This window comes from Microbacterium oxydans (assembly GCF_000956405.1).
GTDB lineage: Bacteria > Actinomycetota > Actinomycetes > Actinomycetales > Microbacteriaceae > Microbacterium > Microbacterium oxydans_C.
This window is the reverse complement of record NZ_JYIV01000024.1, coordinates 113,780-163,103: the sequence shown is the minus strand read 5'-3', so window position 1 is coordinate 163,103 and position 49,324 is coordinate 113,780. Positions and strand designations below refer to the sequence as shown.

The 49,324-nt window shown below is 65.4% G+C and carries 45 protein-coding genes and 1 pseudogene (1 of these 46 only partly in view); 22 read left to right on the top strand and 24 right to left on the bottom strand.

The genetic code is table 11. The features are described 5' to 3' along the window. Positions 1-847: ribokinase (locus RN51_RS08645; protein WP_045263636.1), on the top strand; the 847-nt coding region annotated here is incomplete at its 5' end. 22 nt (positions 848-869) lie between these two features. Here the strand turns inward: RN51_RS08645 and RN51_RS08640 are convergent. The 5 genes from RN51_RS08640 to RN51_RS08620 form a co-directional block, all read right to left on the bottom strand. Further along, positions 870-3,164: a glycosyl hydrolase family 95 catalytic domain-containing protein gene (locus RN51_RS08640; protein ID WP_197073212.1), complete on the bottom strand. Its 2,295-nt coding sequence runs from the start codon at positions 3,162-3,164 to the stop codon at positions 870-872. Between the two features lie 17 nt (positions 3,165-3,181). After that, positions 3,182-5,353 carry an alpha-galactosidase gene (locus RN51_RS08635; RefSeq protein WP_045263634.1) on the bottom strand — a complete coding sequence of 724 codons (2,172 nt, stop codon included), beginning with the start codon at positions 5,351-5,353 and terminating at the stop codon, positions 3,182-3,184. A gap of 79 nt (positions 5,354-5,432) precedes the next feature. Next, positions 5,433-6,773, bottom strand: a complete 1,341-nt coding sequence (locus RN51_RS08630; protein ID WP_045263633.1) for an ABC transporter substrate-binding protein — start codon at positions 6,771-6,773, stop codon at positions 5,433-5,435. A gap of 100 nt (positions 6,774-6,873) precedes the next feature. Further along, entirely contained in the window at positions 6,874-7,833 is a 960-nt protein-coding gene (locus RN51_RS08625) for a carbohydrate ABC transporter permease (protein ID WP_082066527.1), read from the bottom strand. A 6-nt stretch (positions 7,834-7,839) separates the two neighbouring features. Beyond that, the gene (locus tag RN51_RS08620) at positions 7,840-8,781 is read right to left on the bottom strand and encodes a carbohydrate ABC transporter permease (RefSeq protein ID WP_045263632.1); all 942 of its coding nucleotides are present in this window, start codon (positions 8,779-8,781) and stop codon (positions 7,840-7,842) included. A 231-nt stretch (positions 8,782-9,012) separates the two neighbouring features. On the opposite strand from RN51_RS08620, the gene RN51_RS08615 reads away from it, so the two are divergent. From RN51_RS08615 to RN51_RS08595, 5 genes are all read left to right on the top strand, one after another. Then, on the top strand, positions 9,013-10,212 hold the full coding sequence (locus RN51_RS08615; protein WP_082066526.1) for an ROK family transcriptional regulator: 1,200 nt from the start codon (positions 9,013-9,015) through the stop codon (positions 10,210-10,212). Positions 10,213-10,227: 15 nt separating this feature from the next. Next, on the top strand, positions 10,228-11,181 hold the full coding sequence (locus RN51_RS08610) for a LysR family transcriptional regulator (protein ID WP_045263631.1): 954 nt from the start codon (positions 10,228-10,230) through the stop codon (positions 11,179-11,181). Between the two features lie 134 nt (positions 11,182-11,315). After that, positions 11,316-12,635, top strand: a complete 1,320-nt coding sequence (locus RN51_RS08605) for an enolase C-terminal domain-like protein (protein WP_156149149.1) — start codon at positions 11,316-11,318, stop codon at positions 12,633-12,635. A gap of 11 nt (positions 12,636-12,646) precedes the next feature. Next, entirely contained in the window at positions 12,647-13,498 is an 852-nt protein-coding gene (locus RN51_RS08600) for a fumarylacetoacetate hydrolase family protein (RefSeq protein ID WP_045263652.1), read from the top strand. Beyond that, positions 13,495-14,244 carry an SDR family NAD(P)-dependent oxidoreductase gene (locus tag RN51_RS08595; protein WP_045263630.1) on the top strand — a complete coding sequence of 250 codons (750 nt, stop codon included), beginning with the start codon at positions 13,495-13,497 and terminating at the stop codon, positions 14,242-14,244. The genes RN51_RS08600 and RN51_RS08595 overlap by 4 nt, the downstream gene beginning before the upstream one ends. A gap of 71 nt (positions 14,245-14,315) precedes the next feature. Here the strand turns inward: RN51_RS08595 and RN51_RS08590 are convergent, their stop codons facing one another. Then, positions 14,316-15,512 (bottom strand): mandelate racemase/muconate lactonizing enzyme family protein, encoded by a 1,197-nt coding sequence (locus RN51_RS08590; protein WP_052674645.1) that lies wholly within the window; start codon positions 15,510-15,512, stop codon positions 14,316-14,318. A gap of 222 nt (positions 15,513-15,734) precedes the next feature. On the opposite strand from RN51_RS08590, the gene RN51_RS08585 reads away from it, so the two are divergent. Continuing rightward, positions 15,735-16,742 carry an aldo/keto reductase gene (locus tag RN51_RS08585; RefSeq protein ID WP_045263629.1) on the top strand — a complete coding sequence of 336 codons (1,008 nt, stop codon included), beginning with the start codon at positions 15,735-15,737 and terminating at the stop codon, positions 16,740-16,742. 64 nt (positions 16,743-16,806) lie between these two features. Beyond that, positions 16,807-17,511, top strand: a pseudogene (locus RN51_RS18870) (amidohydrolase family protein); the annotation flags it as partial. A gap of 4 nt (positions 17,512-17,515) precedes the next feature. On the opposite strand, the gene RN51_RS08575 reads toward RN51_RS18870, so the two are convergent. Together RN51_RS08575 and dgoD are read right to left on the bottom strand one after the other, a co-directional pair. Then, on the bottom strand, positions 17,516-18,220 hold the full coding sequence (locus tag RN51_RS08575; protein ID WP_045263627.1) for a bifunctional 4-hydroxy-2-oxoglutarate aldolase/2-dehydro-3-deoxy-phosphogluconate aldolase: 705 nt from the start codon (positions 18,218-18,220) through the stop codon (positions 17,516-17,518). Next, positions 18,214-19,356 carry a galactonate dehydratase gene (gene dgoD / locus RN51_RS08570; RefSeq protein WP_045263626.1) on the bottom strand — a complete coding sequence of 381 codons (1,143 nt, stop codon included), beginning with the start codon at positions 19,354-19,356 and terminating at the stop codon, positions 18,214-18,216. Before dgoD ends, RN51_RS08575 begins: the two co-directional genes overlap by 7 nt. Before the next feature lie 102 nt (positions 19,357-19,458). Here dgoD and RN51_RS08565 point away from each other — a divergent pair, with 102 nt between their 5' ends. From RN51_RS08565 to RN51_RS08550, 4 genes are read left to right on the top strand one after another with little or no spacing between them, the layout of a single operon-like run. Further along, positions 19,459-20,256 (top strand): SDR family NAD(P)-dependent oxidoreductase, encoded by a 798-nt coding sequence (locus tag RN51_RS08565; RefSeq protein WP_045263625.1) that lies wholly within the window; start codon positions 19,459-19,461, stop codon positions 20,254-20,256. Beyond that, entirely contained in the window at positions 20,256-20,933 is a 678-nt protein-coding gene (locus tag RN51_RS08560) for a FadR/GntR family transcriptional regulator (RefSeq protein ID WP_045263624.1), read from the top strand. The genes RN51_RS08565 and RN51_RS08560 overlap by 1 nt, the downstream gene beginning before the upstream one ends. Next, positions 20,933-21,343 carry a hypothetical protein gene (locus tag RN51_RS08555; protein WP_045263623.1) on the top strand — a complete coding sequence of 137 codons (411 nt, stop codon included), beginning with the start codon at positions 20,933-20,935 and terminating at the stop codon, positions 21,341-21,343. Before RN51_RS08560 ends, RN51_RS08555 begins: the two co-directional genes overlap by 1 nt. Next, positions 21,340-21,789 carry a hypothetical protein gene (locus RN51_RS08550; protein ID WP_045263622.1) on the top strand — a complete coding sequence of 150 codons (450 nt, stop codon included), beginning with the start codon at positions 21,340-21,342 and terminating at the stop codon, positions 21,787-21,789. Before RN51_RS08555 ends, RN51_RS08550 begins: the two co-directional genes overlap by 4 nt. On the opposite strand, the gene RN51_RS08545 is transcribed toward RN51_RS08550, so the two are convergent. The 5 genes from RN51_RS08545 to RN51_RS08525 all read right to left on the bottom strand — a co-directional run bounded on the left by RN51_RS08545 (position 21,779) and on the right by RN51_RS08525 (position 27,557). After that, positions 21,779-23,011, bottom strand: a complete 1,233-nt coding sequence (locus RN51_RS08545; RefSeq protein WP_045263650.1) for an ROK family transcriptional regulator — start codon at positions 23,009-23,011, stop codon at positions 21,779-21,781. The two genes, RN51_RS08550 and RN51_RS08545, sit on opposite strands and share 11 nt — an antisense overlap. A gap of 53 nt (positions 23,012-23,064) precedes the next feature. Then, the gene (locus RN51_RS08540; protein WP_231579257.1) at positions 23,065-24,486 is read right to left on the bottom strand and encodes a glycoside hydrolase family 5 protein; all 1,422 of its coding nucleotides are present in this window, start codon (positions 24,484-24,486) and stop codon (positions 23,065-23,067) included. Between the two features lie 11 nt (positions 24,487-24,497). Beyond that, positions 24,498-25,379: a carbohydrate ABC transporter permease gene (locus RN51_RS08535; protein ID WP_045263620.1), complete on the bottom strand. Its 882-nt coding sequence runs from the start codon at positions 25,377-25,379 to the stop codon at positions 24,498-24,500. Then, complete coding sequence (locus RN51_RS08530; protein WP_045263619.1) at positions 25,366-26,244, bottom strand: carbohydrate ABC transporter permease; 879 nt, start codon at positions 26,242-26,244, stop codon at positions 25,366-25,368. The genes RN51_RS08535 and RN51_RS08530 overlap by 14 nt, the downstream gene beginning before the upstream one ends. Before the next feature lie 62 nt (positions 26,245-26,306). Then, positions 26,307-27,557, bottom strand: a complete 1,251-nt coding sequence (locus RN51_RS08525; protein WP_045263618.1) for an extracellular solute-binding protein — start codon at positions 27,555-27,557, stop codon at positions 26,307-26,309. Between the two features lie 195 nt (positions 27,558-27,752). Between RN51_RS08525 and RN51_RS08520 the strand changes: the two genes are divergently transcribed. Then, complete coding sequence (locus RN51_RS08520) at positions 27,753-30,203, top strand: discoidin domain-containing protein (protein WP_082066522.1); 2,451 nt, start codon at positions 27,753-27,755, stop codon at positions 30,201-30,203. A gap of 553 nt (positions 30,204-30,756) precedes the next feature. Then, complete coding sequence (locus tag RN51_RS08515) at positions 30,757-31,398, top strand: hypothetical protein (RefSeq protein ID WP_045263617.1); 642 nt, start codon at positions 30,757-30,759, stop codon at positions 31,396-31,398. 571 nt (positions 31,399-31,969) lie between these two features. Here the strand turns inward: RN51_RS08515 and RN51_RS08505 are convergent. Together RN51_RS08505 and RN51_RS08500 are read right to left on the bottom strand one after the other, a co-directional pair. Further along, positions 31,970-32,362 carry a hypothetical protein gene (locus RN51_RS08505; protein ID WP_156149148.1) on the bottom strand — a complete coding sequence of 131 codons (393 nt, stop codon included), beginning with the start codon at positions 32,360-32,362 and terminating at the stop codon, positions 31,970-31,972. An 84-nt stretch (positions 32,363-32,446) separates the two neighbouring features. Then, a complete protein-coding gene (locus tag RN51_RS08500; RefSeq protein WP_045263614.1) occupies positions 32,447-32,923 on the bottom strand; it encodes a hypothetical protein in 477 nt (158 codons plus the stop codon). A gap of 457 nt (positions 32,924-33,380) precedes the next feature. Here RN51_RS08500 and RN51_RS08495 point away from each other — a divergent pair, with 457 nt between their 5' ends. Continuing rightward, a complete protein-coding gene (locus RN51_RS08495) occupies positions 33,381-34,004 on the top strand; it encodes a hypothetical protein (protein WP_156149147.1) in 624 nt (207 codons plus the stop codon). 460 nt (positions 34,005-34,464) lie between these two features. Here RN51_RS08495 and RN51_RS08490 read toward each other — a convergent pair whose 3' ends face one another. Together RN51_RS08490 and RN51_RS08485 are read right to left on the bottom strand one after the other, a co-directional pair. Then, positions 34,465-35,382 (bottom strand): hypothetical protein, encoded by a 918-nt coding sequence (locus RN51_RS08490; protein WP_156149146.1) that lies wholly within the window; start codon positions 35,380-35,382, stop codon positions 34,465-34,467. Positions 35,383-35,578: 196 nt separating this feature from the next. Further along, positions 35,579-35,875 carry a hypothetical protein gene (locus RN51_RS08485; RefSeq protein ID WP_045263611.1) on the bottom strand — a complete coding sequence of 99 codons (297 nt, stop codon included), beginning with the start codon at positions 35,873-35,875 and terminating at the stop codon, positions 35,579-35,581. A gap of 456 nt (positions 35,876-36,331) precedes the next feature. Between RN51_RS08485 and RN51_RS08480 the strand changes: the two genes are divergently transcribed. From RN51_RS08480 to RN51_RS08460, 5 genes are all read left to right on the top strand, one after another. Then, positions 36,332-36,655 carry a hypothetical protein gene (locus RN51_RS08480; RefSeq protein ID WP_045263610.1) on the top strand — a complete coding sequence of 108 codons (324 nt, stop codon included), beginning with the start codon at positions 36,332-36,334 and terminating at the stop codon, positions 36,653-36,655. Between the two features lie 15 nt (positions 36,656-36,670). Beyond that, positions 36,671-37,312: a hypothetical protein gene (locus tag RN51_RS08475; protein ID WP_045263609.1), complete on the top strand. Its 642-nt coding sequence runs from the start codon at positions 36,671-36,673 to the stop codon at positions 37,310-37,312. Between the two features lie 21 nt (positions 37,313-37,333). Then, complete coding sequence (locus tag RN51_RS17975) at positions 37,334-38,125, top strand: ATP-binding cassette domain-containing protein (RefSeq protein ID WP_052674644.1); 792 nt, start codon at positions 37,334-37,336, stop codon at positions 38,123-38,125. Between the two features lie 374 nt (positions 38,126-38,499). Further along, positions 38,500-38,787, top strand: a complete 288-nt coding sequence (locus RN51_RS18410) for a hypothetical protein (RefSeq protein ID WP_156149145.1) — start codon at positions 38,500-38,502, stop codon at positions 38,785-38,787. 1,011 nt (positions 38,788-39,798) lie between these two features. Beyond that, positions 39,799-40,332, top strand: coding sequence for a hypothetical protein (locus tag RN51_RS08460; RefSeq protein WP_045263607.1), 534 nt, complete (start codon positions 39,799-39,801; stop codon positions 40,330-40,332). A gap of 36 nt (positions 40,333-40,368) precedes the next feature. Here the strand turns inward: RN51_RS08460 and RN51_RS08455 are convergent, their stop codons facing one another. From RN51_RS08455 to RN51_RS08425, 7 genes are all read right to left on the bottom strand, one after another. Further along, on the bottom strand, positions 40,369-41,376 hold the full coding sequence (locus tag RN51_RS08455; protein ID WP_231579256.1) for an FtsX-like permease family protein: 1,008 nt from the start codon (positions 41,374-41,376) through the stop codon (positions 40,369-40,371). 83 nt (positions 41,377-41,459) lie between these two features. Next, on the bottom strand, positions 41,460-42,110 hold the full coding sequence (locus tag RN51_RS08450) for an ABC transporter ATP-binding protein (RefSeq protein ID WP_045263605.1): 651 nt from the start codon (positions 42,108-42,110) through the stop codon (positions 41,460-41,462). Next, positions 42,110-43,174 carry a peptidoglycan-binding domain-containing protein gene (locus RN51_RS08445; RefSeq protein ID WP_231579255.1) on the bottom strand — a complete coding sequence of 355 codons (1,065 nt, stop codon included), beginning with the start codon at positions 43,172-43,174 and terminating at the stop codon, positions 42,110-42,112. The genes RN51_RS08450 and RN51_RS08445 overlap by 1 nt, the downstream gene beginning before the upstream one ends. A gap of 232 nt (positions 43,175-43,406) precedes the next feature. Then, the gene (locus RN51_RS08440; RefSeq protein WP_045263604.1) at positions 43,407-43,877 is read right to left on the bottom strand and encodes a hypothetical protein; all 471 of its coding nucleotides are present in this window, start codon (positions 43,875-43,877) and stop codon (positions 43,407-43,409) included. Further along, on the bottom strand, positions 43,874-44,194 hold the full coding sequence (locus RN51_RS08435; protein WP_045263603.1) for a hypothetical protein: 321 nt from the start codon (positions 44,192-44,194) through the stop codon (positions 43,874-43,876). The genes RN51_RS08440 and RN51_RS08435 overlap by 4 nt, the downstream gene beginning before the upstream one ends. Beyond that, positions 44,191-46,593: a S8 family serine peptidase gene (locus tag RN51_RS08430; RefSeq protein WP_045263602.1), complete on the bottom strand. Its 2,403-nt coding sequence runs from the start codon at positions 46,591-46,593 to the stop codon at positions 44,191-44,193. The genes RN51_RS08435 and RN51_RS08430 overlap by 4 nt, the downstream gene beginning before the upstream one ends. A 49-nt stretch (positions 46,594-46,642) precedes the next feature. Continuing rightward, on the bottom strand, positions 46,643-47,611 hold the full coding sequence (locus tag RN51_RS08425; RefSeq protein WP_052674643.1) for an AAA family ATPase: 969 nt from the start codon (positions 47,609-47,611) through the stop codon (positions 46,643-46,645). Between the two features lie 85 nt (positions 47,612-47,696). On the opposite strand from RN51_RS08425, the gene RN51_RS08420 reads away from it, so the two are divergent. Together RN51_RS08420 and RN51_RS08415 are read left to right on the top strand one after the other, a co-directional pair. Beyond that, the gene (locus RN51_RS08420; protein WP_045263601.1) at positions 47,697-47,984 is read left to right on the top strand and encodes a helix-turn-helix domain-containing protein; all 288 of its coding nucleotides are present in this window, start codon (positions 47,697-47,699) and stop codon (positions 47,982-47,984) included. Positions 47,985-48,110: 126 nt separating this feature from the next. Further along, a protein-coding gene (locus tag RN51_RS08415; RefSeq protein WP_045263600.1) for a helicase C-terminal domain-containing protein crosses the window boundary here: on the top strand, positions 48,111-49,324 show its 5' portion. It continues 1,387 nt past the right edge of the window; only the first 1,214 of its 2,601 coding nucleotides appear in the window; it begins with the start codon at positions 48,111-48,113; its stop codon lies off the right edge, out of view.

Here is a 49,324-nt window from a genome sequence, read left to right as displayed (position 1 = left end):
GGTCACCCCTGCCTCCCCCTCCCTCGTCGTCGTCGGCAGCGCGAACGTCGACCTCACCGCGTTCGTCGGCCGCCTCCCCACCGCGGGCGAGACGGTCGCCGGTGGAAGACTGTCCCGAGACCTGGGAGGGAAGGGCGCGAACCAGGCTGTCGCCGCCGCGAAGCTCGGCGGGAACGTGCGCATGGTCGGCGCCGTCGGGGACGACGCCGACGGGTCATGGACCCGAGACGAGATGGAACGGGCCGGGGTGGACACGACCGACCTCCGCACCGTCGATGCCTCGACCGGCACGGCGCTCATCGTCGTGGGCTCCGACGCCGAGAACCAGATCGCGGTCTGCCCCGGCGCGAACGATCGGGTGACCCTCGACGGCGTGCGCTTTCGAGAGGACGAAGCGGTGCTGATGCAACTGGAGATCGCGCTCAGCATCGTCGAAGAGGTCGCCGCCACCGCGCCCGGCTTCCTCGCCGTCAACGCCGCGCCTGCCCAGCCGCTACCCGAAGCACTGCTGCGCCGCGTGGATCTGTTCATCGTGAACGAGACCGAGCGCGAGCTCATGCCCGAGCTCGCCGACGCCGAACTCGTCGCCGTCACCTACGGCGCGGCCGGTGCAGCCCTCTACCGGCGGGGGGACGAGATCGCCCGGGCCGACGGCGTCCCCGCCGAGGCGGTGAACACCGTCGGCGCGGGAGATGCGTTCTGCGCGGCGCTCGTGCTCGCGTTGCGCGCCGGACACGCACCGGCAGATGCCCTCGAAGCCGCGTGCGCCGTGGGGTCTGCGGCCGTGTCGCACCTCTCATCGCAGCCGCCGTTCGAGCACCTGGATCGGTATCTGCCGATGCGGTGAGGGCACAGTGCTCCGTCGTCGGCTAGTCCGAGATGACCACCTCTTCGCCGGCAGCGAGGTCTACTCGGGAGAGCGCGTCACCGCGCCGCACCCGGACACTGACGTCATGTTCGGCTCGCAGCACCCCTCGCGCGAGGCGTCCCCCGTCCCATTCGATGTCCACATGGATGCCGTTCCGGGCACGGAGCCCCCGGACCGCACCTCGCGTCCACGCGGCGGGGAGCGCGGGAAGAAGTTCGATCTCCTCGCCGTCCGACTGCACGAGCATCTCCGCGATACCCGCGGTGCCTCCCGCGTTCCCGTCGAAGGAGTAGATGTTCTGCGCCGCCCCCGCGACACCTCCGCGCGAGTAGGACATCAGGTTGGCCTCACTGGCATCCGCGATCAGGCTCCGCACGTGCGCAAGCGCCTGTTCGCCTTTCAGCAGCCGGGCGTAGTAGGCGATCAGGTTCGCCTCCACCCACTCCGTCTGCTCCCATCCGGGAGCTGCCTCACGACGCTCGATGACCACCTCGGCGGCTCGCGCGAGCTCCGGATCGCGGCGGGAGTCGATCTGACGCTCGGGGAACAATGCCATCAGATGGCTCGTGTGGCGGTGGCTGGGCACCGCTTCGTCGAAGTCCTCCAGCCACTCCTGAAGCTGACCGTGTCGTCCGATCTGGAACGGGGCGAGCCGATCACGCGCCACGCGGATGCGCTCGACGAGGTCACGGTCGACGACGAGGATCTCGGCCGCTTCGGCCGCCATGCGCAGTGTCGCTTCGACGAACACGCGATCAGCGGTGGGGCCCATCGACACCGAACACTGCTGTCCGGAATCCGACAGATACCAGTTCTCCGGCGAGTCGGAAGGCCCGGTCACCAGCCACCCCGAGCGTGGATCTTCGACCATGTGATCGAGGAAGAACTGCGCAGCGCCCTTGAGCACGGGATAGGCACGGTCCCGGAGGAAGTCGAGGTCGCGGCCGTAGTCCCACCGCTCCCAGTGCTGCAACGCGATCCACGCGCCACCGATGAGGCACAGGCCCCAGCCCATGCCCCAGCCGGGCGCGCTGTAGCCCCATGCGTTCGACACCGTGTGCGCGACCCATCCGTCCGCCCCGTACATGTCGCGGGCCGTCACCCGCCCCGTGCGGCTCAACTTCTCGACCAGACGCAGGAGCGGCTCCTGCGTCTCGCCGAGGTCGGTCACCTCGGCCGCCCAGTAGTTCTGCTGCGTGTTCATGTCGAGGTGGAAGTCGTTGGTCCAGGGCGCACTGCTGGCGAGCCCGTCGTTCCACAACCCCTGGAGCGCGAGCGGGAGCGGGGAGTCATGCCGAGATCCGGCGATGGTGAGATACCGGCCGTATCGGAAGTACAGGGCCTCGAGTTCGGGATCCTGCCCGCCCGCTGCGTAACGCTGTCGACGTTCGTCGATGGGAGCGGATCTCACGGGTTCGGACGTGGCGCCGAGATCGATCGAGACCCGGTCGTACAGCTCCCGGTGGTCGGCGACATGGCGAGCGCGAAGCTCGGAATACTCACGGCCGGCCGCATGCTCGATGCTCTGCGCCGCGGAGACATCCGCGTCGGCACCCTCCCAGCCGGTACCGACGGCGACGAGGACGGTCAGCGCCCTGGTGCCGTCGACGACGAGGGTCTGGCCTTCAGCAGCGATCACCCCGCCGTCGCTCAGCACGCGCACACGGATGCTCAGCGGCACACCGTCCACGCCGTCGCTGTGCAGGGTCTCCACTGCGCGACCGGTGAGGACCAGCGAGTCGCCCTCTACCCGCGTCTGCAAAGGGAAGACCGCATCCGACACGGACAGACGCGCCGAGAACACGCCGTCGGCTTCGACCCTGTGCACGATGACACGGTCTGGATGGGAAGCGAACGTTTCGCTGCGCAGCTCGACGCCGCTCCTGCGAGCCGCGCTGTGTGCGATCGCGTCGCCGATGTCGAGTGCCCGCCGGAATCCCCCCTCGTCGGCACCTGCAGCGAACCGCAACCGAAGATCGGGCAGTGGCAGATTGGTTCCGAACGATGTGGGTCGCCCCAGCAGGTGCTCCCCCGCCAGGCGATTCGCCTCGTCATGCTCGCCCCGGAACAGCAGATCTCGGATGCGGTCGAGGTGCGCCCGCGCGCCGGGGTTCACGTCGGTCTCGGCAGGAGCGCCCGACCAGGCGGTCGACTCGGAGAGCTGAATCCGATTCTCCGCACGAGAGTGGAACACCATCCCCCCGAGCCGTCCGTTTCCGATGGGCAGCGCGTCGAACCATCGCTCGGCGGGGCTGTCGTATCGCAGCATGTCGGACTCGGTACGCATCGTCTGCATGTCTTCCGTCCTCGTCATCAGATAGCGCTCAGGCGCAGGAGCATCGCCTGCTGCGGCTGCAATGTCGGCATCGGCAGGCCGAGGCGGGCGAGCAGGGCTCCTCGCATCACGAGGCTGCCCTCTCTGGCGGCGGTGAACCACGCCGGAGCGACCTCGTGGAGCACAGGCGCACCGATCTCCTCACGCAGTTCGATGCGATACGTGGTCTCGGGGTCGAGGCCGGGCAGGGCGATGCGCCCCGACTGGATCGGCACGGACGTCCCCAGTCGCACCCACGCGAACAGGGCTTCGCGACGATCCTCGGCCACGACACCGTGGAACATGCTCTCTTCATCCGCAAGGTCCGCGCGAACGACCCGCCCGGAATGAAGCAGCGCACGCTGCTCCTTGTACAGACGGGCCCAGGCTCGAATCTCGGAGAGCTCGCGCGCATCATGAGCACTCAGATCCAACTCGATACCGGCGTGACCGAAGAGAGCGGTGATCAGACGGAACGACAGTGACGTCACTCGCTTGGTGGTGTGCGACTCGGCTGCGCCGACGTGCGTGCCCACGAGCTCCGGCGGGAGGAGCTGCCCGGTCCAGCGCTGAATCTGCTGTCGCTCCTCGGGGTCGTTGCAATCCGAGGCCCAGACGCGATCGGTGCGTTCCAGGATCCCGAGATCGATGCGGCCTCCGCCGCTCGCGCAGGATTCGATCTCCAGCGCGGGGTGTTTCGCACGCAGCGCATCGAGCATCCGGTAGAGCGCCTGCGTCTGCGCGTGAACGCCGGCACGGCCCTCCGCATCCTGCCGGCTGGCCTCATGCAGCTCGCGATTGTGATCCCACTTGATGTAGTCGATCCGGTACTCGGCGACGAGCGCGTCGATCCTGTCGAAGATGAACTGCCATGCGTCCGGATGAGCCAGGTTCAGCACGTGCTGGTTCCGGATCGACGGGCCGGGAGCGGGCGGTGCGAGAACCCAGTCCGGATGCTCGATCGCGAGGCGGGAGGTCAGATTGACCATCTCCGGCTCGAACCACAGCCCGAAGTCCATGCCATGACTGCGGATGCGCTCCACGAACGGGGTGAGCCCTTCCGGCCACACCTCCGCGTCGACGAACCAATCGCCGAGGCCGGTGCCGTCGTCGCGTCGACCGAGGAACCATCCATCGTCGAGTACGACACGCTCGACGCCGATGTCGCCCGCGGCGTCGGTCAGACGCAGCAACGTGGCGAGGTCATGATCGAAGTACACCGCCTCCCACGTGTTGAGGACGAGCGGTCGGGGTGCGCGGGGATGGGTCGGGCGTCGACGAAGCCACTCGTGGAAACGGTCTGCGATGCCATCCATCCCCCGCTCGGACCAACTGAAGTACACGGTCGGAGCGGTGTAGGTCTCGCCCGCTGACAGCGAGATCTCGCCGGGGAGAAGCAGTTCTCCGCCGCCCAGCGTGGAGCGATGTGCACCCGCCCCCTCCGGCAGCTGCTCGACCAGGTAACGCTGATTGCCACTCCAGCCCACATGAGCAGCCCATACCTCGCCGGAGCGGAACCCGAACCGCTGCGTTCCCGCCATCATCAGATATGGCGAATCCAGCGATGAGCGACCGCGTCGGCTCTCGCGCAGGTGGGTGCCGAAGCCGATGGGCGTGCGCTGCGGGCTGCGTTCACGCGACCACTTCCCGGTGAAATCCACGACCTCGACGGCTCGGTCGGGCACCGGAAGCATCAGGGTCAGGTGGTGCACGTCCAGCACATCGGTGGCATCTGCGTGACGGCGGACGACGGCGGACGCGGCGAGAACGCCCGTATCCGGATCCAACGCATAGTGAAGCTTGACGGTGCAGCCTGCTGCGCGGTCGGAGAGGTCGAAGGACGTCGAGTGCTCACCGACGGTCACGTCGTCCAGCTCGAACCGGAAGTATGGTGCGCCCGTCTGTCGGATCCGGCCCTCGAACCCCGGGGTCCCCGACCATGCATCCGCCTCGGTCGGAAGGACGCTGAAGTACCTCGGTTCATCCGTGGAGTTGTGCGTCGCGCTCGGTGCGGAGCTGACCAGCAGGGACTCCGTCTCTTGCGTGGTGAGGTCGCCGAGGTCGGCACCCCAATGCAGCACTCGCGGCATCGGCTCGGAGAACTGGATGACGAGGCTGACACCGGCGCCGCGGAGGTGGACGAGCCCGGGATGGGCAACGGAGAGAGGCATGATTCCTTCGTGGAGTAGAGCGTGTGTTCTGTCTGGTGAGCCCGGTCGCGGCAGTGAACACCACCGCGACCGGGATCGTTCAGCCGGCGATGATGTCGGCGGTCTGCTTCTGCAGGCGCGGCCAGAGGTCGTCGTCTTCCTGCCCGAGGAAGTACGCCTCGAACTGCGGGCGGATGTCGGCCTCCATCGTGGCTCCGTTCTCGTAGGCAGGTGCGGAGAAGAGCGCGCCCGAGCTCTGGTAGTCGCCGAAGATCGACAGATCGAGTCCGTCAGCCGCTGACTTGTCGACCAGTGCCTGCATCGATGCTTCGATCGACGGGAAGAACGAGCCGTTGAAAGTGGCCGCGGTGGTCTGGCACTCCTCGGATCCCATGTACGACACCCAGGCCCAGGTCGCTTCCTTGTTCTTCGTCCCCGCCCAGACGTTGTTGCCGTTCATGTTGGAGATGATCGAGCGCTTGCCCTCCTCCGACGACACGACCGGCGCGATACCGACCTTGACGCCCGGAAGCTTCGTGATGGACGACGCCTCCCACGAACCGCCGGGAACGATCGCCACCTGGCCGGATCCGATCTGGTCGGCGCCACCGGTGGTGAACTGCCCGAGCTGGGGCGCGTAGCCGTCTTCGCTCAGCTGGCGGATGAAGTCCATGGTCTCGATGAACCGCTTGTCGCCGTAGTTGAACTGGGTCGGCCAGTTGGGCTTGTCCGTGACCTCGAATCCGGTGCTGCCCGCGAAAGCCCCCCAGGTGGTCTGGCCGAGATTGTCGTCGGACTCGAGCGAGCCGATGCCGTAGACGGCCACGTTGTTCTTGTCGAATCCGGGCTCGTCACCGCGGACGCCGTTGGCGTCGACGGTGAGTCGCTTGACGACTTTGAGGAACGTTCCGCCATCTTCCGGGTTCCACGTCATGTTCTTGACCTCGTCTTCGGTGAGGCCGGCCTCGGACACCTTGTCCTGGTTGAAGTAGTAGGCGGCTGCTGCCCAGTCGAGCGGGAGGGCGTACTGCTTGCCGTCGGTGAACTTCCAGAGGTCGACTCCGACCGCGAAGGTGTCGAGGTCGTAGTCGGAGCTCTTGATGAGGTCGTCGAGGGGCATGATCTGCCCTTGCTCCGCGTACGACTGGAAGAAGGTGACGCTGTTCTGGAAGGCGTCGGGGGCGTTCTTCGCGACGAACCCTGTCGTCAGCTTGGTGAAGTAGTCGGAGACGTTGAACTGGCTGACCTTGACCTTGATGTCGGGGTGGGCCTCCTCGAACGCGGGGATGCATTCGCTGTAGGCGGCGGCCTGGTTCGGGTCCCATGTCCACCAGTTGACGGTGGCCGAGCCCCCCTCGTCGCTCTGGCCGCCCGTGCAACCGGTCATGGTTGCCACGAGAGCGACACCGACGACTGCGGCGGTGATCTTTCCGGTCTTCATGTTTGCCTCTCGGAGGATGTGATGGTGCTGGATGTGTGGTTGTCGTGCTCGAGGATTCGGGCGCTCCTCGCGGCGCTTCCCGGCGTGGCCGGGTGGTCTGTCATTTGATGCCGCTGAATCCGATCGAGTTGACGATCCGTTTGCCGAAGATCATGAACAGCAGGAGCATCGGCAGCGCGGCGATCAACGTCGCGGCCATCTGCCCGGAGAAGTCGGGCTGGCTCTGCGGTGACGCCTGCTGGAAGACGCCGAGCGCGAGGGTCAAGGGCCGCACTTCGGCGTCGTTGGCGACGAGCAGCGGCCAGAAGTAGTCGTTCCAGGTTCCGATGAACGTCAGGATCGAGAGCGTGACGAGTGGTCCTGACGTCATCGGGAGCGTGATCCGGAAGAGAGTCTTCAGGGGGCTGGCACCGTCGATGAGAGCGGCCTCCTCCACCTCGGCGCTCAGCCCCAGCATGAACTGTCGCAGGAAGAAGATGTTGAAGGCCGAGAAGAGGGCACCCGGCAGGAGGAGCCCGGCGAAGGTGTTGAGGAGGCCGAGATCGTTGATGAGCACGAAGTTGGGCAGCAGCGTGAGGATGCCCGGCACCATCAGCGCGGTCAGCAGGAGCGAGAAGACGAAGTTGCGCCCTCTCCACTGCAGGCGGGCGAACGCGTAGGCGGCGAGTGCGGAGGCCGTGACGACGATGACGGTCATGAGTCCGGCGTAGATCACCGAGTTGCGGACGGAGAGCAGGATGTCGATCGAGGCACCGGAACCTCCGGCGGCGAGCGCCTCGTCGCGGCTGGCGAAGCCCAGCACGCGAGCGAACGCATCGAAGGAGAAACCGACGGGCAGGAACGAGCCAGGGTCCGTGCTGAGCGCGAAGTTGTTCGACAGCGACGTGCGCAGGATCCAGTAGAAGGGGAACACCGTGACGAGGAGGAACAGGATCACGTACGACCAGGCGAGAACCCGGCCCCAGGAGAAGGGTCGCACGGGCTTACGGGGAGCGCGGCTCTTACGGAAGGATCGGACGCCTTCGGGGGCCGGGAGCGGTGCAGTCGGGATGACGGTCATGGTCACTCAGTTCGTGTCGGATTCGTCGGCCCGGAGCAGCCGCATCTGGAGGAAGGTGATCGCGATCAGCATCACGAAGAGGGAAAGCGACATGGTCGCGGCGTAACCGAAGTCGAACTGGTTGAACGCCTTGTCGTAGATGTACATCTGCAGCACGTTCGAGGAGTTCGCCGGGCCGCCTTTCGTGGTCACCGCGACGATGTCGAAGACCTGGAACGCGCTGATGACGGTGAGCACGATGACCATCGCGAGGATCGGCCGCAGCAGCGGGATCGTCAGCCGACGGAACATCTGGATCTCGGAGGCTCCGTCGAGGCGCCCCGCCTCATACACCTCGTTGGGGATCGTGGAGAGGCCGGCGACGATGAGGATCGCGTTGTATCCCATCGACTTCCAGACGCTGATCGCCGCGACCGAGGGGATCACCCACTCCGGCGAACTGAGGAACTTGATCCGCTCCCCGGTCAGCGCGTCGAGGGCGATGTTGATGATGCCGAGCTGAGGGTCCATCATCCACTGCCAGACCAGGGCGGCGACCACGCCCGAGATCAGGAACGGGAGGATGACGAGCCCGCGGATGAACGCGGACCCGGTGAGACGGTGCAGGATCACCGCCGTCACGAGGGAGACGAGAATGCCGAAGACCACAGACAGGGCGACGAAGTAGAAGGTGATGCCGAGCGACTGCCAGAACACCTTGTCGCCGATGAGGGTCTGGAGGTTGTCCAGCCCGCTCCACACCGGAGGTGACAGCACCTGGAAATCTGTGAAGCTGAGGTAGATGCCGCGGATCGTCGGGTACACCGCGAACACCGTGAAACCGAGGACAGCGGGAGCGATCAGAACCAGAGCGAGCTTCCAGTCGTTCCGATGCGAAGGGTTGCGTCTCGCGGCCATTCCCGATGCGCGCCCCGGGGTGTTTCTGCGCGGCGTGGCGGACGTTGCCATTGAGGTCTCCTTCGACTTTCTGCCCCATCGAGAACTGACGACGAGAGCAGGACTGGGACGACTGTAAGCGCCATTAGAACACGTTGTCAAGTAACTGTTCCCGCAGAATTCTCGTGGTTGCGCTACCACCGGTTAGCCATATGATTGACATTCGAAAGTTAACCTCGACCCGCCCCGCCGACACGCGCTACGTCGGGTCGAGCAGACCAAGGGTCCGATGAAGGAGTCCGGATGACGCAGACGGCTGTCGACGACGAGCAGGGCACCGTGAGCCTGCCCGGTGGTTTCCGCGAGGCCCCCGCCGTGACGACCGTGTTCGCGGACCTGCTCAAGCACGGCCCGGTCGCCAGAGTCACCGTGGCACAACGAACAGGACTTTCGCAGGCGGCAGTCACCAAGGCCGTCAACCGGCTCGACCTCCGCGGGCTCATCTCCACGCACGATGCTGCGCCGTCGTCGGCGCCGGGACGGCCGGTCCAGCCCATCAGCGTCATCGAGGACGCGCAGATCAGCATCGGCGTGACCCTCCGAGTGGACGAGATCATCGCCGTCGCCACGACGATCCGAGCGAACGTCATCCACTCCATCCACCGCCCGCTCGCGAGCATCGCGGTCGACAGCGTCGTGGACGCCATCGATGAGGTCGTGGGGGCGATCGTGGATGCCCTCGGCCCAGATGCCGACCGGGTCATCGGCGTCGGCGTCGGCGTCTCCGGCGATGTGGACAAGGAGCACGGAGTGGTCCGCGACTCACCGCGCCTGAACTGGTCGCAGGTCGACCTCGGCGCGCTGCTCGCCCCGCGCATGCCCTTCCCCGTCGTCATCGAGAACGATGTCCGCGCGCTCGCCATCGCAGAGGAGTGGTTCGGCATCGGTGTGGACACCCACTCCTTCGCCATCGTGACGATCGGAGCAGGCATCGGTTGCGGCCTCTACGTCAACGGCGATGTCGTCGACGGTGCTCTGGGAGTGTCAGGAGAGCTGGGGCACCTCCCCCTCGCGACGACCGGCGAACGCTGCACCTGCGGGCGTCGGGGTTGCGTGGAGACCGTCGCCTCCTCAGCTGCGATCCTCGGACGCATCCGCGCGGCGAAGAGGAAGCCGTCCCTCACCATGCAGGACGCGGTCGCACTCGGGCGGGCCGGCGACGAAGACGCGGTCGCCGCCTTCGAAGCCGCAGGATCGATGATCGGTCTGGCGATCGCGACGATGGCGAACCTCGTCGGGCCGGGAGTCGTCCTGGTCGCCGGGGAGGCGGTGACGAACTACGACCTCTTCGAGCAGCACCTGAGATCGGCATTCGACGAACACGCGTTCGGTGCCGTGCGTGACTGTCGGATCGTCACACGCACGCACACCTTCGAAGACTGGGCTCGAGGCTCCGCCGCATCCGTGGTGCACTCCATGCTGCGCCAGACCCTCACGGCCTGAACGCGCACTCCGACCATGACGACTTCCGCGAACGTACCGAAGTTCGAGCTCGTGTGGCTGCGCACCTGGGTCGAGGTCGTCGACGCCGGCGGTTTCTCCAAGGCCGCCGAGCTCATCCACCTCTCGCAGCCGCGCGTGTCCGCCCACATCGCGAATCTCGAACGTGCGCTCGGACGCACCCTGATCGAGCGGCGCGTGCGTCCGCTCGAACTCACCGAGCACGGCAGGGCACTCCTTCCGAAGGCCCGTGCGGTACTCACGGCGGCCGAGGATCTGATCGATGAAAGCCTCGACGGCGCAACACTCTTCGGTTCGCTCAGAGTCGCCAGCTTCGCCAGCGCGAGCTCCGGTTTCCTGCCCGATGTGCTTGCGGCTCTGAGGCGGGAGCACCCGGACGTGGAGGTGGGAGTCCTCGACGGCGATATGCGATCCATCGAGACGGCCCTGGCAGATCGCCGAGTCACCGTCGCCATCCGGCCGATGCGCCCAGAGCCTGCCGACCCGGCTCTCGTCAGCCGGCCGCTGTGGCGGGAACCGTTCACGGTTCTCCTTCCGACAGGCCACCCGCTCTGCGCGCTCGAGAGCATCGGCCTCGAGGATCTCGCCGGAGCCCGCATCATCACCATCGGCAACCCGCTGCTGAACTCCGATCTCGGTTATGAAGCCGAAGCGACCCTCCACGCGTCATTCGTGGAGACACCGGCCGGGATGGTCTCCGAGCAGCCGACGACGCTGGCGTCCATGGTGCGGGCTGGACTCGGCGTCGGTATCGTCAACCGTCTCGCCACAGACATGGTGAGGTCCGAGGGGCTCGAGGTCCGAGCCATCCGCGACTTGAACCGCTTCCGCGACGTCGGAATCTGGTGGCACTCCGGACGCCCTCTGAGCCGTGTCTCGCGGGCCTTCATCGATGCGGTGCTCGCCGCCCCGTTGCCGCCCGGGACCGATCCCGTGCCGATGGAGGCCTGATCCCCCTCTATCCGGACCACGGATGGAGCGCATCCGAAGGACGGCGTTGAGGCGCCGGAGCGCTCATGGGGGAATGGGAGCATCGGCGTCCCCGGATCCGTCGACCCCTCCCCCCTGAACGAAGAGAGTCCACTGTGCCCATTCTGACGAGCGTGCGTGTCCACGACATCCGCTTCCCGACATCGATCACGATGGACGGATCCGACGCGATGAACAAGGACATCGACTACTCGGCGGCGTACGTCGTCCTCGAAACCGACGAGCCCGGCCTCGCCGGTCACGGCTTCACCTTCACCATCGGCCGCGGCACCGATATCGTCGCCGAGACGGCCCGCCAGCGAGCGCTGCCGTTCATCGGGCGCGACGTCGACGACGTGGTGGCACACCTCGGCGAGGTCTACCGCGAGATGAAGTCCGACACGCATCTGCGCTGGCTCGGCCCCGACAAGGGCGTCGTGCACCTTGCCCTCGCCGCGGTCATGAACGCCATGTGGGACCTCGCGGCACGTCGCGCGCAGAAGCCGCTCTGGCGCCTGCTCGCCGACATGTCGCCCGAACAGCTCGTCGAGGTCGCCGACCTCAGCTACCTGTCGGACGCGCTGACCGAGGACGAGGCCCTCGACATCCTTCGCGCGAACGTCGACACCCGCGCCGAGCGGATCGCACATCTCGAGAGCATCGGCGGCTATCCCTGCTACACGACGAGCGCCGGCTGGCTCGGCTACAGCGACGAGAAGCTCCGCCGCCTCCTCACCGAAGCACTCGACGACGGCTACACGCACGTGAAGCTCAAGGTCGGCGGCGACATCGAGGATGACGTGCGCCGACTGTCCATCGCGCGCGAGGTCATCGGATGGGACGTGAACCTCATGATCGACGCCAACCAGGTGTGGGATGTCCCGCAGGCGATCTCCTCGATGGAACGTCTCGCCGAGTTCAAGCCGCTGTGGATCGAGGAGCCGACGAACCCGGATGACGTCCTGGGGCACGCTGCCGTGCGCCGTGCCGTGTCGCCCATCGGCGTCGCCACCGGCGAGCACGGCATGAACCGTGTGCTGTTCAAGCAGATGTTCCAGGCCGAAGCCATCGACTTCTGCCAGCTCGATTCCGCCCGGCTGGGCAGCGTCAACGAGATCATCGCGGTCTATCTGATGGCCGCCAAGTTCGGAGTACCCGTGTGCCCGCACGCCGGAGGTGTGGGACTCTGCGAGCTCGTGCAGCACCTGTCGATCTTCGACTATGTCGCCGTGTCGGCCACCCTGGAGAACAGGGTCACCGAGTTCGTCGACCACCTGCACGAGCACTTCACCGATCCGTGCATCGTCGAGAACGGCCACTACACGATGCCCGGCCAGCCCGGCTACAGCGCGGAGATCTTCCCGTCGTCCATCACCGAGTACGCGTTCCCCGACGGCACGTACTGGGCAGAGCGGCATGACGAGGTGCGTGCATGAGCGCGGCGGAGATCCGCTTCGCGCGACTCGGCACGACGGGGAAGGAGCTCCCCGTCGCTCTCATCGAAGGGTCCGCATACGACCTGCGACCCCTCACGACTGACATCGACGGGGAGTTCCTCGCCTCCGATTTCGCCACCGGGACGCGAGCCGCATGGGAGTCCGGCGCACTGGTCGAGATCCCTGCGTCGGAGAGGCTGAGGGTGGGTCCGCCGATCGCGACCCCCGGCAAGATCGTGTGCATCGGGCTCAACTACCGCGACCATGCGGAGGAGACCGGAGCGCACGCACCGCTCGAGCCGGTCGTGTTCATGAAGGACCCCTCCACGATCATCGGACCGTTCGATGAGATCCTCATCCCTCGCGCTTCGCGGAAGACGGACTGGGAGGTGGAGCTGGGGATCGTGATCGGTTCGACGGCACGCTATCTCTCCTCCCCCGCAGAGGCACTCCGACACATTGCGGGCTACGTGGTCTCCCACGATGTGTCGGAGCGGGAGTTCCAGCTCGAGCGCGGGGGGCAGTGGGACAAGGGCAAGTCCTGCGAGACGTTCAACCCGCTCGGTCCGTGGCTGACGCCCGCCGACCAGGTGCCTGAGCCGCAGGATCTCCGGCTCACCCTCGACGTCAACGGCGTCCGTCGCCAGGACGGCTCGACGGCGAACATGATCTTCGACGTGGCGCACATCATCTGGTACCTCAGCCAGTTCATGGTGTTGCGCCCGGGGGACCTGATCAACTCGGGCACCCCGGCGGGAGTCGCCATGGGGCGACCTGACACCCCGTATCTCCGCGCCGGTGACGTGGTCGATGTCGCCATCAGCGGGCTCGGGGCCGGACGCCAGGCGGTGGGAGCAGCATGAGCGACTTCTCGGGGATCCGCGCGATCGTGACCGGGGGCGCCTCAGGGATCGGGGCCGCGACGACTCGGCTGCTGCGCGAGCGAGGCGCGGTGGTCTCCGTCCTCGATGTCAACGTCGGGACGCCGCCCGATGTCCACGCCTTCACCGTCGATCTCGCCGACGCCGCCGCCGTCGAGGCCGCCGTCGCCGCTGCCGGAGAGGCGATGGGCGGCATCGACGTCGTCGTGAACAATGCAGGCATCGGCGCCCAGGGCACCGTGGAGGACAACACCGACGATGAGTGGCACCGCGTCTACGACGTCAATGTCGTCGGTGCTGTCCGCGTGACCCGGGCCGCGCTGCCTCACCTGCGTGCGTCCGCTTCCGCGTCGGTCGTGAACACCTGCTCGGTTGCGGCCACGAACGGTCTTCCCGCACGCGCCCTCTACTCGGCGACGAAAGGTGCCGTGCTGGCTCTCACTCGAGCGATGGCCACCGATCACGTGGCAGAGGGCATCCGGGTCAATGCGGTGAGCCCCGGCACTGCTGCGACGCCGTGGGTCGACCGGCTTCTCTCCACGGCACGCGACCCCGATGCCGAACGTGCCGCTCTCGACCGTCGTCAGGCCATCGGTCGCCTGGTGACTCCCGAGGAGGTCGCCGAAGCGATCGCGTACCTCGCCAGTCCTCGGAATGCCTCGACGACCGGCATCGTGCTCGAGGTCGACGGCGGTCTGTCTCACCTGCGGGTGCGCCCCGAGTCCTGACGGAACCGCACAGGAGGGGCGTCCGCACATCGCGGGGACGCCCCTCCTGTGTGTTCGCGGTGGTCGTGCTGTCATAGGCGCCGCAGCGCGCCCACGCCCGGCACCTGCCAACTCTGGCGCGCCTCGGGGGCGAGCGCGGTCGATGCACCCGGCTGTTGCGGGCGCTCCATGTAGCCCTCCCTGACCACACTGCGCTCGGCGAAGGCGTGCTGCGTCCACGGGATGAACTCGATCAGCGGTTCCACGTCGGACAGAACCGTCCCGACCAGATGCTGGTGGACCTGCATCATGTCGCCGGCGTGCGGCGCCACCCGCAGACCGCGAGCCGACGCATGCGCTGCCACCTGCATCCACTCGGTGACTCCGCCGACGCGGGTGACGTCCGTCTGCACGACCCGGATCGCGTCATGGGCGATGAAGCTGCTGAACTGCTGGAAGCTGTAGATGCTCTCACCGGCGGCGATGTCGAGCGTCGTCTTCGCCTGCAGCGCGGCGTGCCCATCGAGGTCGTCAGCGTGCAACGGCTCCTCGACCCAGTCCATCTGCACTTCCTCGAACACGGGAAGCAGCCGGTTCGCGGTCGCGAGGTCCCAGCGCTGGTTCGCGTCGCACATCAGCGTCACATCGTCGCCGATGGCCTTCCGGACTGCGCGGGAGCGACGCGCGTCTTCTCTCCAATCGGGCTTTCCGACCTTGATCTTCACCCGCCGCCACCCGCTGTCGATCAGCGAGGTGAGGTCGCGGAGGAGTTCGCGCTCGCTCAGGTTCAGCCAGCCCCCATCGGTGTTGTACGCCTGCGCGGGCTCTGCTCTTCCGCCCAGCAGTCGCCACAGGGGAGCTCCCGCACGCTGCGCGGCAAGGTCCCAGAGCGCGATGTCGACCATGGCCAACGCCATGTGCACGGCGCCTGCGCGCCCGACCCAGTGGGTCGGAAGCCAGTAGAGCCGTTTCCAGGTGCCGAGGATGTCCTCCGATGGCGTTCCGAGCAGAGCCGGCGCGTAGTACTCGCTGATCACATCGCACAGCAGCTCCGGCGCGGCATGCACTCCGCTGATGCCGGTGCCCACACGTCCGTCCCGTGTGGTGATCTGCACCACGGGGACGGTCCAGTGCGTCATCGCGGCAGTGGCGTCAGCGATCGGTGTGCGCAGCGGCACAGCCAGGGCGAACGTCTCGATGGAGACGATCTCGCTGGCCTCGTCGCCGACGAGGAGATCGGGGATCTCGGTGGAGAGCACTCCTCGAGCGCTCGGCAGTTCAACGACCATGGACGAGCTCCTTCTGGGGCCTCGGCACCCATCACTCATTCGGCCATCCCCTGCCGCAGCGGTCAATCGCGTCTCGCGGATGCCGATGATGCGGTTGGCGGATGAGCGACGAGCGCGTTATCGGTTCTGCGGATGACGCTCATCCGCAGTGCGGCATTGTCCGTGCGGCCGACCCCTGACTGAATCGAAGGGACGCCCTGTTCCCCTACCGAAAGCTGTCTCATGACGTGGATCACCGACTCTGTGGCCGTGGGACACCACGGTCTCACCCTTCCCCGGGTCGGTCTCGGTACAGCATCCCTGGGCAACTTCCTCGGGTCGATCTCGGATCAACAGGCTTCCGACACGGTCGCAGACGCCTTCGATGCCGGTGTGCGCTACTTCGATACGGCACCCCTGTACGGTCACGGACTCGCGGAAAGACGATTGTCCGCAGGTCTCGGCGCGCACAGGGCCGAGGCCGTCATCTCCACGAAAGTCGGACGTCTGCTACGTGCCGGTGCGCCTCGCGACGAGAGCCAGTATGTCGACGGCGAGCCCTTCTACACGGATGTACCTGACATCGGCCCTCTCTGGGATTTCAGCTACGAAGGGGTGCGCACCTCGCTGGAGGAGAGTCTCGAGCGCTTGGACGTCGAGCATGTCGACATCCTCAATCTGCATGATCCGGACGAGCACTTCGATGCTGCGAGCACATCCGCGTACCACGCGCTTCGTGACCTGCGAGCCGAGGGAGCGGTGAAGGGAATCGGCGCCGGCATGAACCAGACTCGCGTGCTGACCCGTCTGGTGGAGACCTGCGACCTCGACGTCGTGCTACTTGCCGGCCGCTACACGCTTCTGGATCAGTCTTCGATGGCCGACGTGCTTCCCGCGTGCCGCCGGCGAGGCACCTCGGTCATCGCGGGCGGTGTCTTCAACAGCGGAGTCCTTCTGGACCCTTCCGAGGGAGCCCGCTTCGACTATGTCCCCGCGGACTCCCACGTGCTGCAGAAGGCGCGGGCGATCCGCGATGTCTGCGACCGGTACGACATACCCCTCGGCGCTGCCGCGATCCAGTTCCCGCTCGCGCACCCTCAAGTCGGGAGCCTCCTGATCGGCGCCCGGTCGGCGGAGGAGTTCCGCATGGACGTCGACCTTCTCACGACACCCATCCCTGGTGCGTTCTGGCACGATCTCCGCACCAGCGGGCTGATCCCCGAGGACGTACCCACACCAGAGGGCGCGTGACGTGACGACACGAATCGATGCCCATCAGCACTTCTGGGACCCGGCCGCCTTCGACTACCCGTGGATGGCGGACGCCTCGCTGGATCCGGTGCGTCGACCGTTCACGCCGGAGGACCTCTCACCCGCGCTGAAACGCAACAGCATCGACGCCACCGTGCTCGTGCAGACCGTCTCCGAGCTCGCCGAGACGGAGAAGTTCCTCGCGACCGCCGCGAGCACCTCGTGGGTGCGCGGCGTGGTCGGCTGGGTAGACCTCGTTGATCCTGCCGTGGGCGCCACTCTGGATCGGCTCATCGACTCCGCGCCGGGGACACTGGTGGGTGTGCGTCACCAGGTCCACGACGAGCCCGATCCCCGATGGCTGCTGCGGGAGGACGTGCAACGTGGCCTCGAGGAGGTGGCCCGCCGCGGCCTGAGCTACGACCTGCTCGTTCGAACCCGCGAGCTTCCTGCCGCCATAGAGACGGTCCGACAGCAGCCGGAACTGCGCTTCGTCCTGGATCACATCGCCAAACCGCCCATCGCTTCGGGTAGCCACGAACCATGGTCGACACTGGTCGCGGAACTCGGGAGCAACCAGAACGTCGACGTAAAGCTCTCCGGGATGGTGACGGAGGCGCGGTGGGACCAGTGGAGCGCCGCAACTCTTCACCCCTATGTCTCCCACGTCCTGGAGGTCTTCGGACCGGAGCGAGCGATGTTCGGATCCGACTGGCCCGTCTGTCTTCTCGCTGCCGACTACGACGCCGTCGTCGGCGCGCTGGAGAGCAGCCTCACAGGGCTCTCTCCAGCGGAACACGAAGCCGTCTTCGGCGGTACCGCTGTTCGCGCCTGCGCGCTCGCTCGCTCGCTCGCACGGCGGACAGCGCTGCTTCCGCTCGGGCGCGAAGTCCGCGGAGGTCGCCGGTCGCCACAGCGTCCCCGAGAAGTGGGGAACCCACTCCCACGGCGAGCGCACCGGCCGCGAGGTAGTGGGGGATGTCCTCGGCATGCACTCCCCCCGTGGGGATCAGAGGCACGTCGTCGAGCGGAGCGCGAACCTCTCGGATGAAACGCACGCCACCCAGCACTCCCGCGGGGAACACCTTCACCGCGGATGCCCCACCTCTCCACGCGGTTTCGATCTCGGTGGGGGTGGCAGCACCGGGATACCAACGCAGTCCCGCCGCACCGGCAGCCGCGCCCACCTCGAGCGACACCGCAGGCGTGACGATGAAGGAGGCTCCGGCATCCACGGCCATGCTCACGTGCTCGACCGTCCGCACGGTGCCCATGCCCACCTCCGTCGCGCCCTCGGCGACGAGCGTCGCGATGACCTCGGCTGCACCGGGTGTGTTGCTCGTCACCTCGAGAACGGACACCCCGGCATCGAGGAGAGTCTCGCACGCTGCGCGCAGGTGAACCCCTTCACGATCGCGCACGATCGCCACGATCCGGGTTCTCCTCAGACTCGCACCTGGCGACAACCGACTCACCATTCGGCGTGACTCCCGTCCTCGTGACGCCACAGCGGCGAACGCCACACGGCAGCACCTGCGGCCTTGCGGACGGCCGCCTCGTCGATGTCGATCCCGAGCCCCGGTCGCGTCGGCCGCTCGAACCATCCGTCCCGCACGGTGAGCGGGGCTGCGTCGACGAGGTAGTCCAGGAGGTCGGCGCCATCGTTGTAGTGCACGCCGAGGCTGGACTCCTGCAGGACCGCGTTCGGACTGGCGATGTCGACCTGGATGCAGGCCGCGAGCGCGATGGGTCCGAGCGGACAGTGCGGGGCCAGTCCGACGCCGTGAAGCTCGGCAAGGGCAGCGATCCGTCGCATCTCGGAGATACCTCCCGCGTGCGACACATCGGGTTGTGCCAGGGCGATGCCGGCCTCGAGAGCCTCACGGAAGTCCCACCGTGAGTAGAGGCGCTCACCTGTCGCGATCGCCACGGAGGTGCCGGCGCAGAGATCGCGAAGGCGATGGGCCAGTTCCGGCACGAGCGGTTCCTCGAGGAACAGCGGCGCCACGTTGTGCTCCAGCGCCCGGACCATCGTTCTGGCGACGTCAGGGGTCCATCGACCGTGCGCGTCGATGGCGACGTCACCTCCCCCCATCGCCGCGGTCGCCGCCTCGACACGCTCGACCACGCCCTGCACGGCGACGCGGGACTCGAGGTGACGCATCCGTCCCGACGCGTTCATCTTCACCGCGGAGTACCCCTCGGCCGCGCGGATGGCCGCATGCTCCGCGACTTCGGCGGGGTCGTCACCGCCGATCCAGACGTAGGCACGGATCCGGTCGCGAACGGGACCGCCGAGCAAGTCGTAGACCGGGACGCCGAGCGCCTTGCCGCGCATGTCCCAGAGCGCCTGGTCGATGCCGGAGATCGCGGACGAGCGCTCAGGGCCGCCGCGGTAGAAGCCTCCCCTGGTCATCGTCTGCCACAGGTCTTCGATGCGCGTCGGATCGGCACCGATCAGCACCTCGGACAGCGAATCCACCGCAGCAGCAACGACGTCCGCGCTTCCCTCCACGATCGGCTCGCCCCACCCCACCAACCCGTCGTCCGTCTCCATCCGCAGGAACTGCCAGCGCGGGGCCACGCTGAACGTCTCGATCCGACTGATCCGCATGCGGCCTCCTCGTCATGGATGGCACGAGGGCCTCCGTCGATAAATACTATTATCATAGAATTAGGCTGCGGCTGCTATGTTGGCGGTGAACGAGAGGCGATCATGTCGACAGTGAGTCGCGGAGCACCGCGCACGACACCCGGAGAGCTCGCGGGCGAGGTCATCCTGGTCTCCGGTGGGGCGCAGGGCATCGGCAACGCCGTGGTGCGAGCCGCGCGCCAGCAGGGAGCCTCCGTGTCCTTCTGCGACCTCGATGCGTCGCGCGTGACGGCGGCGGTCGAGGCATTCGCCGCGGAAAGCCTCGATGTCCACGGCATGGTGGCCGACGTCACGGACGAGGAATCCGTCGACGAGTGGATAGCGGCTGCATCATCCGCTCTCGGCACGCCGAGCGGCCTGGTCAACAACGCAGGACGAAACGCCTATGCCGACCCCACGACGATGACGGTCGCCGAGTGGGATGACTTCTTCGACCTCGATCTGAAGGCATCGTGGCTCTGCGCTCGAGCAGTCGTCCCTGGCATGCTCTCGGCCGGCCGGGGCTCCATCGTCTCGATCTCCAGCATCCACGCGAAGATGACGACGGCAGGGATGTTCCCGTACGCCGCCGCGAAGGCCGGACAGCTGGGATTCACCCGCTCCCTCGCCCTCGAAGTCGCGGGACGCGGCGTGCGGGTGAACGCCGTCTCTCCGGGACTGGTCTGGACGCCTCTCGCCGAGGCGCACTATGCCGACCGACCGGAGGAGCTCGCTTCGACCCTCGCCGTGCAGCCGATGGGCCGCCCCGCGCGCCCCGCCGAGATCGCCGAGGTCGTCAGCTTCCTGCTGTCTCCGCGCGCGTCCTTCGTCAACGGCGCAGACTGGGCCGTCGACGGCGCCCACAGCGCGAGGTTCGCGTGATGGCTTCCCGCCGAGGACTCCACGGCGCCGTCGTCGACGATCTCGGAACACGGATCGTCAACGGCACCATCGCCCCCGGAACCGCACTGTCCCTCGACGATCTCGGGGAGGACTACGGAGTCTCGCGCACCGTGATCCGCGAGACGATCCGCGTTCTGGAGGCGAAGGGCCTGATCGTTGCGCGTCAGAACGTGGGTACCCGTGTCCTCGGTCCGGCTTCGTGGCACGCGCTGGACGTCGACATCCTCCGCTGGCGCCTCGCGAGCGCCGGCAAGCGGTCGGCCCGAAGGGACCTGCTGGAGCTGCGGTCGGCCGTCGAGCCGGCAGCCGCTCGACTCGCCGCGAACCGAACGAACCCCGCGTCCGCCGAGAAGCTCCTGGCTGCAGCCGAGGGAATGCGTCACGCGCTGGATGCCGACGACGTAGGGGCCTTCACTGCGGCAGACGTCGACTTCCACACGAACCTCTTCGATGCCACCGGGAATCCGCTCATCGCTGCATTGCTGTCGCTCGTCCGCGCGGCGCTCGACGATCGCATCGCAACGGTCGAAGACCACGGCATCTCCGCTCAGGCGGTCGAGTTGCATCAGGCGCTCGCCGAGGCTGTCGCTGCGGGCGATGCGAACCGGGCAGGTCGCATCGCCGAGGAGCTCATCCTCAGCTCCTCCGAGCCGTGATGACGACGCTGACGTTCGGTGCTCCCGACCTGCCAGACGGAGCGCGGTGGCGGAGTCTGCGCGGTGCGAGCGGGGAATGGCTTCATCCGGCGACAGGAGAGCGCACCCTCTCGAGCTTCACCTCCTCCTCGGTCGGCGGCTGGGATGAGATGCTGCCGACGATCACCGCGTGCCGCGTGCCGCACGACGCAGGCTTCGACGACTGGAGCGACCACGGTGACGCGTGGAATCGCCCGTGGGAAGGTGACGCCGACGATCACTGGGTCGACGTGGCATGGATGCGGCTCCGCCGACGGATCATGAGCCGGGACGCGTCCCTGCACCTCTCGTACACGCTCAGCAGCACCGCACCAGAGGACCGGCCCGTCCAGTGGGTCGCTCACCCCCAGTTCTCGTGGGAGCGGGGATGACTCTCGACGTCGGGAGGGCCGGTACCTGGAGGCGCACCCACCCGGCGGAAAAGGTCCAGAAGTTCGGCGCGAACCTGGATCCCGGGTCGTTGCTGGAATCGGCGGACGGTGCGAAATGGTGGTCTACCGCACCCATCGACCGTGTGGTTCTGCGCCGCTCCGACGGCTCCGGCCTGGAAGTGCGCTGGGACGGCATCGCCCTGCCGTGCGTCGCGCTCTGGCTGGACCCCGGTGCGTACGCATCGAGCCCGGTGATTGCGATCGAACCGGCCCTGGCCCCGTTCGACTCACTCGCTGACGCCGCCTCCGCCGCCGCAGCCCCCACAGTGAGCCGCAGTCACCCGCTGAGGTGGTGGATACGGTTGCGGGAGATCGGCGCTCCCGCCTCCTCTTCGGATTCCGCGCGGCCTACCGGCGACGCGAACCATTGGAGAGCTACCGGCTGATGGTCCAGCCGGTGCGGATGAGTGCTTCCAGTGGCAGCAGGCCGGCACCGGCAGCCACGGCATCTCCGCCGAACTTGGTGCTGTCGAGGGTGAACTGCGACGCGGGACGCACAAGCGCGTGGCGACGTATCGCCGCGTCGATCTCCGTCGGGTACTCGGCCATCAGCTTCTCGCCTACCCAGCCACCCAGGAGCACCCGGGTGGGGTTCGTGAGGTTGACCACCGTTCCGAGCGCCGCTCCCAGCTCGTCGACGACCGATGCGACGAGACGCTGCGCCCGCTCGTCACCGGCGCGGTCCGCGTCGGTGAGGTGGGTGAGCGCGGACCATCCCGAACCCGTCACGTCTGCACCCGTGGCCTTCCAGCGGCGGACGATGGCGTCGCCGCCGATGTAGGCCTCGACGCATCCGCGGTTGCCGCAACGGCAGAGGTCTCCGTTCAGCTGCAACGTCGTGTGCCCCCACTCTCCGGCTGCAGATCGACTTCCCGTGACGAGTTCGCCACCGCTGATGACTCCGAGACCGACGCCACGGCCCAGCATCGCGACCACGGCATGATCGGTGTGCTTCGCATTCCCGAACCAGAGCTCGGCCCGGGTCTGCAGCTTGGCGCCGTTCTCGGCGAAGGTGGGGATCCCCTCGAGGGAGCAGAGATCCGCGATGTCGACGGCATCCCAGCCCAAGCTCTGTGCGTAGAGCGTCTGGGTGCCGTCCGCGTTGTTCTCGACGATGCCCGGAAGGCCCAGTCCCACTCCGATGAGTGTGCTCCAGCGTTCCTCGTTGCGTGCTCGAAGCGCAGCCAGCGCATCCTGGATGTCCGAGGCGATGCGTTCCGGTGACTCCTCGACCTGCCCGCCACGGAACTCCCGGTCGATCCTGATCATGGACAGGTTGAAGATCTCCGCCGCGATGCCCCGCTCGCCGACGTCGATGCCGACGGTGATGGCACGATCGGCCCGCGGTGCGATGACGGCGATCGGGCGGCCGCCCTGGGACGACCTGCTTCCGCGTTCCTCGATGAGCCCCTCGTCGAGGAGCTCGACCACGATGTTGGCGACGGAGGCAGCAGACAGCCCGGTCGCATCCACGAGCTCGGCGCGCGTGGTCTCCTGATCGATGATGATCCGCTTGAGCAGAAGTGAACGGTTCCGTTGTCTCAGCGACGTGACCGTCGAGGGGTCCTTCTGTCGCTGTCCTGTGCGAGGGGGCGTTCGTCCGTTCACGATAAGTCGACGATACTCTTCGCCGGATGCGCGGACGGGATCGGCGAACGCCATCAGGCCACGACGACCCTGTGGATCATGGCCGCCCCTGTCGCCTCGACCACGATCGCGGCGCCATCCCACCGCGCGGTGACGAGCTCGGACGGATCGGCATGCACGGTCAACGACGCGGGTGCGGCAGCGAGCGGGTAGCGACGTTCATCGCCCGCGACCATTCGCACCGGAACCTGTTCGTCGTCCGCGTACGGCTCCCCGGCGGTGTGATGCCAGCGGGTCGTCTCTCCCAGAGCGGCCAGGTGCCTCGTGTCATCACCCGTCACCGGAGCGTGCCCCCACGCGGGGATGGAGAGAGGCGCCCGCGCGAACATGGCATCCACGACGGTGGGGTTGGGTGTGCATCGATCGAGTGCGACGGCCTCGACGAACTCGTTCAGGATCGCAGTCGCCTCTGCGGGCGCGGGCGTCTCAGCGGGGACGGCGATCTCGTCCCATCCTGTCGGGCGTGATGCGGAAACGGGCGACGTGCGTGTGTCCAGCTTCTTCCAGGGCCAGAAGTTCCACCCGATGCCGTGGCGTTCGTACAGACGGTGGGCGGTGTAGATCCATTCCGGGGTGTTCTCACCTCCCTCGCCCATATAGATGGGAAGGCCGAGGCGCTTCCGGGTTTCGAGGTACTCCTCGATGCTCGACTCGTCCGGCGGGCACCAGTAGCGGTGGAACTGCAGGGCGGAGTTGCGATCCCACACCTCGGTGAAGATCGACCAGTTCGTCGCCCAGTGCGCTCCTTCGTACATCAGGAGGTGGCGGGCGTCGACAGCGCGGATCGCGACGGTGAGGTCCTGGTAGAGCTGCGCGAGCTCGGTCGCGTAGGTGTGCTGCCACTCGTTCGGGAGGGGCTCGTTGAGGAGGTCGTAGCCGAGGACGACGGTGTTGTCCCGATACCGCCGAGCGATCTCCACCCAGAGCGAGATCGTCAGCGCGCGCCAGCGGTCGTCCATGAAGAGCTCGGGTCGGCCGTTCGGGGAGTCATCGATGTTGGTCCCGGTTTGACCTCCCGGTGCGCCGTGGAGGTCGAGCAGCACCCAGAGGCCATGTCGCTCGCACCAGGCCAGGAGGTCGTCGATGCGGTCGAACCCCTCGGCGAGGAACTCCCCGTCGTCGGTGACGAGGTAGCGGGAGTTCAGCGGCAGCCTGACGTGGTCGAAGCCCAGCTCGGCGATGCGGGCGATGTCCTTCTCGGTGATGAACGTGTCGCGGAAACGCGTCCAGAAGTCGGCAGCGGCCTCGGCGCCGACGAGCGACTCGATGCGCTTCTCGATCTGTCGCGGTGAGCTCATCTCGTCGCCGAACTTCCACATGTACCCCTCGGGCAGCAGCCAGTTGCCGAGCCCAACCCCTCGGAGCAGGAGGGCGTTGCCGCTCCCATCGACGATCGTGTGGCCGTCTGCATGGACGAATCCGTTGAATCTGGGCATGGATGCGCCTTTCATTTCAGGCCGGAGAGCGCGAAGCCCTGGACGACGAAGCGTTGGAAGACCACGAAGACGATGAGGATCGGAACCACCATCAGGGTTGCGGCCGCCATCTGCAGCGACGGGTTGGTCGCGATCTGCTGGTTGAGGAGGGCGACACCGACGGACAGGGTGTACAGCCGTTCGTCGTTGGCGAGGATGAGCGGCCAGAGGAAGCTGTTCCATCCGGCGATGAAGGTGAGCACGACCTGGACCGCGAGGATCGGCTTCGACAGTGGAAGCACGATCTGCGCGAAGATCCGCATCTCCGAGGCGCCGTCGATCCGAGCCGCCTCGAGCATCTCCGTCGGGATCGTGGACATGAACTGGCGGAACAGGAAGATGCTGAACCCCGACACGAGCGTCGGCAGGGCGATGCCGACGAGGGTGTTGGTGAGCTTGGCCCCGTTGAGAATGAGGTACGTGGGGATCATCGTCACCTGGACGGGGATCATCATGGTGACGAGGACCAGGAAGAACAGCGGCTCCCGCCCGCGGAAGTCGAACTTCGCGAAGCCGTAGCCGGCCATCGCCATGAGGAGCAGCCCCACCATGCTGATGAGGACGATGGCGAGCGTGTTCACGATGTACGGCCCGAAGTCGAGCTCCTGGAAGAGCTGCACGAACCACTCGAACGTGGGGTTCTGAGGTATCGGGACGGGCGGGTAGGCCACCGATTCGCTGCGCGGCTTCACAGACGTGAACACCATCCACAGGAACGGCAATGCGGTGATGAGGGCGCCGATGGCGAGGGCGACGCCGATGATGACGGTGAGTGCTCGCGACGACCCCTGGGCGCGCGGTCGTCGCGGAGGTCGTGCGACCGCCGCAGCAACGGTCAGATCAGTAGTCTGCATCGGCTTTCCTTCCGCGGATCTGGATGAGGGTGACCGCCGCGATGATGAGGAACAGGATCACGGATCCCGCGCTGGCGTAACCGAACTGGCTGGAGGAGAAACCGGTCTGATACAGGAACAGGGAGACGCTCGTCGATGCCCCGAGTGGCCCGCCCTTGGTCAGGACGAACGGTTCGTCGAAGAACTGCAGCCAGGCGATGATCGTCGTGATGGTGACGAAGAAGATCGCGAAACGCAGCAGCGGTATGACGATGGAGACGGCCTTGCGGAACTCGCCGGCGCCGTCGAGGCTCGCCGCTTCGAGGTACTCCTTGGGCACGCCCTGGAGAGCAGCGAGGAAGATGATGATGTTGAGCCCCGTCCCGCGCCAGACGGCGACCAGCACGAGCGAGAACTTGACCATCACGGGGTCGCTGAGCCATTGCACCGGGGGAAGCCCGACGAGCGACAGCAGGTAGTTGAACAGCCCGAACTGCGTGTTGTAGAGGTAGCCCCACACCAGGGAGATCGCGACGATGGCCGTGATGGCCGGGACGAAGTAGAACGAGCGCAGCGCGCGGAAGAACCAGTGTCCTGAGCGATTGAGCAAGAGTGCGATCACCAGCGACAGCAGCACCACGGCCGGCACACCGAGGATGGCGAAGATGCCCGTGTTCATCAGCGCTTGCCAGAAGCTCGGATCGGAGAACAGCGCGGTGTAGTTCTCGATGCCGATGAACTGGATCCGCGACCAGTTGCCGAGACCGGCGAGGTTCATGTCGGTGAAGCTCACCAACAGCGCGACGAGGATCGGAAGCACGCCGAAGGCCAGGAGGAGGGCCATGGCGGGCGCGATGAGAACGTAGGGTGCTGACCGGGTTTTCATGTGCACTCCAGGAAGTGGTGCGGGGCGGTGACCGAGGGCCACCGCCCCGTGTCGGAGGCGGCCTACTTGGTGGAGGTGCCGCTGGTCGCGCTGATGAGCCCGTCGATGGCATCGTCCGTGTTCGCGCCGGTGAGCACGATGGAGTTCAGCGCATCCAGGAGCGCCTTGCCCGTGTCCCCGTCCCAGTTCGGAACGAGCGGGAGGAGCTTCGCGTTCAGCAGCTGCTCGGCATACACGCTGGCGAGCGGGTCATCGACGAGTGCGCCGTCGGCGAGCGCGGCCTTCACCGTCGGGAGCTGGCTGTCGAGCTTGTACCACTCCAGCTGCGTGGCGGGGTCGGAGAGGTAATCGAGGAGCTTGAGTGCCCCCTCCTCGTTCTTCGTCGAGCCCCACACACCCAGGTTCGAGCCTGCGAGCAACGAGGTGTTGTCCTTCGCGGCAGGCACCGGGGCGACAGCCCACTTGCCGTCGAGTTCCGGAGCCGCGTCCTTGATGGCGTTGGCCAGGTAGGGCCCCGACAGCAGCAGGGGCGTCGTCCCCGAGGTGAAGCCCTGGGTCTGGTCGAAGTCGGCGTTCGTCGGAACGGAGCCGTCCGCGTAAAGGCCGGTGTAGAGATCCACGGCATCGCGGAACTCAGGCGTGTCGAAGTCGATGTCGCCGTCAGCGCCGACGATGTCGCCCCCCTGATCCCAGGTCATGATCACGGGGAGGCTGGAGTCCCACTGCGGGATGTAGTACCCGTACTGGCCGTCACCCCGGGCGGCGAGCGTCTTCGCGTCCGCACGCAGGTCGTCCCAGGTCTTCGGCGCTTCCGTGATGCCCTGTTCGGCGAGGATGTCCGTTCGGTAGTAGAGGACACGGGTGTCGCTGACCCAGGGGACGCTGACGACGTTCCCGCCGACAGCGGTGGCGTCGCCGCCGATCCCGTCGATGAACTTGTCCGATGCGAGGTTCTCATACCCCTTGAGCGTGCTGTCGTCGAGCGTGAGGAGCGCGCCGGAGTCGGCGAACGTGCGCAGCTTCGAGACGCCGATCTGGATGATGTCGGGGCCTTCGCCGGATGCGACCGCGGTGGTGAACTTCTGGTCGATGGCGTCCCACGGGATCGCCACGGTCTTGACGGTGATGCCGCTGTCTTCGGCGAACGGGGCGACGAGCTCGTCGAAATGCGCGGAGCTGTCCCCCATCACCCACACGGTGAGCGAGTCGGCGGATGCGCCATCGCCGTCGCCGGCACCGGCGGCGCAACCGGCGAACAACAGGGTGCCGGCGGTGGCGCCTGCCAGGATCGGCAGGATGCGTGATCTCTTCATTGAGGTTCCTTTCGGGTGGTCGTCACGCTCGGGGAGAGCGGATACGGCGTTGTAGCGACGACGGGTCGGCTGGTACAGGTGTCGCCCACCGAACTCCTTTGTCCAGACCTTATCCTAAGTCCTAGACAAAGTGCGAGCGGGTTGCCAGAATTGGCGCACTCGCACACCGGGTGCGACCTGAACAACGGAGTTTCAATGAAGAAACGATTGCTCGCAGGTGCTGTGGTCGCCTGCCTGGCTGCGGTGGCGCTCGTGTCGGCACCCGTGGCCGCGAACGCGGCGCCGCTCGCGGCCGGTGACTTCCTGAAGGTGAACGGCAACGTCATCAAGACAAATTCAGGCACCGGCTCGACCGTTAACCTCCGCGGAACCAACCTCGGCGGGTGGCTCACGCAGGAGGACTGGATGTCCCCCCTGGGCGAGTTCGCACTCGACCGGACCGGCTGGGCGCCCACGGCGTCCGCGGGCAACGCAGCCCTCGCCTTCGACGGAGACGACTCCACCCGGTGGACGACGAACGCAGGCCAGTCGGGATCCGAGTGGCTCGGTGTCGATCTCGGGGCAGCGTCGCGCTTCAACCGCATCACCGTGAACCACACGAACTTCGCGGCAGGCGACTTCCCGCGCAGTCTCACCGTCCAGGTCTCCGCGAACGGATCGTCGTGGACCACGGTGGCCACGGTCGCCGGCGCCGCGGCGAACCGGGTCACCACGGCCGCCTTCGCCCCGACGGTCGCCCGCTATGTGCGACTCACTCAGACCGGGTCAGCCGGCGACTGGTGGTCGGTCGGAGAGTTCAACGTCTTCAACGACGCCACATCGTTCGACCGCACGCAGTGGACGGCCACGGCGTCGGGCGGCACCGCAGCCGCGGCCCTGATCGACGGCAACGTCGACAATCGGTGGACCAGCAACGCCGCACAGGCACCCGGTCAATGGGTTCAGCTGAACCTCGGCGCGCGCATGACCGTCAACAACGTCACGCTCGACACCCAGAAGAACAACTCCTCAGAGGGGGATTACCCCCGCGGCTACACCGTCCAGGTATCCAACAACGGCTCCACCTGGACCCAGGTGGCCTCGGGCGTCGGCACGTTCAAGGCGACGAACATCACCTTCGCGCCGGTGTCCGCGCAGTACGTGCGCGTGAACCAGACGGGAACCGCGGCACAGTGGTGGTCGATCGGCGAGATGGCCGTCGCGTTGAACTCCGACGACTACAGCCTTCAGGTCGATCTCAACGCACGGTTCGGCACCGCCGGCGCACAGGCCATTCGCGATGCTCACGAAGACACCTGGATCACCGCGGCGGACTTCGACAACATCGCCGACCTCGGAGTGAACTTCGTCCGACTCCCCCTCGGCTGGATGACGTTCCTGAACGTCGACGGCACCTTCAAGGCGGACCCCTGGAAGAAGATCGACTGGACGATCGATCAGCTCAGCCAGCGCGGCATCTACACGGTACTCGACCTCCACACCGTGCCCGGCGGTGGCTGCCCGTGGGGCAGCTGCGGACGGATCGGCCCCAACCCCAACGGTTTCTGGGGCAGTGCCGACGCTCAGACCTGGACCGAGAACATCTGGAAGGCCATCGCCACGCGCTACAAGAACAACCCCGCCGTCGCCGCGTACGACCTCATCAACGAGCCCCTCATGGACTTCAACGAGGACGCCGACGACGTCGCTCAGAAGAGCGCCGTCTACAACCGGCTCTACAGCGCGGTCCGAGCCATCGATCCCGACCACATCATCATGATGGGAGCCTTCTTCGGGTACCAGAACATCACCCCCCCTTCCACGTACGGATGGACGAACGTGATGTATCAGCTGCACCCGTACGACATGCCGAACCAGAAGGACTGGAACGCCCAGAACCAGCTCGTCACGAACCAGCTGAACGCGCTGCCAGGACTGCTCTCCAACCCGGGCGTGCCCGTCCTGTTCGGCGAGTACTCGCTGTACTACTACGACGACGTGTGGGCACGATGGATGGCCGGCCTCAACGCGCAGAATCAGTCGTGGTCGAACTGGACCTACAAGGTCAAGGGCGGAGACGCTGACGGCCAGGGGTACTGGGGCTTCTACTCGAACAACCCGAGCCCCGTGCCCGTCATCAATACCGACGGATCCGCGACCTTCATCCAGAAGCTGCAGCGTTTCGGCACCGCGAACTTCACCGCGAACGACCGCATGGCGGCGACCGTGAAGAAGTACTCGGGTGGTTCGAGCGCGTTCACCCCGGTCTCGGTCAGCAAGTCCGGCTGGACGGCGACGGCATCCTCCGTGGGCGCGGGTTCGTCGCTCGCCGGCGGTATCGATGGGAACAGCTCGACGCAGTGGAACACGGGCGCCAACCAGGCGAACGGACAGTGGTACCAGATCGACATGGGAGCGAACCGCACCGTCGCGATGGTGACGGTGCAGACGCCGAACGGTCAGCGAGACGACTACCCGCGCGGGTACGTGCTCCAGCTCTCGACGAACGGCACCACCTGGACGACTGTGGGCACGGGAATCGGCTTCGGCTGGAAGCGGCCGATCTCGGTCACACCGCAGACCGCCCGTTACATCCGGATCACGCAGACCGGAACCGCCACCAACTGGTGGAGCATCGATGAGGTGACCGTCTACTCCTCGTACTGACACCGTGCGTGGGTGGTGCCGCGCTCCGGCGGTGCCACCCACGTCATCCGGCCGACGAGCACCCGCAGTCACCGGCACCGAAAGCAGCGCCGCGAAGACAGATGCAAGAAGCCAGGAAATCAAGGAGACCTCGCCTACAGGATTCGCGCCTGGATCGGCCGGATCGGCATGAGGACAGGAAGGTACGCCGCATAACTGCGGCTCGGGGCATGAGGATGCGGCATGGATGCGGGCGGTTCAACGGCTGCTGGAATGAGAAGAGCCGGTCAGATTTTAGGCCTGACCGGCTCTTCTCAATTTACGAACAGATAGCCCTGAATAATCGAACAGGGCCCGCTGTGGCCGTATTCGTTTATCCGCCGATCCCTTGAGCCTCAAGGGATTCAGACAGGCACTTTCCGAAGCGATTCCACGCTAAGCCCAAGAAACTTCCACGGTCGCGAGTTCTCCCCAGGTCAGCCAGGGTTTCTCCGACCCCGTTCCGAGCAGGTCTCCGCGCATGACCGTTGGCAACGCAAGTCGAGAGGGGCCTGCACGCAAGTACGATCCACGCATGTACTCCTTCCGCGTACCCGTGACCCTCGGAGGCGCCCGACCTGACACCGACGACGACACACTGATGCTCGTCGAGTCAGCTGAGGAGCGTGTCTGGATCCAAGCGTCCGGCCCTCTCAAGAACGCGACGCGAGCCACGTTTCGTGGCTCTGGCTACGCCACGGACGCTGCCGCAGAAGCGCGAGGCAAGGAGTTGTGCTCCACGCTCCGCCTCGCCGCACTGCGCGCGGGCCTGTCCGTCGACTTCATGGAGCGACAATCCTTCACCGCTTTGAGTGAGCATGCGTTGGCCGCCGTGAACGACACCGTTCCCCAGAACGTTCGCGTCATCAATGAGCGCGCCGGCGTTCGGGTCCACCTGTCTGAAGAAGAACTCTTCACCTTCACGATGAGCGCCGAAGGCCACGTGCTCAGCCCACCGGTAGACATCGCGAACTGGTTCGCTAACGCCCTTCGTCAGGTCGTTCCGACGAATCGTGTTCATCTGGCATTCGACCTGTTCAATCAGGCCGGCCGTGCACAGGGAGCAGATTCGCTATTGCTCACACTGGTGTCAGCCGTCGAAACGCTGGTGACCACCGCCAAGGTCTCTGCCAGCGAGCAAGAGCTCATCGCGCTCCTCGCTCAGCAGGTGGAGTAGTCGGACGTCGTTCGAGATCCTGAGCGACGAGCAGCGCTCGCGAACCGAGTGCGGGGACTCGAGAACGAGTCGATCCGAGCAGGCGCGATGCGGTTGGTCCGTCGGCTGGAGCCACGCGAGTACGGAGGAATGAGGGCGACCAAGTTCTTCGACCGCGTATACGAGTTGCGGAGCGGGCTCTCACACGGCGATGCTCCATCGTGGCGCGACGTGGGAAACATGGTCAGCGAGCTCGGGCGATTCACCTCCGACCTCATCGACCTTGAGTTCACGTCGCCCACATCAGCGGATGGGACCTGAAACCTCGATCCCAAGCCAGCGCTGGAGTGCAGCTTTCAGCGGCAGAGCCGGGCTCATCGTCGGCGCCGAATGAACGAGAGGGCCGGTCAGACACTTCTCACCGACCCCATCGTTACGCGAGCTTTCTCCGAAACTGAAAGGGTAAACGCATCCGTCCGCGTGTGCTGGCGGCCGAGGGCGCCGACGCTGTGGTCGCAGCAAGCAGACCCACAGGAGGCTCCAACGACGTGGGTATCGCCGTGATCGTTCCGTTCGTTGTCGATCTCCCGAGTCAGATCGCAGCCGGAACCAGCATCCAGCAGATGTAGTACGTCGCCGCGGCGAGAACTCCCAGCACGAGAACCGGCAACACGAAGTGCCTGACCTGCAGCGGCGTGTGAAGCGATGCAGCCAGAACTGCACCTGCGAGCGCCCCGCCGGATAGGGCGAATGCGATCCCGCCATAGATGCCGGCGAAGTAGAGCGGGTGGCTCTCCCAGGGGACTTCTCCCGTCATGTACAGATACTCTCCGCCAACCGACGAAGCCAACGTGGCCGAGATGCCGAAGCAGACCCAGGCCGCGATAGCGAACACCACGAAAACGACCAGGCCGATGACAATCAGGATCCGTCTCCCACTGCTGCGGCCGTGCGACACCCTCTCGAACTCCCGGGTCGTTTCCATCTGACTCACTTTCATTTGGAGCTTTTCCCAACGCCCCTCGTAGGCCATCCGCGAGCAGCCCGAGGACAATGTCCCTAGGGTCGGTCAGCGAAGGCCGATCCCTTTACCGCGTGACAGCAGGAGGACGGTAGCCGTCAGTCCGAGGCCGATGAAGAGCGTGATGTACTTTCGGTCCTTGTCGCCGATCTTGGCCCGGGCGGCGATGTGCTCCGTGTCTTTCACGGCCACCCGAGCCTCGATGGTGCCGAGCAGATCGTAGATGCGGTCGACTTCCTCCGCGCTGACGTTCGGGTCGCGCAACCGTGCGTACAGTTCGTCGACGTTGTGATGCGTGAACTTGTAGTACTCACTAGCGAGATTCTCAGTGGCCTCACGTTCAGCGTCCCCTGTCGCGCGGATGGCGTCGACGCCGAGGCGAGCGACCTTCGCCAGCTGCGGGTGCAGCTCGAGAAGGGCCGCGAGGTCGTTCGTCTTCCCGAGCAGTCGCCGCGCTTCTTCCGGCGTGGGGTTAGCCCAGTCATTGACTTCCGGTTCGCTCGACGACTCGTCTGCTTCCGTCATGTGAGTGAGCCTCTCGTTCTGCGGGCAGGAAGCACCAGTATGTCCCAGCCAGAGGTGATGGATTACAGAGTCTTAGACAGGACGGGCGGGCACATGGCGTCTACTGACGGGGGTTCAGTGCCCCGCGTGAGCGCGCTACTCGAGATCCAGTCCGTATCCGCGCCGCTCGACTCCAGAATTCAGGACAGATCGAGCATTGGGAGATCGGCTTCGCTCAGCAATTCAGCCCGCCAGTTACTTTCTTTGCCGTTGACGAGCTCACGTGAAATCCGTGGCTATGTTTAGGCTGGTCAGCCGCAGTTTCGGGCGCAGAAGGTGCGCCCGATGTGGAGATGCGGCCGGTCGGTGCACACGCGTGACCTCTCGGACAGAGCAGCACGCGGCGAGGTGGATCACCCGGGTCGGCGGACCAAATGGGGGACAGACGAGGGGCCCGATAGATGGAACCATGCCGAGCGTGAAGAATTCAGTTCGTACATTGTCAGTTTCCGCTCTCCTCACCTCGCTTTCCGTCCTGATGGCGTTCGGTTCGGTGACCCCCGCAGCAGCAAGCGTCTCCGATGACCCAGCGGTGGAGGCGGCGATTCTCGAGGTTCGAGAGTCGCTTCCTGCCAGCGAGCTTCTGAAGTTCGATGCCCTCAGTGAGGCTGATCAGGATCTCTTCGTGGAGTCGATCACTGACCTCGATGCTTATGACTTCGTTGTCGTAGAGGATGAGACGAGCATGACGCCTGACTCACTGTCGGCTCGGGCGGCCACGAAGACTTACAGCAAGGTCTACACGGTGAATGCCGAGCTCTTCGGGATCACGACGGGGCAGTATCGGCAAGAGATTCGGTACAGTGTCAACGGATCGACCACCAAGGCTCCGCACTTCTGCAGCGGAACGTTTACGGGTTGGGCCGGCTTCTGGTCTATCTCCAACAGCAACTCGAGTTGGGTGAGTGGCAACAAGGCATACTGCAGCACGAACTACACGCTTTCGGTCCTGTGGCAGGGGAATAGCGCTCAGATGAACAAGCAGATGCAGCAGACCGGAACGAGTGGAGGAAGCATCAGTGGCTATCTCAAGAACATCTAGCAACGAAGCAGCCAGCCGGTCGCGACTGTCCCTGACCCTCCCCTATGTCGCTCTGCTCGTTGGAGTCGTCCTGGCGGTCGCTTCGAGCTGGGGGCTTATCGTTCTTGTCGCCAGCATCGTTTTTGCCCTGCTCTCTCTGCGGCGGCAGACGAAGGCGCGAACACTGCTGGTTGTCCTCATCGTCCTGGCCTCCTTCGTGCTACTCGCAACCCTCGCTGTGTCTCTGACTCTGGCGGCAACGACCGGGTCAACATAGATCGAATTCTTGACCCAAGCATGGAAGGTGGGCGTGGGGAGCGGATCGGTGACAACTGATCCGCTCCCCACGCCCCTTTGAACGACTTCGTCCACCAGATCTGACCCGTGCCGGACCAAGTCATAGTTTGGTATCCAGGCCGAACGCCAAAGCGGCTCCAGCGATGCCAGTCGCCGGCTGGCACGCTGTCAGACAGATGCTGATTCAGGATCGGAACGGAATGGTGCTGCGGGAGACATCGACATCCGGGTAGCCGTTGAGCTCGAGGAACTCCTTCGTCGCGTCGATGACCTCGTCTCCGAGCGGGGTAGGTCCGATCATCACGGAACGGATGGGCAACTTGCCTGCAGCGGTGAGGTATCTGTCGTTCGCATTGTGCTGGTTGTCCTCGTTTACGGCAGAGAGCTCGATGAACGGGGTGACGCCGAACCGGCCTTCATAGTGGTGCACGAACTTCCACCGTGGGTTCACCTCGAGGATCATCCGTGCCTCGCGCTCGTCTTTGAACGCGGGATGCTTCAGCTCGAGCATCTTGATGTCGGCGAGTTCATGCCAGGGGAAGAACAAGTCAGAGATAGGGTTCTTCTTCTTCTCCGCCAGCTTGGCGATCCTGTCCACTCGAGCGTCGACGCCGGCCGTGTTGTAGCGAACTTTCCGCCACGGAACGACTTCAATGTGCACCTGGTCCGGGTTCACGATGATGCTGCCCTCTTCGTCGCGCTCGATCTCCCACCCGGCTGGCGGGTTCGGGTGCTCCGTCGCATCAGTCCGTTGGATGGGGAGGAGGTCGACGGTCGCGTCAAGTTCGATGGCGTACGAGACTTTGCCTCCGTACCCCCGCCACACCGTGAGAAGGTCTGGCTTCCGCGCGGCGCACAGGAGGAAGAGGTCGAGTCCTCGCCGCTCGGCGTGCTTCATGAGGCTGTCGAAGCGAGCTTGATGCGCGGTCGGGACGGTCGTGCGTCGTGTCTTCGCAGCAGCTTGCAGCAGGCTTGTGGCGTAGTCAGCTTCTCGAGAGTCGTTGAGGTGACGGAAGGAGGTTGCACGCAGGGTGTCATAGGTGACGATCCCTTCAAGCCCACGACCGTCCGTGTAGTGCCAAATCGAGTCCAGTGTCATCACTTACCCCAGGTTCTGATGGCGTCGCTCTCCAGCGTCCGCGCCGGTATGTCAGCGCAATCCTAGAGATTGCCCGAGCCAGGAGCGCGCACATGACGAACGGCTGTCTCAAATCCTGCAGCAGGAGTGACGCCTCGAGGGCTCAGGTACGCCCTGCGTTTTCCGGTCGCCCATGCGACGACAACCATGACGTCGCGAATCAGCCTTGCGCTGCGGGGTACTGATTCTGTGCGCGATACTCATCCGCGCGCCGCGCGGCGTCTGCGGCTGATTGGGTCGCAAGCGCGGCACGTGTCTGCACACCGACTGCCCTCGCGTGCAATGCGAGCAACGCGGTAAGGATGCCGATCCCGATGAGCGTCGAGCCGATTGAGAGGCTGAAAAGCGATGTGCGCCACTTCTCCGGGTCGATCTCCAGGAGCGATCCGGTCGGCCAAGACGCGTATCCGTCGAAGACGAAGATGGCCCCGATGATGAGGTTACAACGGTTGTCCATGTCAGCAACTTCACCTGAGCAACCCTACTGTTGCCAACGCCACCGCCCCCGTGCACCTGAGGACGACTCCCGTCTTCACTCGCGCCGCCGAGAAAGGAATACGGCGGGCTGATCACTTTGCGCAGATGTGGTCAACGATGTCACTCATGTTGGAGGAACGGTCGTCGCCACCGCCTGGGAGAGCGGACCAATATCTCTGGCAGGAAGGCGGGCAGCACATCCACGCATGGAAGAGGCCCCGACTCGTGAGAGCCGGGGCCTACGCACTGTTGCTACAGAGGGATCGACGCACCGAATGCGTCGAGCTCAGCAGCACCTGTCTCCAGGATCACGGACAACTTCTCCGCTCACCGCCTGGAGATCTGCTCTGCGCGCATGGTGCCCGCAAAGGGACTCTGGCATGTTGTGTCCCGCGGTCGGCACTCGGCTGTCCGCCACTCACCCAGGGGGGTAAATATGCGAAAGACAACCAAGTTCCTGTCGGTTGCCGCGGTTGCTGCCGCGCTCATCTTCGGATCGGTCGTGCCAGCATCTGCCGATGCGACAGAAGCGTACGTCGGCGACTGCGGTGGGCCCACCGCACCTACGAACAAGTTCAAGATCAACAGCTACGGCGATTCCGCCTGGCTCACCTCGAAGAACGGCTCGTTCCTCACGAGCATCCAGTACGCGCCGAATACGGGCGTGTATCACACGGCAGGCCGCAAGACGAAGTCGTACAGCTACGTCTCGTACGGCGCCGGGAAGACATTCCAGTACTTCACCCGCGCCTGCCTGTAATCGGAGGTGGCGGTCGTGAAAGGAAACCTCTGGCCTATCGCCGCGGCACTCATCGTCTTGCTCCCTCTCGCAGGGTGCAGCGCCTCTGAGGAGTCAATCGACGAGATGCCGAAGCCACCTGTGATGCAGTCCGCAGAGAGAGATAGTCAACTTCAGGCTGCCCAAGAACAAGCTGAGGGCCTCTTTCACGACCGCTTCCCCGACCAGCCCGTGCCGGAGGCGAGCCTGATTCGTGCGGTAGCCCCGAGCGAATGGTCCGAGACGACAGCCACGTGCATGACCGAAGCAGGGTTTGAAAGTCACGTGAAGTCGGGGTATGTGGAAACCGCCTCGTTTCCCGCAGAGCAGGAGCTAGCGCAAGCAATCGCTGTCTACCAGTGCCGCGTGGCCTATCCCATCGATCCCGCGTACCAACAGCCGTACACCGCAGAAGAAGCCACGTACCTCTACCGCTATCTCGTGGACACCGTTGTCCCATGCCTCGACGGCGAGGGATACACGGTGCCTGACGTGCCGAGTGAGGGTACGTTCGAAGAACAACTCAACTCCGGCCAGGAGTGGAATCCGTTCGACTCTCTGGATCCTGGCTCCGAGGAGAAGTACATGGCATTGATGGGGGCCTGCCCCGCCAAGCCTGCAGGATTCCGCGGAAACTGAGTCGCCCGAAGGAGGAGCACCATGACACCGACGCTGCGCCTCGACAGGGTGGGCGTCCGTCGGCGCGGACGGGTCATCTTGCATGACATCTCCATGGAGTGCCAGCAGGGCACCGTCACGTCGCTCCACGGATCGAACGGGGCCGGGAAGTCGACCCTTCTGGGTGTGGCGACAGGATTGATGGAGCCCAGCTGGGGGACGGTGCAAAATCGAAGCGCCAGCACCTCCTACCTCCCAGAGCGGTTCAATCCTCCATCCGGCATGAGCGTTGCCACTTACATGAACTGGGTCGCGGGCACCCGGGGGCTCCAGCGCCGCGCTCGCTACCGGGCTGTCTCGACAACATTGGACTCGTTGGGCTTCACCGGCCCGTGGGGACCGTTGCGACTGCTGTCGAAGGGGAATCTGCAGCGGGTCGGGATAGCCAGCGCTCTCATCGGGGCAACCGGGCTCATCGTGCTCGACGAACCTTTCACCGGGCTGGATGCCGCAGGTACCGATCTTGTCACGCGAGCGATAGAAGATGCCCGTGCCATGGGGAGCACTCTGCTCGTCGTTCACCATGGTGCGGCCCCCTTTGCCGCTTCGCAGTCCCTCTGGCTCGAGGAAGGGAAGCTCACGCCTCGGTCACCTATCCGTTACGTCATTCACGCGTTGACCAACGATTCCCTGCCGGCGCTTCCTGACACGACGATGGTCATGCCCGCCTCGATGGGGCGCGCCGTCATCAACTCAGCTTCTGACACAGTTGAAGCCACGCTCCGCGCAATTCTCAGCGCTGGGTGGGTCGTGGAAGGCGTGGAGCGGGAGTGAGGTCTACTCGTTATGTTCTGCGCAGGAATGTTGTGCGGCTGACCTGGCTCGGGCCCGCAGCGGGGTACCTCATCGTGGTGGTCGCACTTATGCCGTACTCGGCGCCACTGCCGAGTATGTTGCCGATCCTTGGAATCGGATCCCTCCTCGTCGGCGCCTGGGTGTCGGTGACGACTATTGACGGCGATGACCCCAGCCAGAAGAGTGTGGTTGCGCTCGCGAGCGGAGGACGCGTCCGAGCTCGAGCGGGAGAGGCCCTGGCATCCTTCCTTTTTGTGTCCGGATTGTCGGTCCTCGGATTGACGGCCGCGTTCGTCCGCGCGTCGCCTGCGCCGACTCCTCATGCGATAGTGCCTCAAGCCTCCGGCTGCCTCTTGGCTCTAGCTTCGTCCGCGCTTGTCGGTGTCGCTCTCGGCTACGTGGGCGCCTGGCCAGTCCTTCAGCGCACTCCCCTCACTCTGGGCGTCGTGTTCTTGGCAGCGGTCGCGCTCATCATCGTGCCGATGTCCCCGATGAACACACTGCTGATGCGAGTGGACGACCATGTCGACCTTCTCGGAGTGGTCGCAGCGTCGGCTGGCATGCTGTTGATCGCCGCCGCGTGCTTCGGCGTCGGCAGCCTCCTCGCCGTGCGTCGGTGGCGACTCACCTCACCTAGTTGATGCCGGCGCCCTTACCGCGAAGTGGTAGCGGGTTTCGGAAGCGACCGAGGGGTACACACTGCGCTGGTGCAATCAGCCTGGTGGTCTACGTCGAAAGATGATGGACAGCACCTTCCGTGCGTTCTTCCCCCGTGGGCCTGTGCCGAGAACCGCCACCCACATGATGGGCATGATGACGACGAGAGCGAGCAGCGACAGCGGTCCGCTTGCCTCAGTGAGCAATGGGGCGATGTCGAACATCGCGTCTCCCAACTAGTGCGGAGCCCAGGACAAGGCACTGATGGTTGACGGGAATGCTAACAAAAGTTCGTGCGTGGCTGATGAGATCGACGACAAGTCGGGCCTCCGAGAGCCTGCCTGGGGACTCGAGGTATCCGTCTCGTGCGTTCTCGCCACTTCGCGTCCAGCGCACCTGGCGCTTTCCGCGACACCGGCCGGGTTCCCGCCCGTTTCCAGTGTCCTGCCACCGCCGTGACGCATCGCCTACGGTGGTGTGTCGGAGGGCGAATCGCCCATCGACTATTGTTCCGCGCCGGTCTCTAGCCTTTGCGAATTCACTCCCGGCCTCTAGCCGTTCGCGTCATACTGTGCGGACTCAATCCGCCCATGTTCCCTTTCGGGCTCCGCCCGTGTGGGAGGAGTGTTCTTATCCACCTGGGACAGGAACTTCCCCCACAACGTAGCACACACATACGCATCTGCCGTATCGCCTACTTTGCAACATACGGACTTAAGTTCGTAAGTATGCAGCGAACTACAGGATCTGAGACAAGCGGATCAGAAATGGCTCGACAACCGAGGCCTCATCACGCGCATCGGGTTCATCTGCCTGGCAGCGAGCATCGCCGTAGGGCTGGCCGGGTCCATCGCCGCATTCCCCCTAGAGGTCCCGCCGGCTCCAACCCCGACACCCTAGGACGGTTGCGACTTTGAGTCGAAAGGTATTGTCCGCAGCACTCGTCATGTCCGAGGGTCCCGATACCGTTCGAGAAACCACTTGACGGAGGCGCAATGCACGTAGGGCATTCATCACAGACCGAAGACGACCAGGCACTGACCGCCGACCTTCACGAGTGGCTGACCGGCAACCGGCAGGTGGAAGGCCTGTTGGACGACTACATGTTCCGCGGCAACGTGCCGCCGTGGTACTCCGAGCTCCTCTCCAACCTCACTCTGCTCTGCGGTGGCGACATGGTCGAGGCTGCATTCGTCGATATGGACGTGGACACGTACATGGTCAGTGTGCGGGTGGTGACGACACATCGGATCGTTGAGGCACAGGCCACGGGGCGTCGAGAAGCCCGGGACCTCGAGTGCCGTGCCGTCTCCCGTCGGGGCGTCAGCGAGGTTCGCACAGAGGAGCCATTCGGACTTGTGGACCGTGACGAACGACGCACCTGGCCCGGTGTCTTCGCGCTGACCGTCACCGTCGAAGGCTTCGACGAACCGTTGCGCCTTGCGCCTAGCAACCAGTCGAGCTTCGGAGCCCGCCAGCCTGACATGAACGCTCTGACCCGCTCATTCCTTACCAACCTCGACGGGTAGAGACGGAGTGCGGAGGGGCGAGGCCCCTCTTCGGCATCAGGGAACACGGAGTTCCCGGATTGGTTCACGGCGGCTCGCAATCGTGGCTGGCACAAGCGCAGCGAGAAGTGCGGTGATCAGCGTGAGGATACCGAGCGCCGCGGTGAACGCAAGCCCGGGCCATGGATCCCCGGAGGCGAGTAGCAGCACCCCGGAGAGCACTGACCCCACGAGGATCCCGGTGAGTGCGAGCATCCCCGTCTGAGCGAGCAGGAGACCGATTATGAGGCCGCGGGTGGCACCGAGGGCCCTACGGCGTCCGAAGTCCTTCCTTCGCATCATGACGAGGCCGTACAGGAGGATGGCGACGAGCATTCCCGTCAGCCCGAGAAGCGCGACGACCAGTCCTCGCGAGAATGATCCCAGTTGCCCTTCAATGAGCCCGCGAAGATGCGCGAGGGCTTCGCTGGTCTGAACGGTAATCTTCGTCGGATCATCGGCGCCGAGAACAGAGACAACTGCGTCGCTGACCGGAGCCACCAACTGTGGAGAGTCGGCGATGACGATCACGACGCTCAGCACCTCGTCACCCGAGGGCGTCGGTTGAGGAACAAAGACGGCCGGTTCGAGCCCCCGGAGGAAGTCGGGCACGTCGAGGCTTCCTGCCACGCCGTATGCTGCCCCGTTCATGAGCGCCACCCCGCCGATACCATCGGGCATTCCGAGTTGCTCGAGTGCGGCCACGGAGGCCCACGCGGTCGAGCCTGGAACCGGGATCCTGGACGGAACACCGAGACGCTCGAAATGAGACCCGAAAGCAAGACGCACCGGGACCTTGACGCCGTCAGGCACGGCCGAGTTCGTCGCGTCCACCGCCTGGGAGAACCCCGCAGCCCACTCGATGCCTTCGATGCCAGCGAGACGATCCATGACGCTGCTCGTGACGCCCGCACCGGCCTCGGCACGCACCGTGATGGAGCGGGTGCCTGCCGAGTCAATGGAACCGAGAACCTGCTGCTCCGCGCCCACCGTACGACCAGTCGTGAGCATCACAGTCAGGATCATGCCGACGACCATGAGCACCGTGACAGCAGACGCTACCGGTTGTGAGCGCGCGGAGGCGGCCCCCTCCCTGACTACGGCCCACATCAGAGGCGAATCTCCGCGTCGCTGGCTGCCGCGACACCTGGCGAATGTGTGACGACGATGACGGCATTGCCCGCGTGCGCGTGCCCTCTGAGCGCCTCGACAACGAGTTCACTGGTCGCCGGATCAAGGTTGCCGGTCGGTTCGTCGGCGAGTAGCACTCGTGGCGCGTTCAGGAGCGCCCGGCACAGTGCGATTCGTTGAGCCTGCCCGCCAGACACCTGGCCGGGTTTGCGGTTCGGCGGGAGGTCGACCCCGAAGCGTTCCAGCAGGTCTCGCGCTCTTCTCTCAGCGGCGGCGCGTGACTCGCGCCGGTAAAGAGCCGTCTCCGTGACGTTGTCGAGGATACTGCGCGTCGCGTCCAGCGCGGCGTCTTGGAACACAAAGCCGAACTGCTGCGCGCGAAGTCGTGCTCGAGGAGCGTCCCGAGCGCTTGCAGCATCTTCGCCGTTGACGATGACCTGCCCAGCCGACGGGCGGAGCATCAATCCCAATAGGTAAAGCAGCGTGGACTTCCCCCGCCCGGACGGCCCGGTGATGGCGGTCATGCTACCGGCAGAGAACTGCGCCGACCATCCATTCAGGACGAGCGAGCCGGGCACGTAACCGAAGTCGACGTCCCGCGCCTCTAATGGCACTCTCAGGTCCGTCATCAGCCTGGCTCTTCCATTGCCGGCACGCGCACCCGCAGACCCTCCGGCGCGCCAGTGATCACCGACATGCCTTTGGCTGAGGCTACGACCTCGACAGGCACTCTGTTGTCGTCGCTGTCGATCACGGCCGTGTCATTGGTCGCAGTCGTGACCAGTGCTGCGGACGGCACAACGAGCCCGTCGACCTGCTCGACGGTGACAATCTTGGATGGAAGCGTGGCCTGCCCCGATATGGGCACCTGACCACAGAAATCACCGCACAGCACCGCCCCCTCGGCTCCCGCCACGGCGATGGTCACTGTGCCGTCGTCCGCGTTCCTCTTCTGCTCTCCTGCAACGCCCGGCCACACCTGACCGTCCGGTGCAGTGACCTCGACCGAGCCTCCGGCCGGAATCATGGCTGCCTGCGCGTCCGTCACGGGGATCCAGAATGCGGGCGCCGGAGCCAAGCCAAGAATTGCTGACTCTCCACCAGAGAGGGTCAGCCCTCTCGCGATGAGCTCTGGATCGAAAGCCACACGCGACGGGAGCTGGGGAAGGAAGACAACGTCTCCGAGAGCGACCACACCGGTCTTGTCCACGCCCAGCGACCCCTGCCACGATGTGATGGCCGTGACTGTTCCTTTCCCAGCCTTGCCATCGATGGCGCCACCGTAATGGCCCAGGGATGCAAGCATCTGCTGCAGTTGACTGACATCCGCACCGGTAGCCTCCGCACCGATATCTCGGAACATCGGAACCTCGCCTTGTGCTGCGACCACGGGCCGGAGCCCGACTGTGTACAGGGTCGCACCCTGAGCAACCTCAGCGCCCGTCTCGACGGTCACCTCAGTCACGATGCCCGTCGCCTGATTGGCGGCAACAGGGACCTGACTCCATGCAGCGACAGTGTTCAACGCGATGGAGGTACCGACTGACCCTGCCGTCACCTCGACGTAGGTGTGCTCCGTAGAAGCGAGCGGGTCATCCGTCGGGCGCAGGACCGTCAGCGCCGCCCATGCCCCCGCTGCGCCCAACGCCAGGATCGTGACGCCGGCCACGACTAGCCAGGGCCAGCGGTGCACTCGTCCTTCTATTGCCACGGCAGCTGCCCTCCACTCGCGTCGGCTCTAAGCGAGCGTATGAGCCGAACGCGTCTGTTCCCCAAGCGACGCTACGTCTTGGCGCGAATCCTGTAGTCCTGACCCAAGCAGGGGGCGACGGGCAGGCGAGGCCCTCTCATTCACAGCCGTCAATCCGATTTGAAACGTCGGTGGCTGCCCTTTGCACCTCAGTCCGCACTATGCCAAACGCACGTCAGGGCAAGACGAATCCGAAGAGCAGCACGGCAACACCGGCACTCGCTGCGACGATGGCGACCAAGGTCGCAATCATCGACGTGCGCAACCACCAGATGCTCTTGCGGACCTCAGCACGCTCCCACGCCTTGACCTTGTTCAGGCTGAGCGACTGAATCTTCGGCCAGCCGAAGGACGCCCGAAGGCTCCCGCCGACCGCGATGAGCGTCGCGACAAGCGCTGCCAGAACAACCCAGCCGCCCTGTATCCGCTGAGATTCGCTGGCCGTGGCCAAGACCTCTGGGGACGTCAACAGCGACGCTGCGGCAACGGCAGCCCCGGAGAACCCCAGACCGTTGCGCCACTTCTCGGCAGCCTTGCGCACAACGGGCAACTGGTTTGCCTGCATTGCCTTGACCCGTTCATGGGTCGCGATCTGCTCAGTCGTGGGGCGGCGAATCGCGGTCACCTTGTACGTGCTGCCGGTCATGATGCCTCCAGCTCGAGCGTCCACATCTGGCCGCAGCCGCGAACTCCAGCCGGGCGGCCCGAGTGCACTGCGGAGCACGTGCACTCGATCATCAGCACATCCGACGACTCGGACTGGGCGACGAGGTCCGAGGTGTCGCTCGGGACACCTTCACGTTCGATCTCGAACTTCACGTCCCCCGCGCAATAGGGGCATGGCCCTTCGACCACCCAGGTCTTGCCTCCGTGGCCCTCTTTGACGGTGAACGCGAGGTACAGCTCGTCGTGGAAAGCCGCTGAGGGATCTTGGCCCCAGGCCGAGGCAATGTGCGGCATCATGAGCGGCCTCGCTCTCGCTGTCGGCCCTGCTGGCGCAACTGCGCTTCCGTCTGTGCTGTCAACTGCGCTTCCGCAGCCGCGTGAAGATCGAGCTGGGGACGCCCGTGAGCGAGCAGCTCCACGGCGATGGCGTAGTCCTGGGTCGGCGTATCGTTCTTCTGCGAATCCGTCCACGGGCTCGACGAGTGGGTGAGCACGAGGAAGTAGCTGTGGTCATCCGGGTCCCAGCCGCCCTGCCGGCGAATGCTTCGGCACATGACGGTGTCCAGGTTCACAGAGTTCGAGCCCGGCAGGAGGTTGATGGCGTTGCGGCCGTCGGGAAGGCCGAACGCTGTCGCGCCGGCCGCTCGCTCTTTTACCGTCGGCTGTTGACGGAAGATCTGCGTGATCTCCTCAAGGGTGTGATTTCGGTATAGCTGCACCTTGATGCGGCCGGAGATGTAGTCCCGGCGGCTGCGGCGCACCGCAGGATCGAAGGCCAGCGCCACACGAAGCTCGCGGTCGAAGGTCTCCTTCGCGAACTCATCCGGGATGGGGACGGAAATCACCTGGTAGGTGTCGCGTTCGATTGTGCCGTCGTGAACGAAGATCGCGCGGGGACCGTCGCTTTCGAGCACCTGGGAGGCGTCGGGTACCCCGTACGCGCTGTGGATGACGGCGGGCATGGGGTCAGGTGGCAATGCGGATAGCGCGGTGAGCGCCCGTAGGCGGTTCGCGCTGGCGTCCGGGTATCGTGTGGCGATCTCCGCCACCTCATGTGCAACGAATGGAGCCGCGAAGCTCGTACCGGCGACAGCGCTGAACAGTCGACCACCAGGTTGGGCGGTGAGGGTCGTGGTGGCGATGTTCGCGTCCTTGGTGAGTAGCGTACCCGTGGCCTGATCCCAGGACCAGCTTCCGCCATGACCGCTGAACTCCGGCTTGTGGCGACCGGTGACCGTGGGGCCAGTGCGGGAGAACGGTGCGGGCTGACCGATGTCAGCGATGCGCACAGCACCCCGGGACGCGGTCGTGTCGGGGGCGTGGGAGTGTGCGACGGACCCGACGGTGAGCGCCAGCGCGGCAGCTCCTGGGGACGCGATTCGGGCGGACGGGTCGTGGAGGTAGGTCGGGTAGTCCGTCTTCCAGTGCGTGCCTTCGGGAAGCGCGGTGAGGTTCCCGGCGCTCAGGACCACGACGAGGTTGAGCTCTCGAGCGAGCTCGTCGATGACTGCCGTCAGATCGGACGGGAGCGCGTCATCATCTGCGTAGGGGTAGGCGAATGCGAACACGACGATCCGAACGCCTTCGGAGGCCAGCCATCGCATCGCTGCCGCGACCTCGACGGTGGGCGCCCCGGCAAGGGCGGTGCGCCCTTGCGCCGCGCTGTGCGCTACGCGCGCCGAATAGATGGGACGTGGGCTGCGTCCGGGATCGCCGTCGAGAAGGTCGGCCACGCGCCCCCAGGCGGCGATGCCCGCCACTTGTGTGGCGTGCGCGGTGGGCATCCCCATCGAACCGTCGTCAGGGAACGAGCGCGACTTCACGACGACCCCATGGAGCCAGGGGTTGGAGTCGATGACTTGGTCGTCGATGATGCCAATGGCGGCGCCCGACGGGACGACATCGCCCTGAGGACGACTGCCTCCCGCGAGGTCAGCGACTGTCACATCCGCTTGCAGGGGGCCGCGCACCTTCTCGACGAGAGGGTGGTCGAGAATAACGTCCAGCATTCCCCGGCCGAGCTGAGCTCGGATCACAGGACGGTCCGGGTCAGCGTCGTCATAGATCACATGCACTCGGTCATCGTCAGAGGAGTCGATGAGCTCGACGAGCTCAGTGATGCGGGCCTTCGCTTCCTTCTCGGCCCCACGGGTGGCGATGGACGTCGGCCAGGCGCTGATGTCGACGACAACGACGCCGTCGTCGCCCGGGTCAGGAAGATCCGGCGTCTCTCGGTCGCCGCGGTCATAGAGTTCGATGTTCGCGATCTGGTCGAGCGCTTGCTTCCACGACGCTGTGGTGTCGAACCCGTCGGGGTCCGCGTCGTACGTGTCGACGAGCTCACGGAAGAAGCGGCGAGAGTCAGCGTCGCTGAGCGCGTAGAAGGTCTTCTCGTGGCTGATGCCGAGGGCGACGAGCTTGTGGTCCCAGCTGCCGAGCCCACTGGTTGTGAAGGCCATGGTGCCTGTGATCTTCAGGACGATGCGTCCGAGTTCCGACGCATCGATGCCGTCTTCCTCTTCCGAGGTGCTGACGAACGCACCGGGAAGGTTCGATTCCAGCCCTTCGAGGATGCCGCGCAGCGTCGTCGCCTGCCGTCGGGGATTGAAGACGACCTCCGTGCCCGTCGGGTTCGGGGGACGGCGTTTGCTCTCCGTCAGATTGATCGGAGTCGGAAGAGGAAGGTGGTTGGCCACATCGCTGATGCTAGGGCACGACGAAGCTGTGGTGCACAGCGGGCTGAGCCTACTGCCAGCGGCGAGACGTCGTGCTGTGCAGGGCGAGCGCGTAATGCTCGTCGGTGGGCAGCTTGGCGCCGTCAAGGACCGCTGCACGCCGGACCGCGTTCGCGTAGAACTCGATTCCTGCGTGAGGGAGCCCCATCAGCTCGACCGCCATCGCGTCGGCCTTGTCGCTGGGCAGCTTCGGAAGGAGCCGGCTGAGGAGTGTAATGATCTGCGCGTGGTCGGGCAGCGGCAGCTCGACGACAGCGTCGAACCGACGCCAGAGCGCCGAGTCCAAGATGTTCGAGTGATTGGTCGCAGCGACAATGAGCGATGGGCCCGCGTACCGGTCGATCTGTTGCAGCACGGCGTTCACGACACGGCGGAGCTCACCATGGTCGCTGCTGTCCTCCCGCGTCTTTCCGAGGCTGTCGAACTCGTCCAGGAACAGAACATACGGTCCAGAGCTGGCGAACTCGAACAGGCTGTTCAGGTTTGCTGCCGTCTCCCCCAGGTAGCTGGAGATGAGGCCTTCGACGCGGGCAGTGACCAATGGGCGACCGAGTTCGCCGGCCAGCGCCGACACCGCAGTGGTCTTGCCGCAACCGGGCGGACCTGAAAGGAGCAAGCGGTTGCGGCGGGGAATGCCCGCCGCATCCAGCGCGGACCACTGGCGCACCTCGTTGAGCAGCCCAGCAAGCGCCGCAGCCGGTGCATCCGCAAGCACGAGGTCGCTGAGGTAGACGTCCGGATGAGTCGCGTACGCCAGGGGCAGAGAGCTATCCCGGTCCACGGGCAAGGCAGGGAGGGCCGGCTGCTCGCTCACCGCGAGGTTGCTGTTCGCCGCCAGGATGCCACGCAGCTCGCGCGCCAGCACCGTGTGCTTCTTGCCTTCCTCCTCCTGGATGATGGCCTGCGCGGCGCGACGGAACTTCAGATCGTCGCGCTCTCCGTATGCGGAGATGAGGTCCCGCAGGTGCCGTCCAGCCATGTTCTTATCGTAGCACTGATAGCCTACATAGATAGTAGTATTTTGCTAGTTTGTGTTGGCAGATCGGAGGGAGTGGAGGTGCGCAATGGTTGATACTGAACGGAGTTCCGCCCTGGCGCATGTGATCAAGACCTTCCGAACAGAACACGTAAAAATGTCCCGAAAAGAGCTGGCCAAGCGGTCGGGCGTGAACGAGTCAACCATTCAGAAGATCGAGGATGGGCGAAGCCCGAATCCCGGCATCTTCACCATCGCCGCCATCGCCGTCGAGCTCGGTCTCGACGTGACTGACCTCCTGCGTCGTCGAACAGGTCCGCTCCGACCCCAGTCGCTCCCGAGGCCTGCTGCCCCGAAGTCCGCTGACGACTCCTGAACTGCGGCGTCTGCGGGTGAGACGAACACCTAATGCTGTCTTAAATTCTGCACTTCTCGCACGTTTGAATACACGTCTCCCGCCAGACTCGAAGCAGCAGTGCACCAAGAGGGCGAAGGGACAGTCATGGCATTCAAGAAGGGGCCCGCCCCCGAACTTCGCGCAGAGACACCGGAGAAGCTGTTTCCGCTGCTCCCGCGTACCGGAGAGAATTCGGAGGGTCTGTGGTCGCAGCAGACCGACCTCATGCGCGCCTACATATCGAAGCGCGTCACGGCGAAGGATCTCTCCATCGAGTTGCCGACGGGGACAGGCAAGACACTCACCGGTCTGCTCATCGCCGATTGGCGTCGACGGGAGGGCAAGGGCCGTGCGATCTTCGCGTGCCCCACTCGCCAGCTCGTGAAGCAGGTCATGCAGGCAGCAGCGAAGGAAGGCATCCCCGTCGTCGACCTGTCAGGGCCCTTCGGCGATTGGGACGCGTCAGCGAAGACGTCCTACGAGCGCGCTCGCGCGGTTGCCGTGACAACGTACTCCGCAATCTTCAACACCTCGCCCAAGCTCATCGACGCGGATGTGATCGTGTTCGACGACGCGCACGCCGGTGAGCAGTACGTGTCCCACGCGTACACGGTAGAGGTGTCCCGGGCGAAGCACAACGACATCTACACGGCGGTCCTCGAAGCCGTCCGCTCGACGCTGTCCCCGGACCGCTACAGCCAGCTCATCATGAACAACCCGGGCTCGGGCACCCGGGAGCTCGTCGATGCTCTGTTCCTCGCGCAGCATGAGGACTGGATCGAGCCTCTCAGCAATGCCCTGAACCTGTTCGGGAAGAAGGACGACGGCGCAGCTCGGAGCGCCATGTTCGCCCGCAGAGCCATCGACGGACACCTCTCCTCGTGCACTCTGTACCTGTCGTGGAACAGGATGGAGATCCGGCCGGCGACGCCGCCGACGTTCGAGAACACCTTGTTCACGAACGCGAACCAACGCATCTATCTGTCCGCGACCATGGGCGCGGCCGGAGAGCTGGAGCGTGCGTTCGGCCGGCCGTCCATCAAGAAGCTGTCCCTCCCGCCCGAGGCGCCAACGCCTCGATCCGGACGACGTTTCCTTGTCTTTCCGCATCATGTCGACAGCGTGGACCCGGAAGCGTTCACGAAGACACTGTTGGCGAAGATGGGCAAGGCAGTGATCATCGCTCCCAGCGACCATGAGGCTGAGAAGGCGGAGGAGGTTCTCGTCCCTGACGGGTGGAGCGTGTTCCACAAGGGGGACGTGGAGGAGAGCTTCGATACGTTCGCATCCGCGACCGATGCCGCCGCGGTCCTCGCCAA

What these genes read in the sequence shown, in the direction of transcription:
- RN51_RS08615 (WP_082066526.1), top strand. Translation starts at nt 9,013, where the DNA reads ATGACGCAGACGGCTGTCGACGACGAGCAGGGCACCGTGAGCCTGCCC.
- RN51_RS08485 (WP_045263611.1), bottom strand. Translation starts at nt 35,875, where the DNA reads ATGGACAACCGTTGTAACCTCATCATCGGGGCCATCTTCGTCTTCGAC.
- RN51_RS08625 (WP_082066527.1), bottom strand. Translation starts at nt 7,833, where the DNA reads ATGACCGTCATCCCGACTGCACCGCTCCCGGCCCCCGAAGGCGTCCGA.
- RN51_RS08550 (WP_045263622.1), top strand. Translation starts at nt 21,340, where the DNA reads ATGACTCTCGACGTCGGGAGGGCCGGTACCTGGAGGCGCACCCACCCG.
- RN51_RS08535 (WP_045263620.1), bottom strand. Translation starts at nt 25,379, where the DNA reads ATGCAGACTACTGATCTGACCGTTGCTGCGGCGGTCGCACGACCTCCG.
- RN51_RS08435 (WP_045263603.1), bottom strand. Translation starts at nt 44,194, where the DNA reads ATGATGCCGCACATTGCCTCGGCCTGGGGCCAAGATCCCTCAGCGGCT.
- RN51_RS08555 (WP_045263623.1), top strand. Translation starts at nt 20,933, where the DNA reads ATGACGACGCTGACGTTCGGTGCTCCCGACCTGCCAGACGGAGCGCGG.
- RN51_RS08620 (WP_045263632.1), bottom strand. Translation starts at nt 8,781, where the DNA reads ATGGCAACGTCCGCCACGCCGCGCAGAAACACCCCGGGGCGCGCATCG.
- RN51_RS08595 (WP_045263630.1), top strand. Translation starts at nt 13,495, where the DNA reads ATGAGCGACTTCTCGGGGATCCGCGCGATCGTGACCGGGGGCGCCTCA.
- RN51_RS08590 (WP_052674645.1), bottom strand. Translation starts at nt 15,512, where the DNA reads ATGGTCGTTGAACTGCCGAGCGCTCGAGGAGTGCTCTCCACCGAGATC.
- RN51_RS08585 (WP_045263629.1), top strand. Translation starts at nt 15,735, where the DNA reads ATGACGTGGATCACCGACTCTGTGGCCGTGGGACACCACGGTCTCACC.
- RN51_RS08610 (WP_045263631.1), top strand. Translation starts at nt 10,228, where the DNA reads ATGACGACTTCCGCGAACGTACCGAAGTTCGAGCTCGTGTGGCTGCGC.
- RN51_RS08530 (WP_045263619.1), bottom strand. Translation starts at nt 26,244, where the DNA reads ATGAAAACCCGGTCAGCACCCTACGTTCTCATCGCGCCCGCCATGGCC.
- RN51_RS08425 (WP_052674643.1), bottom strand. Translation starts at nt 47,611, where the DNA reads ATGGCTGGACGGCACCTGCGGGACCTCATCTCCGCATACGGAGAGCGC.
- RN51_RS08450 (WP_045263605.1), bottom strand. Translation starts at nt 42,110, where the DNA reads ATGACGGACCTGAGAGTGCCATTAGAGGCGCGGGACGTCGACTTCGGT.
- dgoD (WP_045263626.1), bottom strand. Translation starts at nt 19,356, where the DNA reads ATGCGGATCAGTCGGATCGAGACGTTCAGCGTGGCCCCGCGCTGGCAG.
- RN51_RS08565 (WP_045263625.1), top strand. Translation starts at nt 19,459, where the DNA reads ATGTCGACAGTGAGTCGCGGAGCACCGCGCACGACACCCGGAGAGCTC.
- RN51_RS08635 (WP_045263634.1), bottom strand. Translation starts at nt 5,353, where the DNA reads ATGCCTCTCTCCGTTGCCCATCCCGGGCTCGTCCACCTCCGCGGCGCC.
- RN51_RS08520 (WP_082066522.1), top strand. Translation starts at nt 27,753, where the DNA reads ATGAAGAAACGATTGCTCGCAGGTGCTGTGGTCGCCTGCCTGGCTGCG.
- RN51_RS08575 (WP_045263627.1), bottom strand. Translation starts at nt 18,220, where the DNA reads ATGGTGAGTCGGTTGTCGCCAGGTGCGAGTCTGAGGAGAACCCGGATC.
- RN51_RS08480 (WP_045263610.1), top strand. Translation starts at nt 36,332, where the DNA reads ATGCGAAAGACAACCAAGTTCCTGTCGGTTGCCGCGGTTGCTGCCGCG.
- RN51_RS08440 (WP_045263604.1), bottom strand. Translation starts at nt 43,877, where the DNA reads ATGACCGGCAGCACGTACAAGGTGACCGCGATTCGCCGCCCCACGACT.
- RN51_RS08540 (WP_231579257.1), bottom strand. Translation starts at nt 24,486, where the DNA reads ATGCCCAGATTCAACGGATTCGTCCATGCAGACGGCCACACGATCGTC.
- RN51_RS08630 (WP_045263633.1), bottom strand. Translation starts at nt 6,773, where the DNA reads ATGAAGACCGGAAAGATCACCGCCGCAGTCGTCGGTGTCGCTCTCGTG.
- RN51_RS08420 (WP_045263601.1), top strand. Translation starts at nt 47,697, where the DNA reads ATGGTTGATACTGAACGGAGTTCCGCCCTGGCGCATGTGATCAAGACC.
- RN51_RS08515 (WP_045263617.1), top strand. Translation starts at nt 30,757, where the DNA reads ATGTACTCCTTCCGCGTACCCGTGACCCTCGGAGGCGCCCGACCTGAC.
- RN51_RS08640 (WP_197073212.1), bottom strand. Translation starts at nt 3,164, where the DNA reads ATGCAGACGATGCGTACCGAGTCCGACATGCTGCGATACGACAGCCCC.
- RN51_RS08560 (WP_045263624.1), top strand. Translation starts at nt 20,256, where the DNA reads ATGGCTTCCCGCCGAGGACTCCACGGCGCCGTCGTCGACGATCTCGGA.
- RN51_RS08525 (WP_045263618.1), bottom strand. Translation starts at nt 27,557, where the DNA reads ATGAAGAGATCACGCATCCTGCCGATCCTGGCAGGCGCCACCGCCGGC.
- RN51_RS08500 (WP_045263614.1), bottom strand. Translation starts at nt 32,923, where the DNA reads ATGACGGAAGCAGACGAGTCGTCGAGCGAACCGGAAGTCAATGACTGG.
- RN51_RS08455 (WP_231579256.1), bottom strand. Translation starts at nt 41,376, where the DNA reads ATGATCCTGACTGTGATGCTCACGACTGGTCGTACGGTGGGCGCGGAG.
- RN51_RS08505 (WP_156149148.1), bottom strand. Translation starts at nt 32,362, where the DNA reads ATGGAAACGACCCGGGAGTTCGAGAGGGTGTCGCACGGCCGCAGCAGT.
- RN51_RS08460 (WP_045263607.1), top strand. Translation starts at nt 39,799, where the DNA reads ATGCACGTAGGGCATTCATCACAGACCGAAGACGACCAGGCACTGACC.
- RN51_RS17975 (WP_052674644.1), top strand. Translation starts at nt 37,334, where the DNA reads ATGACACCGACGCTGCGCCTCGACAGGGTGGGCGTCCGTCGGCGCGGA.